The organism is Labrys sp. Lb11, assembly GCF_057554225.1.
Genome location: NZ_BAAJOT010000001.1, coordinates 1,068,725 through 1,114,193 on the forward strand (window position 1 = coordinate 1,068,725; position 45,469 = coordinate 1,114,193).

The following is a 45,469-nucleotide window of genomic DNA, read 5'->3' on the forward strand; positions in this document are numbered from 1 at the left end:
TGGCGCTCAAGGAGCATGGCATCGAGAAGTTCGGCCGTCTGATCGACCAGAACATCGCCCAGGGCCGGTATCTCGCCGGGCTGGTCGAGGCCGAGCCGAAGCTGGAGTTGGTGGCGCCGCCGAGCATCAACATCGTCTGCTACCGCTACCGGCCTGCCGCGGGCGGAGGCGATCCGAAGGCGCTCAACACCGAGATCATGCTGCGGTTGCAGGAGGCCGGCACCGCCGTCGTGTCCGACACGACGGTGCATGGCGAGCACTGCCTGCGGGCCGCCATCGCCAACCACCGCACCCGGCGCGAGGACCTGGACCTGCTGGTGCGCGAGACGGTGCGCCTGGGCGATGCGATCGTGGCGGAAGGCCGCCGGCCCTGAGAGGACGCGCGCCCTACCTGTCGCATTGCTGCTCGGCGCGATAGGCCCTCGGCGACATGCCGAAGGCCTCCTTGAATCGCTTGGAAAAATTGGACGGCGAGAAGCCGGTCGAGAGGCCGACTTCCGTGAAACGTTCCTGCGTGGAGACGACCAGATGCCTGGCCGCCTCCAGGCGAAGGTCGAGATAGGCGCGATTGGGCCTCTTGCCCGTCTGCGCCAGGAAAAGCCGCTCCAGGCCGCGGGCGGTGATGCCGCACTGGGAGGCGATCGCGCTGATCCTGGCCGGGCTGCTCAAATTCTGTTCCATGAGCAGCAGGGCACGGCGCACCCGCTCATCGCTGACGAGCCTTTCGAAGGGGATGCGTGGCTGCGGATCGGACGGTGCGCGAGCCCGTTCGATCTGGAGGATTTGCATGGCCTTTTGCTTGGCGGCACCGCCGAGCTGCCGTTCGACCAGGAATGCCGCCACGTCGGCGGCGCCCGCTCCCCCGGCACAGGTGATCCGGTTGCCGTCGACGAAGAAGAGCCGATCGGCCATCACGTCGACATCGGGGAACCGTTCCTTGAAGTCGTGATAGTGAAACCAGCTCACGCAGGCCTTGCGGCCCTTCATCAGGCCGCATTGGGCCAGGATGAAAGCGCCGGTGCAGATCCCGATCAGGGGGACCTGGGCAGCGTTGGCCCTGAACAGGAACTCGCGGCCCGCGGCGTCCAATTGTTCGGCCTCGCGCAGGAGCCCGCCGACAACGGCGATGTGGCTGAATCTCTTCGGGTCCCCCAGTCCGGCAGTCGGCGCGATCTCGACGCCGGTGCTCGATCGGATGAGCTGGCCCGTCGCGCTCAACAACTCCCAATCGCAGTGCACCTTGCCGCTGCGATCGCCCTCATCGCCGGCAAGGCGCAACGTGTCGATGAACAGCGCAAGGGCTGACATCGTGAAGTCCTTGGCCAGGACGAAGCCGATGCGAAGGCGTTTGGGCCGGGCGCCCTCGGGAGAAGGCTGCAAAGGAGCGGTCGTGACGCTCGTGACCATGACAGCCCTGCTCCTTGGCATCTGTGAGCTGCAAGCCTTACACCAGAACGGCAACTGGCGGTCAGGCCACGCCCGGCGGTTCGCTCAGCTGCGGGGCTCTCCGCGACAATCTGTGGAGCAAGACCGCGACGGCCATGATCGCCAGGTTGGCGCGCAGGCCCAGCCCCATCTCCATGCGCGTCAGGCCGCGGGTGATCTCTGCCCCAGGTGTCCCTGTCAGCCCGTGTTCCGCAGCCCGGCCGCAATGCCGTTGATCGAGATCAGGATGCCGCGTTGGGCCTTCTCGTCGATCTGGCCGCTGCGCCAGCGTCGCATCAGTTCCACCTGGAGGTGGTTCAGCGGCGTGATGTAGGCGGCGCGGTGCGAGACCGAGCGGAAAAGGCTGGGATTGTCCGCTAGGCGCTGGGTCTGGCCAGTGATCGCTTCGTGCGCCTTGAGCACGCGCTGGAACTCGGCCTGGATCGCCGGGAAGATCGTCTCGGCGAGCGCGCGGTCGGGTACGAGGTCGGCATAGCGCCGGGCGACGTCGAGGTCGGCCTTGGCCAGCACCATGTCCATGTTGGACAGGAGGGCGCTGAAGAACGGCCAGTCGGAGTTCATCCGCCGCAGCAGCACCATGCCGTCCGGCGCCTCCGCCAGGAACTGCTCGACGGCCGAGCCGAAGCCGTACCAGCCCGGCAGGGCGACGCGGCTCTGGCCCCAGGAGAAGCTCCAGGGGATGGCGCGCAGATCCTCGATCTTCTGGTTGGCCTTGCGCGAGGCCGGGCGCGAGCCGAGGTTGAGCTGGGCGATCTCGGTGATCGGCGTGGCGGAGAAGAAATAATCGCTGAAGCCGGGCGTCTCATAGACCAGCCGGCGATAGGCCCGCATGCTCAGCTCCGACAGGCGGGCCGCAGCGGCCAGGAAGTCGGGCGTCGCCGGCTCCTCGCGCTGCAGCAGCGTGCCCTCGAGGGTCGCCGCCATCAGGGTCTCCAGATGCAGCCGGCCGACGTCCGGATTGGCGTATTTGGCGTTGATCACCTCACCCTGTTCGGTGAGGCGGAACTGGCCCTTCACCGTGTTCGGCGGTTGGGCCAGGATCGCCTGGTAGCTCGGGCCGCCGCCGCGGCCGACGGCGCCGCCGCGGCCGTGGAACAGGCGCAGCGTCAGGCCCGGCTTCTCGTCGAACAGGCGGGCGAGGGCAGTCGAGCCGCGATAGAGTTCCCAGTTCGAGGTGAAGTAGCCGCCGTCCTTGTTGCTGTCGGAGTAGCCGAGCATGATGTCCTGCTCAGCGCCGGAATTGCGGATCATCGCCTCGACCCCCGGCAGGTCGTAGAAGGTGCGCATGATCGGCTCGGCGCTACGCAGATCCTCGATCGTCTCGAACAGCGGCACCACGATCAGGTCGACCTCGGCATTGGCTGCTTCGGCCGGCGCCAGCGTGCCGCGCATCAGGCCGCATTCCTTCTGCAGCACCAGCACCTCCAGGAGGTCGCTCACCGTCTCGGTGTGGCTGATGATGTAGTGGCGGATCGCATCGCGCCCATAGTCCCGGCGCAACTGCCGCGCGGTCTCGAAGATGGCGAGCTCGCTCTCGGCCATCGGCGAATAGGCATGGGTGCGCACACGCAGGGAGCGCGGGTCCTGCAGCAGGCCGAGCAGCAACTCGCGCTTGCGCTCCTCGGACAGTGTCTCGTAGGCCGGTTCGATCCGGGCTGCCGCCAGCAACTCGGCGACGACCGCCTCGTGCTTGTCGGAGCTCTGGCGCAGATCCGTGGTGGCGAGATGGAAGCCGAACACCTCCACGGCGCGGATCAGAGGCCTCAGCCGTCCGTCGATCAGCGCGGCGCCGTGATTGCGCAGCAGTGAGGTCTCGATCGTCCTGAGGTCGGCCAGCAGCGCCTGGGCGTTCGGATAGGGCTCGGCCGGGGCCACCGCATGGCGCAGGGCGTCGGTGTTGGTCAGCGCCTCGAGCGTGCCGGCAAGGCGGGCATAGACGCCGACCAGGGCGCGCCGATAGGGCTCGTCGTCGCGATGCGGGTTGGTGTCGCCGGACCGGTCGGCCAGGGCGTTGAGCTCCGGCGTGCCGGGGGCGAGGGTGCGCGAGATCGACAGGTCGGCGCCGAGATGGTGGATCTCGGTGAGATAGTAGCGCAGCGCCGTCTCGCATTGCCGGTGCAGGGCGGTGACGAGCGTGCCGGCATTGACGTTGGGATTGCCGTCCCGGTCGCCGCCGATCCAGTTGCCCATCCGGAAGAAGGTGGCGACCGGCCGGCCGAGCTGCTTCTCCAGCTCGGCATAGAGCCGCGGGATCTCGTGCAGGAAGGTCGAGCGGTAATAGCTCAGGACGTTCTCGATCTCGTCCTGTACGGTCAGCTTGATCATGCGCAGGATGCGCGTCTGCCAGAGCTGGGTGATGCGGGCGCGCAACTGCGTCTCGTTGGCGGCGCGCTGGCGCGCCGTGGTCAGGCCCTTGCGCGCTGCCAACAGCTCGGCGACGGCGCGCTCGGCGTCGAGCGTGACCTTGCGCTGGACCTCGGTGGGATGGGCCGTCAGCACCGGCGACACCCAGGCCCGGGCGAGGACGCGCGCGATCCGCTCGGGCTCGATCCCGGCCTGGCGGAAGCGCTGGAAGCTCAGGGCCAGGCTGCCGTCCTGGTAGTCCTCCCGCTCCTCGCGCTCGGCGTGGAGCCTGAGATTGTGGCAATCCTCGGCGAGATTGGCCAGGTGCGAGAAATAGCTGAACGAGCGGATGACCGACACCGTCTCGGCCGGGCTCAGCCGCTTGAGCAGCGTGTCCAGGCTGCGGCCGGCCTCGGCATCCGCCTTGCGCTGGAAGCTGACGCTGAGGCGGCGGATAGCCTCGATGACCTCGTAGACGGCCTCCCCCTCCTGGTCGCGGACGATGTCGCCGAGGATCTGGCCGAGCAGCCGCACATCGTCATAGAGCGGCTTGTCCCTGCCGCCATCGCGCGGGACGCCCGATTCCGCCACGTCCAACATCACAACCGCCACGCTCGCCCCTCCTGATCCCGGCGCAGCGTCCCCGCCGGCGCCTCCGTTCGCAGCCCCGATCCGCCGGTGGGATGCCGCTCCCGATTTCGCATGTGCGAAAGCCAGTGCAATCCATGCGGCAGTGCAAGATAAAGTCAACCCACAGGCAGCCGAGCTCGATCGGCGCGGCCAGTCGTCGATCCTGTCACTGTCGCCGGGCAATGCCCATGAGGCGATCGGTCGCGAGGGGAGGGCGGTCAGGCCTGGAGCTGGAAGCGCGCGAAGCGGTCGAGCTCGGCTTCGATCAGGGCCTTGTGCGCCGCATCATTGCCGCGGCCGATCCAGGTCCATTGCTGGATCCGCATCGCCTGGTTCTCGCGGTCGGTCTTCAGGTCGATGGCGGCGACGATCTCGTCGCCGGCCAGCACCGGCAGGGCAAAATAGCCGAGCACCCGCTTTTCCTTGGGCACATAGGCCTCGAAGCGGTGGTCATAGTCGAAGAACAGCTTCAGCCGCTTGCGCTGGATGATCAGCGGGTCGAACGGCGACAGGATATGGACCCGGTCCTCGGGCGGCGGCGGGCCGGCGGCAAGCGCCTGCGGCTCGGCCCAATGCTCGACCGAGCCCGCGCCTTCGATCACCACCGGCAGCAGGCGCCGGCGCCGCATCCTGGCTTCGATCACCTGGCGGATGTCGGCCTTGCGCCCGGCATTGAGGTGACAGATGGAGTCTAGGCTGACCACGCCCTGCGCGCGCAGCGCCCGGTCGAGCAGATAGTCCAGGATCTGCCGGTCCGTCGCCGGCGCCGGCGGCGTCTCCCAGCCGAAATGCCGATCCGTCAGCTCATAGGTCTTCACCATGCCCATGCGTTCGCTGATCGTCAGCGTGCCGTTGTAGAAGGCCAGCTGCAGCGCCCGCTTCGACGGCTTGCGGCTGGCCCAGGCATGGTCCTTTTCCACCAGCACGTCATCGTCGATGTCGCGGATCGACAGGGCGCCGTCCCGGCGGATCAGCGTCAGGACCTTGCGCAGATCCTCCTTCTTCACCGTCCGGAACCAGCTCTCCGGCGCCTGGCGATGGCGCTTCATGTCAGCCAGGAAGTAGCGCACGTCCCGCACCGGCACATAGGACAGGGCGTGGGTCCAGTATTCGAACACGGTCTTGTCGACGGTCTGGGCCTGGTGGAGATGCTCGCGCCGATAGGCCGGGATGCGCGACCACAGGATGTGGTGGTGACAGCGCTCGATCACGTTGATGGTGTCGATCTGCACATAGCCCAGGTGCTCTACCGCGGCGCGGGTGGCATCGGGGCCTTCGCCGAACGGCGTGGCTTCGTCGAGCCGGGTGGCCTTCAGCCAGATGCGGCGGGCTTCGGCCTTGGTGAGCACGGCAGGCTTGCGCGACGAGGTTGGCATGGCGGGCCGGGTGTCAGGATGCTTGGCCGAGACTGGTGGCATCGTCTGCGGCATGGGCGTCATCGTAGGGGAGGGGCGCGGACGCCTCAAGTGCGCCCGCTCCGGACCGCGGCCAGCGGGCCAGGGCCTCGACCCCGGGGGGTGTCAGGGCGTAGATGCCGCGGCCTGCGCGGGCGAACCAGCCATAGACGTTGCGGCGCAGGATCTGCGGCGCGTCGGGGGCTGCGGGCCTGAGGTCGCGCGGTCGCTTCGGCCCTTCCGCCAACAGGCCGGCGCAGGCGAGCGCCCGCTGGCGATAGGCGGTCATGATCGGCGCCCGCGAGCCGCCGCCGACCGCCGGATCGCCCTGGCGGCGGCGATGTTCCTCCACCAGTCGCGAGCGGCGGCGCGGATCACGGCGCGGCATCGGTGCGTCCGGGCTGACGATGATCGTCACCTCGCCCGCCGTCGAAACGCCCAGCATGCCGAAGCCGAGCCGGCGGCACAGGTTGCGGAAGCGGGCGTCGGCTTCGCGGCCTTTGCCGCGGGCCGAGAGCCGGGCGGCCAGCCAGACTTCGTCGCTGGCCGGCGCCCGGTCGACCGCCTGCAGCACCAGCTCCAGATTGAAGCTGAGCTTCATCTCGCCGATCACCACGAAGGGCGGGTCGCCGTCCCGGGTCGCCACGAGGTCACAGCCGCCGACTTCCCCCTTCACGGCGAAGCCGAGGCCTTCGAGGAAGCGCTTGACCGGGAGATAGAGGGCGGTTTCCAGGGGGGACTCCGATGCGGCGGGTTCGGGGAGGACGCCCGTCATCATACGAAGTCCGGCCGATTCGGGATCGGGCCGGGGCGCGGTTCAACGCTGCGCCAGCCAGATGACATGCCGGGCCCCGCCGCCGGCATGGGCACGCACCCGCACGGCCTCGGCGGTGAAGCCGGTCTCCCGCAGGCGTTTCGTGAAGCCCTGGTCCGGCGCCGAGGACCACACCGCCAGCACGCCGCCCGGACGCAGCGCCGCGCGGGCGGCCGCGAGCCCGCTCCGGTCGTAGAGACCGTCATTGTCCGTGAGCGTCAGCCCGTCCGGGCCGTTGTCGACGTCGAGCAGGATGGCGTCGTAGCGCGCCCGGCTCGAGCGGATCAACGGGCCGACATCGCCCTCGTGGATGGCCAGGCGCGGATCCGCCAGGCAGTCGCCGAAGACCTCGGCCATCGGTCCGCGGGCCCAGGCGATGACGGCCGGCATTAGCTCGGCCACTTCGACCCGCGCCTCGGGACCGAGCGTCACCAGGGCGGCGCGCAGGGTGAAGCCCATGCCGAGCCCACCGATCAGGAGCCGCGGGCGCGGGCGATCGCGGAGCCGGGCGCAGGAGAGGGTGGCGAGCGCCTCCTCCGAGCCGCTGAGCCGGCTGTTCATCAGCTCGTTGGTGCCCAGCATGATCGAGAACTCGCTGCCACGCCGCTTGAGGCGCAGCTCGCCGCCGCCGGGCAGCGGCGCTGTGTCGAGCAGGGACCAGGGAATCACGGGGGGCCTCTTCTCCGGATCGGGATCGGCGCCGAGCATAGGACGGAGAAAGGGCAGTGTCGCGCCGTTCGGCCGACGCGGAAAGCAATACTGGTATCATGTGATGCGCGACTCCACCGCTATGAGCGGAAGAGGTCGACCTGCACCGGCAGGGTGGGCAATCCGGAAGTCGATGCGCTCGTCGAACGCCTGTGGGCCGCTGTCGACGTCGAGCAGGATGGTATCGTGGCGGGCGGAGCCGGCCCGGATCGCCCGGCGCCGTCGTCCTCGTGGACGGCGAGGCGCGGATCCGCCGGGCAGTCGCCAAAAATCTCCGCCATCGCCCTGAGACGGACCGCCGGTCACGCCAGCGGTCGGCGCGGAGGTCAGTTGCAGACTTCCCTGGTGCGATAGACATACTCGCAGGAGTAGTCGTCCCAGACGCGGAAGGAGACGGTGCGGCAGCTGTAATAGGTGGCCGGCTGATATTCGTAGCGCGGCTGGTAGTCGTAGCTCTGCTGGTAGCCGTAGCCATATCCGTAGCCGCTGTAATGACGGTAGCCGGCTTCGGAGGCGGTGGTGGCGGCGCCGAGGGCGCCGGCGGCGAGAACGAGAGCGAGAACGGTCCTGCGCATTGTCGTGGTCCTTGCCGGTGTCCGGCGGATATCGCCGGGCTGATGCAAGGACCCTAGCCGGGGTCCGGTCCCTCCGCCGTGCGGGGGCGCACAGGGTCGGAACGGCGATACGATGCCTCGGTCAACAGCTTTCGGACCCGGAGGTTGATTTCGGTTTCGATCGGATCGATCGAATGCCCGAGGAGGCGGCAAGGGCTGCTGCAATGTCCACGACGGGGAGGCCTGCCGCCCTCGCCTGGCGCACCAGGGTCGCGGTTCCTTCGCCGCCCGGAAACGCCACGACCAGATCCGGCTTGCCCTCATCCAGCATCTGTCTGTCGCGGATCGGGCCGGCGTTGCGACCGTCCGTCTCCCGATCGACCGGAAACGAGAGGATCTGTTTGCTGGTGTCGAGGGCCCATTGCTTTGCCAGGGCGTCGGCCCCGCTCGCGCCGCCTGCGATCACCAGGTCGATGCCGTGCTCGGCGTCGAGATGGTCCATCGTCGCGCTGAACAGCGCGGCATCCTGGAAATCACGACCGCCACAGATCAGGACGCGTGCCATCAGGCTCGATACTCGCTTGGACAAGGGATTGATGGATCAGAACTTCAGTCTTCGGAGCCTCGGCGCGGCCGTGATCACCCGCCCATCGTCGCCGACGACGAGGTACTGCCCCAACCGGTCGGCGATCCGCGCATAGGCGTCGTGACCAAGCGCCTGCTCCGCGCGGCGGCGGGCGGAGTGGTCCATGAAGCAGACCTCGGCGCCGTGCCGGCGCTCGCAACGACCATAGTCGAGCAGCGTGGCAACCACGTCGGGGCGGATGCCGCGTTGCTGGCAGCGGGTTCTGGCGTGTCGGGTGAACATGGCGATTTCCTTCCCTCCGATGGAAGAAGCATCGCCGACCGGGACGACAGAATCGGACATCTGAACAGGATGTGAACACCGACCCGGCCCATTTAACTTGCCCCTACGGCAGTTGCGCTGCATAGCATGCACGGGGTGACGGAGTTGGTCGGGGGCCTATGTCGTTCGCGAAAGCAGATCAGCTCCTGGAGCTTGCGACGATGGTGGCCGGCCACCGCATGGGGGTCACTCTGGATGACGTCAGCGAGCGCTTCCGCTGCGTTCATCGCACGGCCCAGCGCATGATGGGCGCGCTGGAGGGAAGCTTTCCCGATGTCGTCGCGAGCTTTGGCGAGGATGGCCGCAAGCGCTGGCGGTTCGAGGGCGGGCACCTGCGGGAGTTGCTGAGCCTGATCCCCGAGGAACTTGCGGCGCTGGATCTCGCAATCGCCGAGCTCGGCCGCTCCGGCTCGGCCCTGGAGGCGCAGGCGTTGACGCGGCTGAAGGACAAGGTCCTGGCGCTGGTGCCGCGCAAGTCCATGGCTCGGCTCGAAACCGACCATGAGGCTCTTCTGGACGCCCAGGGCATCGTCGCCCGGCCGGGACCGCGGCCGAGGATCGACGAGGAGGCGGCCCTGACCATTCTGGAGGCGATCAAGGGCTGCCGCATCCTCGAGCTGGATTATCAATCGCGCACCGACGAAGCCCCGAAGACGCGGCGGGTTGCGCCCTACGGCATCCTGTCCGGCGCCCGCCGCTATCTGGTCGGGCGGCCCGTCGGCGACTCCGACGGCCCGATCCGGACGTATCGCCTCGACGGTGTCGCCGCCGCCCGCGCGACCGGTCAAGGCTTCGTTCGCCCTGACGGCTTCGACCTCCAGGCCTTCGCCAATCGCGCGTTCGGGGTCTTCCAGCACGACGCGGAGTATGGCCCCGTCGCATGGCGCTTCAGCCCCGAGGCCGCCGAGCGGGCGCGGGGCTGGGTTTTCCATCCGCAGCAGGTGCTGGAGGACGAGCCGGACGGCTCCCTGATCGTCCGCTTCAGCGCGTCCGGCCACCTGGAAATGTGCTGGCACCTCTACGCGTGGGGCGACAAGGTCGAGGTGCTCGAGCCGGAGGCATTAAGGGCGATGGTGGTGGCCTATCGGCGTGGCGACTTCGCGGCAATGCCGTGAGACGCTCCGGCGCTGGTCAGTTGCAGACTTCCCTGGTGCGATAGACGTATTCGCAGGAATAGTCGTCCCAGACGCGGAAGGAGACGGTGCGGCAGCTGTAATAGGTGGCCGGCTGGTATTCGTAGCGCGGCTGGTAGTCGTAGCTCTGCTGGTAGCCGTAGCCATATCCGTAGCCGCCATAGTGACGGTAGCCGGCTTCGGAGGCCGTGGTGGCGACGCCCAGGGCGCCCGCTGCGAGGACGAGAGCGAGAATGGTCTTGCGCATTGTCGTGGGTCCTTGTCGGAGTCCAGCGGACATCGCCGGGCTGATGCGAGGACCCTAGCTCCACCCTCCCGGTCACGGCCGTGCGAACCGGCACAGGCCGTGGCAGGCCGTCGGCCGGGAGGCGGGGGAAGAACGCGGGCCGGTCGAGAATGGGCGTGCGGCTTCGGGGCATGCGCCATGGCGAACACCGCAAGCCAGGCTCAGCGCAGGCCGGCTCGTCAGTCTCGCGGCGAGGCTCCGAAGCGTGTCCGGAACAGCTTGCCTCCAGATCATCCCGTCCGTCGATGTCGGCATCGTGATGCTCACCAATGGCGGGCCGGCCGGCGCCGCCGAGGCGATCGTCCGCCAGTTCCTGGACATCGTCCAATATGGCGCGCCGACGCGGGACTGGCTCGATGGCTTCAGGCGGCTGACGAGCGGATATTATGATCGGGTCGGCGACCTCGTCGGCGCCGATCCGCCCGGGAACCCGCGGCCGGCGCGGGCGCTCGGCGCCTATGCCGGCCGGTACGGGAACGCTCATTTCGGCCCGGCCGAGGTGACAGCGGAGGGCGAGGGGCTGGTGCTGAGGCTCGGGCCGCGCGGCGACCGCTTCCAGCTGACGCACCGCGACGGCGACGTCTTCGCCATGAGCCCGCTCGGAGAGAACGCGCCGAAGGGATCGCGATCCTCCGTGCGGTTCTCCATGCGGGACGGCGCCATCGGCGGCTTCACCGTGGACGATCTCGACGCCAACGGGTAGCAGCCTCGGAAAGGACGCTCGACCCCCTGGCAGGATCGGGCCGGTCTCACGGATGCGGGGACGCGGGTCTTCTTCAAGCTGGGCTCCGCCTTCTGAGGCAGCGCCCGAGCGTCCGCGGCCGAGGCTCACTTGGCCTTTTCGATCCTGGTCACGGTGATGCGGCCGTTGACCCGGTCCGCCTCGAACGTGACCTTGTCGCCGACCTTCACGGTCTTGAGCATGGCCGGGTCGCCGACGGCGAAGACCATGGTCATGGCGTCCATGTCGAGGTTCGTGATCGCGCCGTGCTTGAGGGTGATCTTGCCCTGCGCTTCGTCGATCTTGATGACCTGGCCGCTGACGGGAGCCGCCTGGGCGAAGGCTCCGGAGGCGACGAGGGAGAGGGCAAGGGAGAGAAGGGTCTTGCGCATCACATGGCTCCTGATGATTTCTTTGCCTTGACGACGACGGTGCCGAACATGCCCGCTTCCCGGTGGCCGGGGATGAGGCACGAGAAGTCGAACTCCCCGGCCTTGGTGAACTTCCAGACGATTTCGCCGGTCTTCTTCGGCCCGAGCCTCCTGGCGTTCGGGTCGTCATGTTCCATGTCCGGGTTCTTCTGCATCTCGGCGCCGTGCTTGAGGTTTTCCTGCAGCGTGGCGAGGACGAGCTCGTGGTCGAGCTCGCCATTGTTGCGCAGGACGAACCTGATCTGCTCGCCCTGGCGAATTTCGATCCGGTTCGGCACGAAGCGCATGGTTCCCTCGCCCTCGCGCATGGTGATGGTGACGACGCGCGCAGGCTTCTTCGGATTGCCGGGCTCGCCATAGGCGCGAGCCTCGCCCGCACCGTGTCCGGCGTCGGCAAGGGCCTGTCCCGGCGCGGCGGCGAGGGCCGCGGCGAACAGGGCAGGTAACAGGACTCTCGACAGCATCCAGTGCTCCTCTATCTGGGTTTCAGTGCTGGCCGTGGTCGGGGCGGCGGCCGGGCTTGACCACCCGGACCTCCGCCGTCGTCGTCCGGTCGAAGACGGGGGAGGGCGCGCGCAGGGCGTTCCTGGACTCCCCGGTCCACTCGTAGGAGACCGAACCTTCCGGGTGCTTGAACCAGCCCGGATCCTTGTAGTCCCCGGCGACAAGACCCTGGCGGACCTTCACCACCGAGAACATGCCGCCCATCTCCACCGCGCCGAACTGGGCGAAACCCGTCATCATCGGCAGCGTGTTGTCGGGCAGCGGCATCTCCATCTCGCCCATCTCGGCCATGCCGGCCGAACCCATGGGCATGTAGCCGGGGACGAGCTTGCGGATCTTTGCGGCGACATCCTTCTTGTCGACGCCGATATAGGTCCGCACGTCATGCCCCATGGCGTTCATGGTGTGGTGCGACTTGTGGCAGTGGATCGCCCAGTCGCCCTCATGGTCGGCGACGAAGTCGAAGGCGCGCATCTGGCCGACGGCGCAGTCGATCGTCACCTCCGGCCAGGCCGCCTGCTCCGGCACCCAACCGCCATCCGTGCACGACACCTTGAAATCGTAGCCGTGCATGTGGATCGGGTGGTTGGTCATGGTGAGGTTGCCGAAGCGCACGCGCACCTTGTCGCCCTGGGCGCAGACCAGCGGGTCGATGCCCGGGAAGGCCCGGCTGTTCCAGGTCCACAAGTTGAAGTCGGTCATGGTGTTGACCTTGGGCACGTAGGAGCCCGGCTCGATGTCGTAGGCGTTGAGCAGGAAGACGAAGTCGCGGTCGACGCGCCGGAAGGCGGGATCCTTCGGATGCACCACGAAGAACCCCATCATGCCCATGGCCATCTGCACCATCTCGTCGGCATGCGGGTGGTACATGAAGGTTCCGCTCTTCCGGAGCTGGAACTCGTAGACGAAGGTCTTGCCCGGCCTGATCTGCGGCTGGGTCAGCCCGCCGACGCCGTCCATGCCGTTGGGCAGGATCTGGCCGTGCCAGTGGATGGTGGTGTGCTCGGGCAGCCTGTTGGTGACGAAGATGCGCACCTTGTCGCCTTCGACCGCCTCGATCGTCGGCCCCGGCGACTGGCCGTTATAGCCCCACAGGTGCGCCACCATGCCCGGCGCGATCTCGCGGATCACCGGCTCGGCAACGAGGTGGTACTCCTTCCAGTCGCCGTTCATGCGCCAGGGCAGGGTCCAGCCGTTCAGGGTGACGACCGGGTTGTAGTCGGGCCCGGTGGTCGGCACGAGCGGCGGCTGCGTCGTCGCCTGCTTCGTCGTCGGGGCCTCGGGGATCGCGGCCGCCTCGGCGCGGCCGGAGACCGCGGCCGCCTCGGCGCGGCCGGAGACCGCGGCCGCGCTGATCAGTGTCGCCGCACCGGAGGCGCTGAGGAAGGTTCGACGGGATAGCGTCATGGCTCTCTCCTTCGGTCAGTGCTCGGCCGCGGGCGCCGCGGCCGCCATGGCGGTTTCGCCGCCGCCGGCCACGCTGCCACTTCCGCCGCCGATCACGGCGGTCTGGAAGTCCACGGTGGCGAGGAGGAAGTCCCGCTTGGCCGCAATGGCGGCGGCATTGACGGTGATGCTCTCGCGCGCCGTGGTCAGCAGGTCGAAGACGTCGATCAGCATGCCGCTGTACTCGAGCAGGGCCTGCTCGTTGATCGTCCGGCGCAGCGGCAGGATGCGGGTGCGGTATTGCCGGGCGATGTCGTAGGTGCCGCGATAGGTCAGATAGGCCGAGCGTACCTCGGATCGGACGTTGATCGCCCGTTCCGCCAGGCGGTTGACCGCCTGCATATAGGTCTCGCGGGCGCGCCGCACCGCGGTCTCGCCGCCGTCGAAGATCGGGATCTGCACTTCCAGTTCGAAGCCGCGCGGATATTCGCTCTCCTTCCTGCCGTCCTCGACGATGTGGTCGTAATTGGCGATGCCGGTCAGGTCGAAGATGGAGACGAAGCGTGTGGCTTCGGTGAGGCCGAGCGACCGGGCGAGCGCATCGAGCTCCAGCCGGGCGGCGATCAGGTCGACGCGCTTGCGGATGGCGTCGGCCTCTATCTCGCCGGACGAGGGCAGTCTGGCGGGCAGCTCGGGCAATTGTCCCGGCAGCTTGTAGTCGATGTCGCGGCCCCACAGGCCCATGGCCCGCGTCAGCGCCTCGCGCTCCGTTCCGGCGCGCAGCCGAGCTTCGGCGAGCTGGTTGGAGACCTCCGCATGGAAGGCGGCGGATCGCGCCTGGTCCAGCTTTGTGGCCGCGCCGGTCTCGCCGAGCTTGCGTGAGAGCTCGCCCGCCGCCTCGGCTGAGGCGCGCGCCTGCTGCAGGAAGCCGACGGTCTGGCGCACCGCCACCGCCCGGTAATAGGCCCGTCTCGTGTCGGCGGCCAGACGGAAGGTGGCCTCGATCGCCCGGTAGCGTGCCGCCTCGAACTCGGTCTTGGCGATGTCCGTGCGGGTCGGCAGGGTCAGGAGCGACAGGAGATCGGCGACGAGCTGGCGCTCGACCTCCAGGGCGCTGCCGGCTGTCACCCGCTGGAAGGTCAGGGTCGGCGCCGGCGGCAGGCTGGCGGCGACATAGGCCGCCTCCGAGATGCCGAGGGCGTTGTACTCGGCCTGCAGGCCGCGATTGTTCAGGAGCGCGACCTGTACCGCGGTATCCGCCGTCAGCGGCCGGGACAGGAGCCGGGCGACCCGTTCCTTCGCCATGACGGCGTCGGCGGGCGTGGCGATCTTGACCGTGTCCTTGCCCAGTGTGGCCGAGACCCGACTGGTGACCGGTGACATGCCGCTGTCCTTGGTGAAGGAGGCGCAGCCGCCGAGCGTGAGGAGCAGCGCACCAGCGACGGCGCCGCGACGAAGCGGATCGGAATACGCAAATCCTGACAAGGACATCACGGCGCTCCCGTCTTCGGTGCGACGCCGTCGTTGCGTTCGATCCAGGGCTTGGGATCGACCGGGCGGAAGTCGACGGTGCCGGCGGTGACCGGGACATAGCGCTGGCGCGGCACCGGTACGGCCGGGTCGGCCGGGTCCGGGCCGGCACCGATCGTCGGCGGCGCGGAGCACGCGGACAGGATGACGGCGGCGGCCGTCAGGATGACAGTCTTCATGAAGGGCGAGCCTCGGGCGTCGGCCTGGCGCCAGCCGCATGGGCTGCGCGCCGGAGCGCTCTGGACGGGGATGGCGGCATGCCGCGCGCAGGGCGCACGGGCGGGACGACCCGTCGGCTTGAGCCTCAAGCATCACCGGTGACGGATATAGTCCGTCAGCCCGGCAGCAAGGATGGGATCAGCCGACGGACGCGCCGGCTGGCCTGGGGGGCCGGTCGAGGCGGTCGGCCATGGTCATCGGTCGCCCGGGCGCGGCGAGGCTGCGCTCGGCGTCGCGCATGACGGCGTCGTAGGGCATGCCGGGCGCAAGGGCCTCGATGGCGAGATGACAGGCCATCGCGCAGCATGATGCGCTCGTCGCATCATCGGCCTCGTCCTTGGCACAGGACGCATCCGTATCGGCACATCCGGCGACGGCGGCATGGCTGCCGTGATGGTTGTCGTTGCTGTTCGCGGCATTCGCCGGCGCCATGTGGTGCATGGCCTTGGCCGGAGCCGCGGTGAGGCGCGCGCTGGCCGAACTCCAGCCGATGCTCGATATCGCGAAGACCATCGCGAGGAGCAGGCTGAGGACGGGGCGGACGGCGCGAATCATCATCACCAATGGATACGAACTCGATTCCGCGGGCAAGTCGTTTGGAATAACAAGCCAGCAAATCGCGCGTGGCGCAGCAAGAGAAGCACAGGCTTTCGCGTCTGTCGGGCAATTGTGGAAAAGTCGTGACCTTCCCATATGGGAAGGTTTTGCTTGTATAGATGAGGCTCCCGGCCGCCTGCGGCGGCCGGGAGCCCGAAGCAGGTTCAGATCCGGGCGACGAGCGCCTCCAACTGGTCGGTGCACAGGCCCCAGCCCTGGTGGAAGCCCATCTGTTCATGGGCCTCGCGGTCGGCAACCGACCAATGGCGGACACGGGCGGTGTAGCGTGTCTTGTCGCCCTCGTCCTCGAAGGTGATGATCAGCGTCATGAACGGCTTTTCCGAGGGTTCCCAGGCCCGGCTGTAGGCGTCGGTGGCGACGAGCCGTTCGTTCTCGATCACTTCGAGAAAGACGCCGTGGTTCGGCATGTCCTGCCCCTCCGGGCTGCGCATGACGATGGTGCTGGTGCCGCCAGGGCGCACGTCGAGCTCGGCATGGGGCGTGGTGTAGGGCTGGGGCGCAAACCACTGCTTGAGCAGTTCGGGGTCTGTCCAGGCCCGGTACAGCTTGGCGCGAGGCGCATCGATAAGGCGGGTGAGCACGAGCTCGCGGTCGGAAGTCGGGGCGGCCGTGGTGGTCGCGGTCATCGGAGGGACTCCAGGTTGGATCGTTCGCACTCCCAGGACGATCGGGCAAGTCGCGTTCCGACAGCAACCCGGGATTTTTGTTTCCGTTCGCCGTCCTTGTCCGGACACTTGCTCTTCCCGCCCGTTTCGACGACACGGTGGAGCATGGCAGTGGAGCTCGTCGCCTCGCGCGGCGGCGACCGGAAAGTTCAGGCGATGACCGCGGCACCCCTTGTCACCATCTGGCACAACCCGGCCTGCGGCACATCGCGGAATGTGCTGGCCCTCATCCGCAACGCGGGCGTCGAACCGGCTGTCGTCGACTATCTTGCGGCGCCGCCGGCGCGGGAAGAACTGGCGCGCCGGATCGCGGAAGCCGGAATCGGCGTCCGGGATGCGCTGCGGCAGAAGGAGGCTCCCTATGCGGCGCTCGGCCTTGACGATCCCTTGCTAGCAGATGATCGGCTGCTGGATGCGATGCTGGCGCACCCGATCCTGATCAACCGACCTTTCGTGGTCACGCCCTGGGGCACCCGACTCTGCCGGCCGTCCGAGGTCGTGCTCGACATCCTGCCGCTGCCGCAGAAGGGGCCTTTCGCAAAGGAGGACGGCGAACTGGTCATCGATGCCGCGGGTAGGCGCGTCGGATAGGGCGCTATTCCGACGAGCCGGCGTCGGGACAGGCGAGAGCCAGGAGCTTGCGGACCGTATTCCAGTTGCGCGCCGTGAGAAGCGTGCCCAGCCGGCGTTCGATCACGCCGGGCAGCAGCTTCGAGCCGGCGACCCCCTCGGGATAGTCGACGCACAGATCCCGGTCTCCGACGAGCGCGATCCGTTCCGGGCCGGGATGGGACAGGAGGCTGGCGAGACGGGCGGCATCCGGCGCTGCCGCAAGGAAGCACGCGCAGAGCGCTCCCGGCCGTCTCGCCGCGGCTTCGGGAAACGGATCGGCGGCGGCGATCGCCGCCAGCGCGGCAGGGCGGCGGAGCACGACGGCGTTGTCCAGGCCGAAGCGGCGCAGCACCCCCTCCACGGCAATCTGTATCTCCTCGGCCGGCTTGCCGCTCCCGATGATGAGATTGCCGGTCTGGATATAGGTCGCGACCCGGTCGAGCCCGGCGGCGAGGCAGCCTTCGCGCAGATCCCGCATCGACATCCTGGCGTGGGTTGCGGGGCCGATGGCGCGCAGGAGGGCGACATGGACGGCCATGGCTACGCCTCGATCGCCCGGGCCATGTCCAGGAGCTTGCGCATCGTGTTCCAGTTTCGGCCGGTGCTCGGCACCTGCAGCGCCCTGTCCAGGAAGGCGGGCGTCAGCTTCGAGCGCCCGATGCTCTCGACAAAGTCGACATAGAGATGCTCGCCGTCGAGGTGGATTCGCTCGGGTCCGTCATAAGCCGCCAGCCTGCTTGCGGCATCCGGGGGAGGCGGGCCATCGAGGGCGTTGACGAGCATCAGGCTCGGGCGTTCGGCCGCGGCATCCGGGAAGGGGTTGTCGGCGATCACCCGCGCGAGATCGTCCGGCGTGCGGATGATGGTGTGGTTGCGGGTCAGGCCGAAGCGGTCGCGCAGCACGCCGGCGACGACCGCCTTCACCGCCGCCGCCGAGGCGTCGCTGGCGAAGACGACGTTGCCGCTGGCGATATAGGTGGAGACCCGGCGCAGGCCCGCCGCCTCGCAGGCAGCCCGGAGCTCCTTCATCGGCAGGGAGCCGGTGCCGCTGACATTGATGGCGCGGAGCAGGGCGATATAGGCGGCCATGAGCTGGATTCTCCATGTCTGCGCATCGTCGGATGCCGTGGTGGCTGCGGCCGTGGGCGTATCTGCCGTGCCCGGGGAGGCTGCATTGGGCGTTTCTGTAATGCGCATAACAACGCTGTGCGGTTTCGCACATCGTGGAATGGGTCGATCACATAATACCGCAGCGGAAACAGCCTGTCCCCGTGGTGGGAGACAGGGCGGCCCGCCCGGCGGCAAGGCCGGCGTCATCATTCCCATCGAGAGAAAGAGATGTCCATTCTCGGAACGGCTGGCGACGACATCCGCTACGGCACGACCGGCGACGACCTCATCGACATGAGCCAGGGCGGCAATGACAAGGTCGTGGCCGGCGACGGCGACGACACCGTGCTGTTCGGCGCGACGTTCACCGCCGCCGACAGCGTCATCGGCGGCGACGGCTGGGACAAGGTGGTGCTCGACGGCGACTATTCGGCCGGCCTCGTCCTGGCTTCGGCCAGCCTGCGCAACGTCGAGGAGCTCGAGCTGAAGGCCGGGCACTCCTACGACATCACCATGTCCGACGGGAACCTCTCCGCCGGCCAGACCCTGAAGGTCAGCGGCTACGGCTTCAGCGGCGGCCAGAACTACCATTTCGACGGCTCGGCCGAAACCAAGGGCACGTTCCTGGCCTATGGCTCCGCCGGCGACGACAGGATCATCGGCGGCCAGGCCGACGACTACCTGATCATGTCCTATGGCGGCGCCGACGTGATCGACGGCCAGGGCGGCGACGACATCATTTCCGCCGGCGACACGTTCGGGCCCGGCGATATCGTCGACGGCGGGGCCGGCAACGACCTTCTTTACCTGAGCGGGCATTACGCCACGACGATCCAGCTCAACGCCGGCAATTTCAGGAACATCGAGAACATCAGCGTCCATGGCGACGAAGGCATGACCCTCGTCCTGTCGGACGACGCTGTTGCGGCCGGCACCGTCTTCAATCTCGATACCCGCGGTCTCGCGGCCGGCCAGTCGGTGAAGTTCTTCGCTTCGAACGAGACCGACGCCACCTTCGACCTCTACAGCGGCGCCGGCGACGATTTCTTCGTCGGCGGGGCCGGCAACGACCTGTTCCGCTCCCTGGGCGGCGGCAGCGACGTCTTCGCCGGCAATGGCGGCGACGACTATTTCCTCATGGGCGCTGAGCTCGACGCCACCGACCGCATCTATGGCGGCACCGGCTATGACGGCATCGACCTCGACGGCGACTACAGCGCCGGCGTGACCTTCAACGCGCTCAGCCTGGCCGGCATCGAGCGCTTCACCCTGCGCGAGGGCCACAGCTACAAGCTGATCTTCGACGACAACAACCTGCAGACCGGCGAGCACATGCTGATCTCGCCCGCGGGCGACCTCGGGGCCGGCAACGCCGTCACCATCGATGCGAGCAAGGAGACCTCCGCCTCCTATTCGATCTATGACAGCAAGGGCAACGACACCCTGATCGGCGGCGGCGGCGACGACGACATCTGGCTGACCGAGGGTGGCAGCGACATCGTCAAGGGCAATGACGGCAACGACACTTTCCTGGTCGGCGCGTCGCTGGCCGGCGACGACAAGCTCTATGGCGGCGCCGGCACCGACACGATCAGCTTCGGCTACGCCGCGGCCGGCATCACCGTCGACCTCGCGGCCGGCACCTATGGTTCGCCGGGGCAGGGCGGCAAGTTCACCGGCATCGAGGACGTATCCGGCTCCGGCTTCAGCGACAAGATCACCGGCAACGGCGCCGCCAACTACATCAACGCCGGCGGCGGCAACGACACGGTCCACGCCGGCGGGGGCAACGATACCGTCTACGGCAATGTCGGCGCCGACAGCCTGTTCGGCGAGGCGGGCGCCGACTATCTCGGCGGCCTCACCGGCGCCGATATACTCGACGGCGGCATCGGCAACGACTGGCTCGACGGCGGCACGGGCGCCGACAAGCTCATCGGCGGGGCTGGTGCGGACAGGCTGACCGGCGGTGCCCAGGACGACATGTTCGTCTTCAAGCTTGCCGCGGACAGCGCGCCCGGTGCCGGCCACTACGACACGGTCACCGACTTCAGCCACGCCCAGGGCGACAGGATCGACCTGAGGGGCATCGACGCCCAGGAGGGCGTGGCCGGCAACCAGGTGTTCGCCTTCCTCGGCGACGGCGCCTTCACCGGCCATGCCGGCGAGCTGCGCTACCAGGTCACGGGCGGTGACGTCATGGTCTATGGCGACACCGACGGCAACGCCCAAGCCGATTTCGCCCTCAAGCTCGAAGGCGTGACCACGCTCGTCGCCGCCGACTTCCTGCTCTGAGCCGGCCGGCGGGGGGCCGAGCTCGACCTGCAAGATGCCCGCGTCGCGCAAGCAGGCGAGCCGGCCAGATGAAGCCTCGGCGGACGCACGTTCGGCCAGGGGAGGGCAAGGCCGGGTGGGCGCCGTTCTGAAGCGGTTTGCGAGGGGGCCTACAGCGGGCTGGCCTCGCGCAGCTCCTGGGCGAGCAGCGCCGCGTGGGCCCGGTTGCGGGCGCCCAGCTTGCTGTAGACCGATTTGAGGTGGGTCTTGACGGTGTTGACGTTGATCGCCAGCCGCCGGCCGATCTCGTCATTGGTAAGCCCGTCGCCGAGGCAGTCCAGCACGGCACGCTCGCGTCCGGTGAGCCCGAAGCGCGGCGTGGCGTTCCTGTCGCCGAAGACCGGCGCCGCTTCGGCGGAGCCGGGGGAGACCGGGACGGCAAGGGTCGGCTCGCCGATATCGGCAAGGGCGCGCCGCAATCCGTGCTGGGCGGCACGATTGCGGGCGGTTTCGAGCAGGATGGCCGCACGGCCGGCATCGTCGCCGGCCAGGAAGGCGGCGGCGAGGGCCTCGATGGCCGCGGCATGGGCATGCCGTTCCTGGCGTGCCGCCACTTCGCCCAGCTCGATCAGCCGGTCTGCCGCCGCCAGCTTCTGGCCGGCAAGGGCCAGCCGCCGGGCATCGAGCACGGCATATGCCTGCCACACGGCCCAGGTTTCCTGCGGGAACCGCAGGCGCATCGCCTCGACCTGCGACAGCACCCGCGTCAGCTCGGTCGAGACGTCGCGGAACCGCCGCAGCCGGAAGGCCCGGTCGGCGCGCTCGACGGCGAGCTGGAAATCGAGGCGGATATCCTCGGCCTGGTAGGCGAGCCGGCTGGCGCGCACCAGCAGGGCGTCCGCCTGGTCGGACCGGCCGGTGGCGTCGTAGAGGCGGGCGAGGTGGATCGTCGGGACGGTCACCCGCTCGGCCAGGCCGAACGCGCCGGAGGGCAGGTCGTCCACCGCCGCCTGCAGCAGGAGACTTTCCGCCTCCTCGAAGGCGCCGGCCTCGTAGAGCAGTGCGCCGAGCAGGCCGCTCGGCAGCGCCACCATGTAGGAGCTGGGGGAAAAGGCGGAGGCGCCGGTCTCGACCGCCCGCTCCAGTACGGTGCGGGCTTCGTCGAGATGGCCACCGGCCATCAACGCCATGGCGGAGATGCACAGCGAATGGATCATGCCCCAATGGCATTCCAGCTCTTCGTAGCGCCGGTGCGCCTTCCAGGTCAGGCGCTGTGCCGTGGCGAGGTCGCCGAGATGGAGGGCGAGGTAGGCGTGGATGGAGTCGAGGTCGACCTGTCCGAAGGCGAGGTCGTCGAGCTGCCGGTCGCCGATGGCGGCGATGTGCCTGCGGCAGGTTTCGAGATCGGCGCCGTAGGCCCCGACCAGGGCCCGCATGAGATGCAGCCGGTCCGCCACCTGCAGGCCGCTGCCGATGCCTGCCTCGTCCCGGTAGATCCGTTCGATCCCGGCCAGGACCTGCTCGGCCTGGGCGAAGCGGCGGCTGTTGATGTAGCGCCAGGCCAGCAGGAACGACAGCAGGGGCCGCGACGCCAGCACGGCTTCCGGAAGCTGGCGCATCCAGCGGTAATAGACCTCGAAGCGGCCATAGCTCAGATAGTCGAAAACGCAATAGCGCTCGATCAGCTCGGCGGCCCATTCCGGGTTCCGGGCCAGGAAGGCGTGGCGCACCGCCTCCATCGGCCGTGCGGCCGACACGAACCATTCGGCCGCGCGCCGGTGCAACTCGGCCACCCCGTCCTGCGGCTCGGCCATCTGGCGGGCGCGCAGGAACTCCAGGAACAGGTGGTGGAAGCGGTACCAGCCGTCCTGCCCGGGCACGGCGGTGGTGAACAGGTGGTCGCGTTCCAGCCGCTGCAGCATTCCGGCCGCATTCGGCTCGCCGGTGACGCAGGTGCACAGATCGGCCTGCATGGCCTCCAGGATCGAAGCCTTCAGCAGGAAGGCCGTGACGGAGGGATCGAGGCCGTCGAGGACCTCTTCCAGGAAATAATCGGCGAAGTCGCGTCGGCTGCCCGGCGTGCCCGCCAGGATGGCGTCGCGCTCGAAGGCGCGGTTCAGCGCCAGCGACATCAGCCGCAGGCCCGCGGCCCAGCCCTCGGTGCGTTGCTGCACGAACCGGTTCTGGGCGTCGGTGAGCGGCGTGCCGCTGACTGAATGGAAGAAGCGCTCCATCTCGGCCGGGCTGAAGCGCAGCTCCTCCGCATCGATCTCGATCAGCTCGCCATTGGCGCGCAGTCGCCCCAGAGGCAGGTCGGGTCGGCCGCGGCTGGCAAGGACGACGGCGAGGCCCGGCGCGCGGCTGGCCAGCAGCGCCGCGACCGAGCGCCGCGCCGTCGGCTGCAGGGCCAGGTGATAGTCGTCGACCATCACCACCAGCGGTCCGGCCTGGCATGCCGCCTCGGCAAGGTCGCGCAGGCCGGCGAAGGCCTCCTCGCCGGAGAAGGCCGCGCCGGACGTCGGATCGAGCCCGCTCGCTCCACGGATGACCGGAATGAGATGGGCTGCCAGGCTGATCGGATCATGCTCGTCGTCGCCGATCGACAGCCACGCCACCCGGATGCCCGACTGGAGCAGCGCCGCGCGCCACTGCGACAGCAGCGTGGTCTTGCCGCAACCCGCCGGCGCGTGTACCAGCGCCAGCCGGCATGCAGCCAGCCCGCCGACCAGCGCCGTCAGGCGCGGGCGGTCGATCGGTCCGGCGGCCCGGAAGGCGAGATCGTCGGTCATGCCCTTCCTCTGCCATACCTCACTCGAAAGGGTGATGTCTTTTTTTGCCCCGTCTCACCCGGAAGAGGCATGCCGGGACCGTCCGCCTGCAGCATTGTCCGCGGACTGCAGGACGGAAGGCGGCGACGTGAACATCAGCGACTATCTTTCCCATGATGCCCTGGGCCTGGCGGACTTGGTGGAGCGTGGCGAGACCACTCCGGGGGAGCTGCTCGACCTCGCCCTGGCGGCCACCGAAGCCGTGAACGGTCGGATCAACGCCGTGGTCGCGACCTTTGCCGACGAGGCGCGCCGACGCATCGCCGAAGGGCTGCCCGAGGGGCCGTTCCGCGGCGTGCCGTTCCTCCTGAAGGACCTCACCGCCCATTACGCCGGCCAGCCCACCGGCTCGGGCTGGCCGCCGCGCCTCGGCTACCGCGCGGCCAGCGATACGACGCTGGTCGAACGCTACAAGGCGGCGGGCCTGTCGATCTTCGGCAAGACCGCCGTGCCCGAGCTGGCGATGAACTGGAGCACCGAATCCTCGGCCCATGGCGTCACCCGCAATCCCTGGGACCTCTCGCGTACCGCCGGCACGTCGAGCGGCGGCTCGGCCGCCGCGGTTGCCGCCGGCATCGTGCCGATGGCGCACGGCAATGACGGCGGCGGCTCGATCCGCGTGCCCGCCGCCTGCTGCGGCGTGTTCGGCATGAAGCCTTCGCGTGGGCGCAATCCGGTCGGGCCGGCCGGAGACCTGTGGTCTGGCATGCTGGTCGAACATGCCCTGACCCGTTCCGTGCGCGACAGCGCCGCCCTGCTGGACGCCACGGCAGGGCCGGAGCCCGGCCAGTTCTTCAACAGCGCGGCCGGCGGTCCGTTCCTGCCCGAGGTCGGGCGCGATCCCGGCCGCCTGCGCATTGCGGTCTCGACCCGGGCACCCTACGGCGCGCCGACCCATCCCGACTGCACGGCCGCGGTGACTGAGACCGTGCGGCTGCTGGAGGGGCTCGGCCATGTCTGCGAGGTGGCCGACCTCGACCTCCCCGAAAACGGCTGGCGCAGCTTCGAGACCTTCATCCTGGCGGAATATGCCGCCGAGATGCGGACCGAGGCCGGTCTGCTCGGCCGGCCGGTGGCCCAGGCGGATTTCCCGCCGACGCTCTGGGAGATGATCCGGGCGGGCGAACGCATCAGCGCGGTGGAACTCAAGCTCGCCACCGCCGAGGTCCACAAGGTCGCCCAGGCGGTCTGCTCGATCTTCGCTCGCCATGACGTGTTCCTGTCGCCGACCCTGGCCAAGCCGCCGGTGCCGCTCGGCACCTTCAGCCTCGAGGCCTCGCCCGACGCGCATTTCGCGGCCTATCTGGCCTGGATGCCGTTCACTCATGTCTTCAACATCAGCGGGTCGCCGGCAATGTCGGTGCCCCTGAGCTGGAATGCCGAGGGCCTGCCGGTCGGCCTGCAGTTCGCCGCGGCGCCGCAGGCCGAAGCCCTGCTGTACCGCCTGGCCGGGCAGCTCGAGGCGGCCCGGCCCTGGGCCGCCCGCCGCCCGCCCGTCTCCGTCGCTTCGCCATAACAACGAAACCGTCCATCCAAGCCGCTTGCCCGAACCAGGAGGGGTAGACATGAACAGACGACCGCAGCCGCGCCTTGCCGGAGCTTCGATCAAGCTTGCCCTGATGCTGGCCTCGGCCGCAGCCCTCGCCGGCCTGCCGGCGGCGGCGCAGGCCCAGAAGCTGACCGTCGCCCGTTCGGTCGACGCCGACAGCCTCGACCCGCACAAGACCTCCAACACCCAGTCGCTGCAGGTCACCAACCTGATCTACGACACGCTGCTCACCATGGACAAGGACGGCTCCGTCCATCCCGGCGTCGCCAGGTCCTGGACCGTCTCCGACGACGGCAAGACCTACAGCTTCGTCATCCGCGAGGGCCTGGCCTGCCATGACGGCACGCCCTTCGATGCGGCTGCCGCAAAGTTCAGCATCGACCGCGCTCTCGATTCCAAGACCGGCAATCCCAACAAGTCCGGCTGGGGACCGATCACCGGCACCGCCGTCGAGGGCGACACGCTGAAGCTGACCCTGTCCGAGCCGTTCGGGCCGCTGCCCTCCTTCCTGACCGGCATCCAGTCCTCGCTGGTCTGCCCGTCGGCGGTGAGCGGCGACAGCTTCAAGCCGGTCGGCACCGGCCCGTTCAAGTTCGTGAGCTGGACCCGCAACGACCGCATCACCCTGGCGGCGAACGAGGCCTACAAGAACGTCAACCCGATGGTCGCCAACCCGGGCGCCCCCCACGTCAAGACGCTGGAGATCGCGGTCATCCCCGAGGCGGTCGCCCGCATGGCCGCCCTGCGCTCGGGCGAGGTGCAGATGGCCGAGCCTTCGCTGGAGGAGGCCGCCGATCTCGGCAAGGATCCGGACTTCAAGGTCTATTCGGCCGATCTTTCCGGCCAGCAGGCTTTCGCCGCCTTCACCTGGAAGATCAAGCCGCTCGACAATCCCGACGTCCGCCGGGCCATCGGCATGGCGCTCAACCGGGAGAGCTACGCGGCCATCGCCTTCGAGGGCCTGGTCAAGATCGGCGAATGCCCGGCCGCGCCCAATCTCTTCGCCACCGACGAAGCGCTCTGCGCCGGCTGGGGCGTGAAATACGATCCGGACGCGGCCAAGGCCCTGCTCGCCAAGGCCGGCTACGGGCCGGACAAGCCGCTCAAGATCTCCCTCTCCGTGCACAAGCTGCCGGGCTGGGACCAGATGCACCAGATCATGCAGCAGGATCTGGCGGCGATCGGCGTGCAGGCCGAGATCGAAACCCGCGAGGTCGCCGCGTTCTTCGACCACATGAAGGGCGAGAACGAACGCACCGAGGGCAAGCCCGTGGTGTGGACGATGGGCTTCTCCGGCGTCGATCCCGACTATCTCTCTCTGGTCTGGAAGCGGCCGGGCTTCGTCAACATGGGCATCAATGCCGAGCTTGACGCCATGCTCGACGAGCAGCGCCGGCTGAGCGGCCAGGCGCGGACCGAGAAGCTGCACGCCATCCACAAATACCTGCTCGAGAACGGCTATGCCGTGCCGCTGGTGTCGCCGGGCTGGGGCTGGCTGATGGCGTCCTCCGCCAAGGTCGAGGGCTTCCGGCTCGGCTTCATGGTGTCGATGCTGTTCAACGACGTCACCCTGCATTGACGCCGGCAGCCGGCCAGGGGTAACCCGCCTTCATGCTCGCCCAGATCGGAAAGCGCGCGGCGACCGGCTTTGCCACGATCGTCGCCATCATCATCCTCTCCGGCCTGCTGGTGCACCTGGTGCCCGGCGATCCGGTCACGGCGATGATGGCCGAATCGGCCGACGCCACGCCCGAACTGATGGCGGCGATGCGCGCGCGCCTCGGGCTCGACCTGCCGGTGTGGCAGCAGGTCGGCCTCTATCTCCTGCGCGCGCTGCAGGGCGATTTCGGCATCACCATCCGCGGCGGCGAGCCCGTGCTCGGCCTCCTTCTGGCGCGCCTGCCGAACACCTTCATGCTCGCGGCCTGCGGCCTGCTCGTCGCCCTCGCGATCGGCATGCCGCTCGGCTTCGTCGCGGCCCTGAACCGCGGCCGGGCCACCGACACGGCGGTGATGCTGATCGCCGTGCTCGGCGTCTCGATCCCGAGCTTCTGGCTCGGCCTCGTGCTGCTGCAGGTGTTCTCCCTGCATCTGCGCTGGCTGCCGGTGGCGGGGTCGGGATGGCTCAACATGATCCTGCCGGCCCTGACCCTCGGCCTGACCTATTCGGCCCTGGTGGCGCGGATGACCCGTTCGACGCTCGTCGACATCCTGGCCGAGGACTATATCCGCACGGCGCGGGCGCGGGGCCTGCGCGCGCGCCAGGTTCTGCTGGTCCATGCCCTGCGGCCGGCGCTGATCAGCATCGTCACCGTGATCGGCCTCGTCTTCGCTTATCTGATGGGCGGGCAGGTGGTGATCGAGAACGTGTTCAGCTGGAACGGCATCGGACGTCTGGCCGTGCAGGCCATGCTGCAGCGCGACTACCCGATGATCCAGGGCTTCATCATCGTCTTCGCCGTCTCGGTGGTGCTGGTGTCGATGGCGCTCGATATCCTCTACAACCTCCTCGACCCGCGGACGAGGGCGCGATGAGCAGCACGCCCGATACGGCGCCGGCTGCGACCGGCGGCATGGTTCGTCGGCGGCGATCCGTCTCCTGGCCGGTGCTGGTCGGCGGCGTGCTGCTGGCGCTGGTCGCCGTGGCAGCACTGTCCGCGCCCGCCCTCGCCCCCTTCGATCCGATGCGCATGGCCGCCGGGCCGCGCCTCGCCGCGCCATCGGCGGCGCACTGGTTCGGCACCGACGAGTTCGGCCGCGACCTCCTCAGCCGCGTCCTGCACGGCACGCGCCTGTCGATCGGCATCGGCCTGGTCGCGGTCGTGCTCGGCCTTCTGGCCGGCGGCACGGCCGGGCTGTTCGCCGCCTTCAGTGCCCGCTGGGTCCAGGCGCTGGTGCTGCGCGTCGTCGACGTGCTCTATTCCTTCCCCGATACGCTGATCGCCCTGGCGCTGGTCGCATTCCTCGGCCCCGGCATCGACAACGCGACCATCGCCATTGCCATCAGCCTGGTGCCGTTCTACGCGCGCGTCGCCTATGGCCTGGCGATCGTCGAGCGCAACAAGCCCTATATCGAGGCGGCGCGGCTGGCGGGCGTCGGCCATCTGCGGCTGCTGCGCGTGCACGTCCTGCCCAATATCGGCCAGACCCTGATCGTGATGGGCACGCTCGGCTTTTCCTCCGCGATCCTGTCGGCGGCCGGGCTGTCCTTCCTCGGTCTCGGCGTCCAGCCGCCGGCGCCGGAATGGGGGGCGATCCTGGCCAGCGGGCGCAACTACATCGCCAAGGCGCCGTGGATCCTGATCTTCCCGGGGCTGGCCATCTGCCTCACCGTCCTCTCGTTCAACCTGCTCGGCGACAGCATCCGCGACCTGCTCGACCCGCGCCAGCGCGGCAGGCGCTAGATGGCGGCCTCACCACGTCTTTCCGTGCGCGACCTCGATGTCGAGATCGAGACCGGAACCGGCCCGGCCCTGGCCGTCGCCGGCGTCGGCTTCGACCTTTTCCCCGGCGAGATGCTGGCCCTGGTCGGGGAATCCGGCTGCGGCAAGAGCATGACGGCGCTGGCCCTGATGCAGCTTCTGCCGCGTCCGCCGGCGCGGGTGACGCGGGGACGGATCGAGATCGACGGCGTCGACGCGCTCGGGCTCGACGAGCGCGGCCTGGAGGATCTGCGCGGGCGGCGCATCGGCATGATCTTCCAGGAGCCGATGACCTCGCTCAACCCGGTGCTGACCATCGAGCGCCAGATGACCGAGGGGCTGATCCGCCATTTCGGCCTGTCGCGATCCGAGGCCAGGGGCAGGGCGACGGCGGCGCTCGCCGACATGAGGATCGTCGACCCTGGCGATGTGATGCGCCGGCACCCGCACCAACTCTCCGGCGGCATGCGCCAGCGCGTCATGATCGCCGCCGCCATCGCCCTCGAACCCGGCGTGCTGATCGCGGACGAGCCGACCACGGCGCTCGACGTCACCGTCCAGGCGCAGGTGCTGGACCTGCTGGCCGGCCTGCGCGACCGCGGCTCGGCCGTGCTGATGATCACCCACGACCTCGGCGTCGTGGCCGAGACGGCCGACCGCGTCGCCGTGATGTATGCGGGACGCATCGTCGAGTGCGCCGCGGTCGATGTCGTGCTGGGTGCGCCGGCGCACCCCTACGCCCAGGGGCTGCTCGCCTCCCACCTCGTGCCGCATGCCGCGCCGCGCGCGCCGGGCAGCTTCCCGCCGCCGCTGCCGGTGATCCCCGGCACCGTGCCGCCGCTGAACGCGCGGCCGAGCGGCTGCGCCTTCCGCGACCGCTGTCCCCGCGCCGGGCAGCTCTGCGCCGAACGGACGCCGCCCCTGGTCGAGGTCGCGCCGGGCCATGCTGTCGCCTGCTGGAGGCCGGCCCATGGCTGACGCGCCCCTGCTCGAAATCCGCAACGTGTCGCGGCGCTTCTCGCCGAGCCTGCTTGCCGTCGACGACGTGTCCCTGACCCTGGCGCGCGGCGAGACGATCGGAATCGTCGGCGAGAGCGGATCGGGCAAGTCGACCCTCGGACGGATGGTGGTCGGCCTCGACGCGCCGACCAGCGGCAGCATCCTGGCGGACGGCGTCGACGTCGCCGCCCGCGGCGCGCCGGCGCGGCGGGCCCAGATGGTGTTCCAGGACCCCTATTCCTCCCTGAATCCGCGCATGCCGATCGGCCGCCAGATCGGCGAATCCCTGCTGGCGCAGGCGCGCCTCTCCCGCGCCGCCATCGACGGGGTGGTGGCCGACCTCCTGGAAAGGGTCGGCCTGCGGGCGGCGCAGGCCGGCCTCTACCCGCACGAGTTCTCGGGCGGCCAGCGCCAGCGCATCGCCATCGCCCGAGCCCTGGCGCCGCAGCCGGACCTGGTGGTCGCCGACGAGCCCGTCTCCGCCCTCGACGTCTCGGTGCAGGCCCAGATCCTCAACCTGCTGATCGACATCCAGCGCGAGGCGGGCCTGGCCTATCTGTTCATCGCCCACGACATCGCCGTGGTCGCTCATATCAGTCATACCGTGGTGGTGATGTATCGCGGCCGCGTGGTCGAGCGCGGCCTGACCCACGAGGTCGTCGGCGACGCCCGCCATCCCTACACAAGGGGGCTGCTCGACGCCGTGCCCCGCTTCGGCCGCCGCCGCCACCTGGACGGCGGCCGGCCCGCGGTCGAGGCGCCGCCTCGGGGCGGGGGCGAGATGCGCATGGTCTCGCCGACCCATGCCTATCTGGCGGAGGGATGAGCCCGCTGCGCGGGTGTCGGAACCGTGGCTCGACCCGTCCCGCCGGCCCGGAGGCGGGACTCTCTCCTGGCGACGGCCGGGGCTGCTCCGGCCCGATCCCATGGTTGGCCGGTCCTGGATCGGTCCGCCCGGCCTTCATCAGGGCGATGCTGCGGTTCAGCCGCCGGATGACGGCGCCGAGGCCGATGGCGACCGTTCCGAAGCCGATGGTCACCGCCGCAAGGATTTCATGGATCGCGGATTTGGCCTGGGCAAGCGTGACGAGGCCGAGAACCCACAACAGGACCGCGATGGCGTAGCTGAGAATGCCCATGCCGGGCGCTTCCGGACATGTTGCACCGAGCCGGCGCGACACCCGACCTTGCCGGGGAAGGAGAGACCTGCGCCAGCTTCTCGCCTCCCGGGCATTCGAAGGGACATCGGTTCGACATGAGGGCCGTTTCCCCTGTGCCAATGCGCACGGCGGGGATGGGAGGGGCCGCTAAAGTCGCCTCATCAAGCCGGCGCAAGGGCGCGGCGATCAGACCAGAGGACGACCACCATGTTCCGCAAGCTCCTTTCCGCCGGCCTCGTCGCGACCACCCTGGCCGGAGCCACCCTCGCCACCACCGGCGCCGCCGAAGCCCGCAACGGCCGCAACGCCGCCTTCGCCGCCGGCGCCGTCGGCGGCCTGCTCCTCGGCGGCCTCGTCGCCAGCTCCTACGGCCGCGGCTACGGCTACGAGCCGGTCTACTACGAGCCGACCTGCTTCTGGCGCAAGCAGCGCGTCTACGACGGCTACGGCTACTACCACTACGAGCGCGTGCGCATCTGCCGCTGACCTCCCGGTTCGAGCGTCGAGCCATCGTCGCGCCCGGACAGCAACTCGACGCACGAGGAAGCCCCGCAGAACCCTGCGGGGCTTCTTGTCGTCTGGTGGAGTCTCTTCGCCGCGATCTTATGTAGCTGGCTATGTATTTCCGATCGTGGCGGACCTCTGGAAGGTGGCAGGAGGGGGACGTGTCGGCTCAGTCCCGGTCCCGCCGGTTGACCAAGGGAGGCTTGGCGATGTCTCACGCATTCGCAAGTTGTCTGATGAATAGGATGTCCGGACAACTTTACGGAATAGTATCATTTCGGCGACAATGAGGAGGCATTTTGCGGTATCTAAATACTAATCTCAGGAAAAACTAAGAAGCGATGGATAGAGGTATTATAATAATCCATTTGCAGGTAAAATGATAACGCGTTATGGTCTCTCCGTTCGTGCCGAAGCTGTGGGCTGCGTGCCGATGCTTGAGTGCACTGGATAAATTTTAGGGAGACTGGGAATGGCTTTGGCAAAGACGAACGTCGCTACCCCATTCGACAACGATACGTTCTGGGTTCCCAACCTGAACGACGCGACCAACGTCCACTTCGAGAACACGAAGTCATCGACGGGCAGCCCGCTGCTCGGGCAACAGACGATCGTCTATCAGAAACTCGTCTTCGACTATAACGGCCAGCATTACTCTTACCTCGGAGACTGGACCGTCACGATCGACCGCAGCCTCCTCACGGGATCCGTCAGCGCTTCGGGAACCTACAAGACCGTCAACGTCGACTCCGGCAACCAGCAGGTCCAATCCTACAGCAACAGCGCCGGCATCGACGTCGATCTCGGCTCGCGTGCGAACGTCCCGCTCCTCAACCTTGTCGGTCTCGTCCTCGACCTGCTGATCCACAACCCGTCGTCCGGTTCCGGCGCCTTCGGGAACCTCAACACCGATGCGACGCCGAACCTGCCGGCCATCGCCTATTCGGGGCACGACACCATCACCGGCGGCATCGGCGCGGACATCCTGCACGGCTATGACGGCAACGACAAGCTGAACGGTGGCGACGGGGCGGACACCCTGATCGGCGGCCGGGGCAAGGACGTCATGACCGGCGGTTTCGGCCCCGACACCTTCGTCTTCAACGCGGTGAACGAGAGCATTGCCGGGTCCGGCCGCGACGTCATCACCGACTTCGCGAGCTCCGACAAGATCGACCTCAGCGCGATCGACGCCAATGCGAGCATCCCCAACAACCAGGACTTCATCTTCGACGGACTCGGGTCGGCGGACCGGCATGTCGGCCAGGGGCACGTCAAGTATTATTATTATGGTAGCAACACATACATCGTCGGCAATACGGGGTCCGGTCCCAATGGAAACTTCCAGATCGAGCTGACCGGTCACCATATCCTGTCGGATACCCAGTTCATCTTGTAGGTCGCGCAGCCCTGTGCCGGCATCTCGATGCCGGATCCGGGCATGGCCCTTCCAGAACGGGGCCGGCTGCATCGCGGCCGGCCCTTTCCTCCCGGCGAGGCTCTTGCTCGCCGCAGCGAGTTTCAGGAACGCCCCCTCAGCGCATCTCGATCACGATCTTGCCGAAGGGGCCTCGGTCGAGGTGATCCAGCGCGCGCGGCAGGTCGGCCAGGCCGTAGCGGGCGTCGATGACGGGCCGCAGGGCCAGCAGGTCGACCGCACGGACGAGATCCTCGAGCGACCGGCGATGGCCGACGCTGATGCCGTCGATGGTCAGGCCCTTCAGCATCAGCGGACCGACCGGGCCCGACACCTCGAACCCATCCAGCACGCCGATCACCGAGATACGTCCGCCCATCGCCGCCGCTTCGATCGACCGGCCGAGATGGGCTCCGCCGACGATCTCGAGGATGTGGTCGGCGCCGCGATCGCCGGTGAGTCGATAAATCGACTCGACCCAATCCTCCGTCGTACGGTTTACGCCGTGCGTGGCTCCGAGCGCCCGGACCCGGGCCAGCTTGTCGGCGTCGCCGGACACGACGATCACCTCGGCGCCGCGGGCTTTGGCAATGGCGAGGCCGAACAGGGCGACGCCACCGGTGCCGTGCACCACCACGATCTGGCCGGGCTGCACCGCGCCGCGTTCGACGAGGGCCGTCCAGGCGGTCAGCCCGGCGATGGGCAACGTGCTCGCCTCGCCGTCGTCGAGGCTCGCCGGTGATGCTGACGCCCAGTCCTCGGACAGGGCCACGTGTTCGGCAAGGACGCCGGGACGTGCGCCGCCCAGCGTGACATAGGGCGGCCGGCGCGCCGAACCGGCATTGCGTCCTTCGATCCAGCCCGGCACGAAGGTCGAGATCACCCGGTCGCCCGGCCGGAAGCGCGTCGCCCCCGAACCGACGGCCACCACGGTGCCGGCCATGTCCGAGGCGGGGGTGAAGGGAAAGGCGAGCGGCAGGCCCATGCCGGTCTCGATCACGAGCTTGTCGCGATAGTTCAGGGCCACGGCCGCGACCTTGATCAGCAGTTCGCCCGGCCCCGGCTCGGGGATCGGCGCCGTGCCGAGCGTCAGGCGGTCGCGGCCGATCGCGTCCATGGTCCAGCGCCGCATCGTGTCGGTCATGTGCTTCTCCGTTCCTCTGCGTTTTGAACGCGGATCGGCACGATACCGTTGCTGTTTCAGCGCCAGTGGCGATAAGATTTCGCCGAATTGGTTCGTATGAGGCGCCAATGACGATCCCGAGCGACCAACTCGCCGGTCTCTCCGTCTTCGTCGAAGCCGTGCAGGCCGGCGGGTTCTCCACTGCGGCCGCGCGGCTGAATCTGTCGCGTTCGGCCGTCGGCAAGGCAGTGGCGCGACTGGAGCGCCGCCTGAGCGTCCGCCTGTTCCACCGCACCACCCGCAGCCAGAGCCTGACCGAAGACGGCCAGGCCTTCTATGAGCGCTGCCTTCGTGCACTGGAGGAGATCAGGGCCGGGGAGGCCATGCTCGAATCGGGCAAGCGCGAGGTTGCCGGGCGGCTGCGCGTCTCCATGCCCGTGCTGTTCGGCCGACGCTGCGTGGCGCCCGTCCTGACCGATCTGGCGCGGCGGCATCCCCGCCTCGAGCTCGACCTCAATTTCAGCGACCGGCCGGTCGACCTGATGGAGGACGGCTTCGATCTCGCCGTGCGCAACGGGGCGCTGAGCGACGCCTCCGGGCTGATGTCGCGTCGTATTGCTCATCAGCGCATGACGCTGTGCGCGTCCCCCGCCTATCTGGCGGCCCATGGCGCGCCGGCCACGCTCGAAGAGCTGAAGAGCTGCCAGACCGTCGCCTATGCGCGATCGGGCTGGGTCAGGCCATGGCTGTTTCCCGTCGAGGGGGCGCCGGACATGGTGATCCAGCCGAGGGCCCGGCTGCGTTTCGACGATCTGGAGGCCGTCGCCGACGCCGCCGCGGCCGGCATGGGCCTGACCTGGCTTCCGTGCTGGCTGGTGCGCGACCGGGTGCTCGCGGGCGCCCTGGTGCGGGTGCTGACCGAGCTGCCCGGCCTGGTGTTCGACGTCCATGCGCTCTGGCCGCGGACGCCACACCTGCCGCTGCGCATTCGCCTTGCCATCGACACTCTGGCTGAGGCCCTGCCGCGGGCCACGGACTGGGTTGGCGCTACGGCGCGTCCTTGAACAGCGCGTCCAGCTCGGGCAGCAGGCTCGGCGGCCCGGCAATCAGGCGATTGCCCTTCCACAGGCCGTCATCGGCCAGGAAGTCGTTGGAGGCCCCGCCGGCAGCCTCGATCACCGCCAGGGCGCCGAGGCAGTCCCAGGAGTTGATATGAGCCTCGACATAGCCGATCAGCCGGCCGCAGGCGACCTGGCACAGCATCAGCGCCCCCGAGCCGTCACGATAATACATCGCGCCCTTGCGCAGGAGGCGGCTGAAGACGGGAAGGAAGACATCGGGGGTGACGCGCGGCGAATAACCGACGCCGAGGAGCCCATTGGAGAGGCTCGGCGCGGCGCTGACCCGGATCTGCTTGCCGTTGAGCGTCGCGACGCCGCCGCGGCGGCCGATGAAAACCTCGCCCCGCGCCGGACTGGCGACGAAGCCCATCGCGATCCGGCCATCGACCAGAAGGGCGATCGAGACGCACCAGGACGTCATGCCGCTGACGAAGGGCTGCGTGCCGTCGATCGGATCGACCACCCAGACCGCCTCGCTGCCTTCGATCTCGCTGCGGCCGGTCTCCTCGCCGAGGAAGCCGTCCTGAGGGAAGCGCTGCCTGAGGCGGTCGTGGATCAGGATCTCGGTGTTGACGTCGGCTTCGCTGGCCATGTCCTGCAGGCCCTTGCTCTTGATGGTGAGCGTGTCGAGCCGGCGGAAATAGGAGAGCGCCAGCTCGCCGGCTTCGACGATCAGGGCGGAGGCGAAGTCGAAGCGGTCCTGGAGTGCGGCCTTGTCCATCATGGGTCCTGTCGGTCTGGTAAAGGGAGGCGGAGTGGCCGGGATCAGCCGTCCTTCCACAGCCAGGCGGCGCCGCGCACGCCGCTCGAATCGCCGTGCACGGCTTTGCGGATCGGCGTTTCGAACACCGGCGAGAAGGTGTAGCCGGCGATGGCGGCCGGCAGGTCGGTGTAGAGCTCGTCGACATTGGACATGCCGCCGCCCATGACGAAGATGTCGGGGTCGAGCGTGTTGACCACCACAGACAGCCCGCGGGCCGCCCGGTCGATGTAGCGGTTCCACACCAGGCGCGCCAGCCGGTCGCCGGCCCGCATCCGGGAGACGATCTCCTTGGCCTTGAGCTCCTGGCCGGTATGGCGGGCATAGTCGGCCTGGAAGCCGCGCCCGGACACCCAGGTCTCCATGCAGCCGTGCTTGCCGCAATAGCAGGGTGTGCCGGGGATCTCGCTGATGTCGGGGAAGGGCAGGGGATTGTGGCCCCAGTCGCCGGCGCTGTTGTTGGGCCCGTGATGAGCACGCCCGCCCACCGCGATGCCGGCGCCGGCGCCGCTGCCGAGGATGACGGCGAACACCACGTTGTAGCCGGCGCCGGCGCCGTCCACCGCCTCCGAGGCGGCCAGGCAGTCCGCGTCGTTCTCGACACGGATCTCGCGCCCGAGGGCTTCGCGCAGGTCCTTCTCGACCGGCTGGCCGAGCAGCCAGGTGGAGTTGGCGCCCTTGCCGAGGCGGGATTTCGGCTCGAGCGAGCCGGGAATGCCGATGCCGATGCTGCCGGTCTGGCCGGTTTCCTGCTCGAGGCGGGCGATCAGCTGCTTGATCATCCGGATGCAGCCGGGATAGTCGTGCCGGGGCGTGTCCTCCCGCAGCCGTGCCAGCTCGGTGCCATCCGGCGTCAGGGCGACGCCCTCGATCTTCGTGCCACCCCAGTCGATGCCGATCAGCATTCCGTCCTCGCGATTCCTGCGGGAGTGCCCCCGATTCTCCACCACGCCAGACTACAGAAAGGCGGCTTCATGGGAATGGCCTTCTGCCGGGGGAAAACGTTTGGCGGGCGTGGTTACCCCGTCGTGGCGCTGAGCTCGCGTCTCGCTTTTGCCGCCAGTCGTGCCAGGCCCCACCACGCCATCGCCCAGGCCGAGCCGATGCACCAGCCCGCCAGCACGTCGGTCGGCCAATGCACGCCGAGATAGACCCGGCTGCAGCCGACGAGCAGCGTCACGACGATGGCGACGCCCATCACATAGACGCGCTGGCGCGTCTCCGCCTGCTCTCCGGCGAGCAGGGCGCCGAGCATCAGGTAGGTGATCGCCGCGGCCATGGCGTGGTCGCTGGGGAAGGACAAGGAATGCACCCCGGCGAGATGGCTGACGAGATCGGGACGCGGGCGGGCGACCACCGCCTTCAGCACGGTGCAGAGCCGCGCGCCGCCGATGGTCGCGATCGCCAGCAGAGCGGCGGTGATGGCGTCGGGCCTGAGCAGGAGGCGGCCGACCGCGGCAAGGGTGACCAGCGCCAGCACCGGGGCGCTGCCGAGGCTGGTGATGCTGGCGAAGGCCGGCGCGAGCCAGGCCGGGCCGACCGGTTCGGCGCTGCTGCCTTGTGTGCGCAGGGCCAGCAGCAGCGTCCGGTCGAACGCGAAGGCGTGGCCCGCCATCACGGCGGCGGCCAGGACGATGAAGCCGGCGAAGCCGAGGCAGGCGATGGACACGGCGCAGACCAGGGCGAGGGGCGAACTCTCGTGGCGGCTCCGTTTCCGTGCTCCCGGGGGCGGCGGCATCCTTGGGCTGGGCATGGGCGTGACTCCATGATCGCGCCCGCGTGTCGGGGGGGCACGGTCGACGCCGCCGCGTCGATCTGGCCGGAATACGGGGGGACGGAGGGACGGGCGACCGGTTTTGCCGGCGATTTCTACCCCGGTATCATGGCGTGGGCATGGCTCTCGCCGCCTCCGGCGCGATGACCCGCGGGGCCGTAGGTCGGATGCGGTCGTGCGATGGGGCGGCAGCTTGGCGGACTCGCCGTCGGTGGCGATCCGCATGCGCCGGTGCCGTGAGCCGAGGCAACCGTCAGCCCCCGGTCGAGGAGCCGGCGCGCCGGGCCTTGGACAGGCGCCAGGCGATAGTGCCCCACAGCATCGCCCAGGCGGCGCCGATGCACCAGCCGGCCAGGACGTCGGTCGGCCAATGCACGCCGAGATAGACGCGGCTGCAGCCGATCAGCAGCGTCATGGCGATGGCGACGCTCATCACGTAGACGCGGATCCGCATCTGCGCCTGCTCCCGGGCCAGCAGGGCGCCGAGCGTCAGGTAGATGATCGCCGAGGCCATGGCATGGCCGCTGGGAAAGGACAGGGTTTGCACGTCGACGAGATGGCTGACGAGGTCCGGCCGCGGGCGGGCGACGACGGTCTTCAGCACCGTGCTGAGCAGGGCGCCGCCGCCGACCGAGACCAGCAGCAGCCCGGCGGCGGCGAAGCTGCGCTTGAGCAGGAAATAGCCGAGCGCCACGATGGTGATCAGCGTCACCACGGTGGTGCCGCCGAGGCTGGTGATGTCGGCGAACATCGGCTCGAGCCACCACGGCCCGATCGGATTGGCGGGGGCGCCGGGCGTGCGCAGCGCCAGCATCAGCGTGCGGTCGAAGGCCAAGGGCTCGCCCTCCATCACCTCGCCGGTGAGGATCGCGAAGAGGAGCAGGGCAACGGACGCAAGGCCGAGAATGGCCAGCAGGAGAAATTCCCGCCGGATCCGGTCCCAGGCGCCCGGGGGCGGCGATACCGGCGGGTTAGCCATGTCCGCGCGCTCCGGGATGGGCGGCCGCGCCCCAGCCGTCCGGCGGCACGGCTGGGGCGTCGAACCTGCCGGAATGCTGGTCGGACGGATGTGAGATCGTCTGCATGGCCCTGGTTTCAACCTGAGATCATGGCGTTGCCGTGGCTGGGGCCTCTGCCGGCGCGACAACCCGCAGCGCCGCCGGACGGACGCGGTAGTGCAGCGGCGGCGCCAGCTTGGTGACCTCGCCATCGGTGGCGATGCGCATCAGCCGGCGACGGGCGGCGATGTCGAGATGCTCGACGCGGAGCAGTTCGACGTCCTGGCCCGGACGGATCCTGCCCAGCACGATCTTGAGCGGCAGCACCAGGAGCCCGGCCAGGGTCTGCGGCTTGACCACGTAGACGCACAATTCGGCCGCGGCGAGCGACTCGCGGCGGCCGAGGGCGGCGAGATCGTAGAAATTGTTGCCGACGAAGACGCAGGGCGTCCGGATCTCGCCCCGGTCGCCGGTCGCCGATATCCGCACGGTCTGCCAGGGCGAGGCCCTGAGCGTCCGCAGCAGCGCCGGCCCGATCGCGGCGAGCTTGCTCATGCCGCGCCGCCGCTGCTCGATCGCGCGCTCGGCCACCAGGAAGGGATAGAGGCCGATGGAGGAGTTGTTGACGAAGACCCGGCCGTTGACCTCGGCCGCGTCGATGGCGCGGGTCCGGCCGGCCGCGACCACGTCCATCGCCGCCTCCAGATGGAGGGGAATGCCCAGGTCCCGGGCGAAGTGGTTGCGCGTGCCGAGGGGCAGCACGCCGAGCGCCACGCCGGTGCCGACGACGGCGGCCGCCAATGTGCCGACGGTGCCGTCGCCGCCGCCGGCCACCAGGACCGGCTGCGCACCGCCGTGGGCCGTCTGCGCGGCCTGTGCGACGAAGCCCTCGCCGAGGGCTGCGATCGCGCCGTCCTCGACGACCCGGACGTCGGCCGCCAGGCCGCGCTGCCGCAGCCCGTCGCGGATGAGGCCGCCGAGGGCGGCGCCGCCGGCGCGCGGGACCGATCCCGCTGCGGTGTTGAGAACCACAAGAACTGTCATTCACCGGCCATGGCGAACACTGGGACGGGGGCTCGCACCCAAGCAGGTTCTCCTGAACCTGCCTGGGCTTGCAAGTCCGAGCAGCTTTGATTTTGCATTGAAAATGCAAAATCAATCGTGGCGAAGGCGCCGCAAGCCGGCCTCTGCCCGAAGGAACTCGCCGGCAGGTGATATGGCCGGCGAGCGGGGTTTGTCGAGGGCGCCCGATCTCGTCATGATGACCTCCGACGTAATTGCCGCGGGGCGCCGGCCCGCCCATGCTCGGCCTGCCTGGATGGACCGGGCGACCGAACTGGAGATTTCCCATGACCCACGCCGCCGCGATAGCCGACCGCTACATCGCCATCTGGAACGAGACCGACCCCGCCCGCCGCCGCGCCCTCGTGGCCGAAGCCTGGACCGAGCAGGGCACCTATCGCGACCCGCTGATGGCCGGCGCCGGCCATGCCGAGATCGACGCCCTGGTGGCGGCGGTGCAGCATCGTTTCCCTGATTTCCGCTTCGCCCTGAGCGGGCGCGCCGACGGCTATGACGACCAGGTTCGCTTTTCCTGGGGCCTCGGCCCGGCCGGCGGCGAGGCCCTGATCAAGGGCACCGATTTCGCCGTCGTCGAGGAAGGCCGCCTGAAGGCCGTAACCGGCTTTCTCGACCTGGTTCCGGCCGGGGCCTGAGGGCAGGGATCGAGGGGAGGCGACGCAGATGACGCGGACCGACGCAGCCGTCGCCCGGGCCCGGGCGGAGGGGAGCCATGTGATGCGCAAGCCCGTCCGCACGGTCGGCGACAGTCTGCGCGAGTGGCGCCGGCGGCGGCGGATGAGCCAGCTGGACTTCGCCCTCGAAGCCGGCATTTCCCAGCGCCATCTCAGCTTCCTGGAGAGCGGCCGCTCGCTGCCCAGCCGGGACATGCTGCTGCGCCTGGCCGAGCGCCTCGACGTGCCGCTGCGCGAGCGCAACCCGATGCTGCTCGCCGCCGGCTATGCGCCGGTATTTCCGGAGCGTTCGCTCGACGATCCGGCTCTGGCGCCGGCGCGGCAGGCGATCGACCTGGTGCTGAAGGGCCACGAGCCCTTCCCGGCGCTGGCGGTCGACCGGCACTGGTCGCTGGTCTCGGCCAATGCCGCGCTCGCCCCGCTGCTGGGCGGGGTGCGCGACGCGGCGCTGCTGCGGCCGCCGGTGAACGTGCTGCGCCTCAGCCTCCACCCCGAGGGCCTGGCGCCACGGATCGTCAACCTGGCGCAGTGGCGCGAGCACCTGCTCGACCGCCTGCGCCACCAGATCGCCGTCAGCGGCGACCCCGTGCTGACGACGCTGATGCGCGAACTCGCCGCCTATCCCGCCCCTGCGGCGGGCCGGGCGGCAGCGGCGCACGACTATGCCGGCATGGTGGTGCCGCTGGAGCTGGAGAGCGAGGCGGGGCGGCTCTCCTTCTTCTCCACCACCACCGTGTTCGGCACGCCGGTCGACATCACCCTGTCGGAGCTGGCCCTCGAATCCTTCTTCCCCGCCGATGCGGAAACCGCCGAGGCGCTGCGCGCCCTTGCCGCCGCCGGGGCCGAGGCGGCGGGCTGACCGGCGCGTGCGGGCGGCTTCCCTGTCGAGGCGCCTGGCGATCTGGCGGGCATCGCGCCGAGCCGCGAGGACACGCCGAAGCGCGCGATCGGCAGCAAAGCGCGTTTCCGCGGAACGGACTTTGCTCTAGCCTGCCGGGCTCGGCAATCCGCATCGTGTCGAGGGGGCGGCCTTGACCGGCAATCGGCGCGCGAGCCTGGACGAGATCAGGGCCTTTCATGCCCGGCTGATGGCGGCCGCCAGCCGGTCCGCCGATCCGCGGCTGGAACGGGCGTTCGAGCTGGTGCCGCGCGAGGCCTTCATGCCGCCGGGACCCTGGCGGATCTGCCTGGACGGGCGCTATTTCGAGACGCCGAGCGCCGACCCCGTGCACCTCTACCAGAACGCGCTGGTCGCCCTTGATGCCGACAAGGGCATCAACAACGGCGAGCCGTTCCTGCACGCCGCCTGGCTCGGCATCGCCGCCCCGAAGAGCGGCGAGACCGTCTGCCATGTCGGCGCCGGCACCGGCTACTACACCGCCATCCTGGCGCTGCTGGTGCTGCCGGGCGGCCGGGTCGAGGCCTTCGAGCTCGAGGCGGATCTCGCCCGGCAGGCGCGCCGCAACCTGGAGCCGTTCGAGGGCGTGACGGTGACCGAGGGCGACGCGACCCGGCTGCCGCTGCCGCCCTCGGACCTGATCTACGTCAATGCCGGCGTGACGGCGCCGCCGCTCGCCTGGCTGCAGGCGCTGAAGCCGGGCGGGCGCATGATCTTTCCCTGGCGGCCGGCCGACGCGATCGGCCTCGCCCTGCTGCTGACCCGCACCGCGGCCGGCTATGCCGTGCGGCCGCTGATGCGCTGCTGGTTCATCCCCTGCATCGGCGCTTCCGGTCTCGCCGGCTGCACCAGGGTGCCGAGCAAGCGCCGGGCCAAAACCGTGCGCTCGGCCTGGCCGACGGCGGAAAGGGCGCCGGACGAGAGCGCCGTCGCGGTCTACCCGCATCTGTGGTTTTCCTCGGCCGCTCCCTGACCGGTGGACGCTTATCGCCACAGCCGGCACAGCAGGTTCAATCCGCTACGCAGGTCGCCGAGATCGGCCGGGCGGTCGGCGAGCACGGCGACCTTCAGCGCGGCGATGGCGGCGCGGCCGTCCGGGCCGTCGATCAGCGCGGCATAGGCGTCCTCATAGTCGCGGCGGATGCGGGCGGCGACATCCTGCGGCGGGGCCTCGCCGTCGTGCCATTCGGCTTCGACCAGGACCAGCGAAGGGCTGCGCGGAAAGGGCGCGGGGATGCCCATCAGCCGGGCATAGCGGGCCACCGTCCGGCCGAAACGTTCGCCCGCCGCATATTGCTCGGCGCTGATCTCGCCGGTGAGGCGCAGCCGGCCGAGAAAACTGCCGGCGAGATGGCTGCGCAACGCTTTTTCCGCCACGCCGAGCCGGCGGCGATTGTCCAGGGCCAGTTGCATGATCTCCTCGATGCTTTCGCGCTTGTAGCGCCCGCTGGGCTCGCGCTGCTTGAGTTCCCAGGGGTTGCTCGGGCGGATCATCGCCCGAAGCTCGATGGTGTTGCGGCGCGTGGCCGCGCCCGCGACGGGCGGGTCCTTGCGCTTGGGCATGCACTCTCCGGGAGGGCGCGTCGGCTTTCCGGCGGCCGCGCGGGACGCCGCGGTTCCAGGCTGACCGCGACGCCGGCCGATCCCCTCTCCCGAGCAAGTCGGATACGTCCGACTTGCCTTCCAGGGTGTCGATCTCGGGGACGCCCGAGATCGACGGGGAGGAGTAAGGGGGCGGGGGGCGGCGCGGGGCTCGTCCTGTCATGCACGACCCCCACCCTCTGTCACGACCCCCACCCTCTGTCCCTTCCCGCCCATCCCGGGTGTTCCCGGGACGGGCGGGCAAGGAAGGCGAGGCGGAAACATTCGACTTGCCGTGGGGGAGGGAAGGCGCAGGCGTCGCAGCCGAGCCGGAGCGGCGGCGTCTCGCACGGCCGCAGCCGACGTCGACGGGGACGGCGTCCGATCGTGTCAGCTGTCCGCGATCGAACGGGGCTCAGGCGCTCTCCGGCGGCGCCGCGTCGGCCGCGTGCTGCTCGAGCAGGCGCCATTCCGGGCGGTCGGGCGTGACGATCCTGGCGAGCGTGTTCTTGTCGCGCCGGCCGTCGCGGCCGCGCTCGATGCCGATCACCGCCCAGAAGCGCAGGCCGTCGAAATCGCCGTAGCTCTCGACCCGCCGGGCTGCGGCGGCCTCACGGGTTTCGTCGTCGGGCATGATGCCGTGGGCGCTTTCCAGCATGGCGCGCAGGCGCGCCTGGCTGATCTCGACCGCCTTCTTCTGGCCTTCGGTGCGGCCGCCGACGGTGACCTGCGACCAGAAGCGCTTCCAGGCGAAGGGGCCTTCGATCACGGTGAACTCGGCGTCGATCATCAGGCAGTCGCCGGATTTGGAGCGCCGCAGCCAGCCGCCTTCGCCGGCATGGCCGGGCCGCACATGCATCTGCAGCGCCGCTACGGCGCCGTCGGGAATAAGGTCGAACTTGTCGCTCTGCGGCAGGGCCTGGTTGAAGTCCATGACGGACATGATGGTCTCCTGTGGTTTCGGGATGAGGGACGGGGAAGGCAGGGGGAACCCGGTTACGGGGCGGGCAAGCCGTGTCGGAAACATCCGCGGCGGCGGGTGGAAGACGGCGGGGTGCGGCATGTCGGCGGCGCCTTGCCGGAAGGCTTGCGCGCCGCCCGGCCTCACGACTCGGCGCAGAGCGCGGCGGCCGATCCGGCCAGGCTCCGCGCCTGCGGGCCGGAGCGGTAGGGACAGGAGCGCTCGGCGGGGATCGCCAGGCTGGTCCAGCGCCCGCCGCTGGCCCTGAGGTCGCGCAGATGCGCGTTGCAGGCGAAGGCGGCGCGCCGGTCGGCGCCGTAGGGCTCCTCCGGCTCGGGGCGCGGCGTCGAGCCGCGCAGTTCCAGGTCGACGCCCTGCCGGCGCAGGCGCTTGACGCAGGAGATGACGGCGCTCTTCGTCCGCCGCAGCACCGCGCCGATCTCGGCGCTGGTCAGCCCCTGGGCATGCAGCGCCTTCAGGCGGGCGGTTTCCGTCTCGGTCCAGAACGCCGCCATCACGCCGCTCCGGCCAGCCGGGCGCCGGCGGCGATCAGCGCCGCAAGGCCGATCGCGACGGCGAGGAGCATCGGCGCGCGGCTGCGCGGCGTGGTCCGGCAGGCGTCGGCGTGCCAGTCCGTGCAGTCGTCGAGGTCGGGCAGGGGAGGGATGGGCATGGTCGGCGCCTCCGAGGGGTGAGTCCGGCTCGGCCGGAGATGGTCGAGGGCGGGGTCCGGCGTCGCGGTGGCCCCGATCGCGTGTCGCAGGCATACTTTCTGATTTTCAGAATTTGATGTCAAGCAAAAAATCTGATAATCATAATGGACGTGGTTTCCGTTATGCAGAAAGATACCGAGATGGAAACGGATGCGCTCGCCTGGATTCGGGAGGGGCTTGCCAAGCCCGGCAAGAACCAGAACGGGCTGGCGCGCGCGATCAATCGCGCTCCCTCGGCTGTCAGCGCCCTGCTGAAGGGCGCGCGCGAGTTGAAGGCCAAGGAGGTTCCGCTGATCGCCGCCTATCTGGAGGTGGCGCCGCCGGGCTCCGCCGCCATGCCGCACCCGGCCGCCGGCTTCCAGGATGCGCCCGGTCCGGTCGAGCCGGCCACCGCCCTGCCGCGCCCCGCCGGCGCCTTCCGCCTCGAGCCGGTCGCGGCGCCGCGGCTCAGCGAGGTGCTGACTCCGGTCTACGGCCTGGCGGTCGGCGGCGAGGATGGCCGTTTCTATTTCAACGGAGAAACCGTGGGCTGGGTGAAGACTCCCGAGCAGCTGGTCGGCGTCCGCAACGCCTATGCGCTCTATGTGGCGGAAGAGAGCATGGTGCCGCGCTTCAAGCCCGGCGAGCAGGTCTGGGTCAATCCGCACAAGACGCCGATCCGCGGCGACGACGTGATCGTGCAGCTCCACCCCGAGCGCGAGGGCGATGCGCCCGAGGGCTACATCAAGGAATTCCGTGGCTGGACGCCGAAGACGCTGCAGCTCTGGCAGTGGAATCCGCCGCAGGAGGTGCTGATCGACCGGCAGCTGGTCAAGAGCATCCACGTCATCGTCGGGCGCGGATAGGCCGCCGGCCTGCCGCGAGGGGATGCCGGGCCGGTTCCGGCGGCTGACGGCGCCCGTCCCGTCGGCGGCGCCGGCGCGGGATGCGGCTGGGCCGTCCGCCGGCCCGGGCTCGCCTTCGGCGTCCTGCGCGCCGCGGCGCGAGCGAGCCGGCGGGCGCCCCGCCCCGGCATCCCGGCTGCTTTCGGCGGAGGCCGGGCGCCTGGCCGCGATGGGGCGTGCCAGCGGCCATATCCCCGTCCGCCCGCTTCCGCCGGCCCGCTGCGCGGGAACTGCCTGGCTCATTCTCGTGCCGTGAGAGTTGAGGTGCGCCGCCGTACGCCGGCGGCCATGTGGGCGGGCCGACGGGCGCCGCCGGCGGGATGGAGGCCCGATCCGCCGGCGGCACTGCGCCGGGCGGGGCGTTCAGGCCGGCACCAGGGCTTCCGGCCAGTCCAGCGCGTCGGGCGGGACCGTGCCGACGCGCGCCAGGATCACCGTGTCGGCGGCTTCGCCGGTGGTCGGATCGCAGCGGCGCGACAGGGCGAGGGCGCCGGCTGCGCCGCCGAGCCGCTCGGCCAGCGCCACCGCCTCGGCGGCGCTGGTGGCCCGGCGCGGCTCGCCGGAGACGATTCGGCCGCGGCGGCCCGTCGCCACGAAGGGCTGCACGACGAAATGGGTGATGTGCGACATGCCGTCCCCTGCTGTTGCCGTTCCGTGAACAAAAAGAGAACAATGCCTCCGCCGAGTCAAGCCGGAGACGCCGGTCGCGGGGCGGGCATGCGCGTTTACCGAAAAATC

Annotated in this window: 48 protein-coding genes and 1 pseudogene (1 of these 49 only partly in view); 18 read left to right on the top strand and 31 right to left on the bottom strand. The window is 69.4% G+C overall.

Features of this window, described 5'->3' with window-relative positions:
- A protein-coding gene (locus AC27L4_RS04970; RefSeq protein ID WP_487140866.1) for a pyridoxal phosphate-dependent decarboxylase family protein crosses the window boundary here: on the top strand, positions 1 to 374 show its 3' end. It extends 1,111 nt beyond the left edge of the window; only the last 374 of its 1,485 coding nucleotides appear in the window; the start codon falls outside the window, past its left edge; its stop codon occupies positions 372 to 374.
- Between the two features lie 13 nt (positions 375 to 387).
- Here AC27L4_RS04970 and AC27L4_RS04975 read toward each other — a convergent pair whose 3' ends face one another.
- The 9 genes and pseudogenes from AC27L4_RS04975 to AC27L4_RS05015 all read right to left on the bottom strand — a co-directional run bounded on the left by AC27L4_RS04975 (position 388) and on the right by AC27L4_RS05015 (position 8,757).
- On the bottom strand, positions 388 to 1,461 hold the full coding sequence (locus AC27L4_RS04975; protein ID WP_487140868.1) for a GlxA family transcriptional regulator: 1,074 nt from the start codon (positions 1,459 to 1,461) through the stop codon (positions 388 to 390).
- Positions 1,462 to 1,468: 7 nt separating this feature from the next.
- Positions 1,469 to 1,621: pseudogene (locus tag AC27L4_RS04980) on the bottom strand (ABC transporter permease); the annotation flags it as partial.
- Positions 1,622 to 1,623: 2 nt separating this feature from the next.
- Positions 1,624 to 4,389 (bottom strand): phosphoenolpyruvate carboxylase, encoded by a 2,766-nt coding sequence (ppc, locus tag AC27L4_RS04985; RefSeq protein ID WP_487140982.1) that lies wholly within the window; start codon positions 4,387 to 4,389, stop codon positions 1,624 to 1,626.
- Positions 4,390 to 4,637: 248 nt separating this feature from the next.
- On the bottom strand, positions 4,638 to 5,795 hold the full coding sequence (locus AC27L4_RS04990) for a winged helix-turn-helix domain-containing protein (RefSeq protein ID WP_487140984.1): 1,158 nt from the start codon (positions 5,793 to 5,795) through the stop codon (positions 4,638 to 4,640).
- 13 nt (positions 5,796 to 5,808) lie between these two features.
- Positions 5,809 to 6,546: a DUF2161 domain-containing phosphodiesterase gene (locus tag AC27L4_RS04995; RefSeq protein ID WP_487140985.1), complete on the bottom strand. Its 738-nt coding sequence runs from the start codon at positions 6,544 to 6,546 to the stop codon at positions 5,809 to 5,811.
- An 84-nt stretch (positions 6,547 to 6,630) separates the two neighbouring features.
- Positions 6,631 to 7,296, bottom strand: coding sequence for a polyamine aminopropyltransferase (locus AC27L4_RS05000; protein ID WP_487140870.1), 666 nt, complete (start codon positions 7,294 to 7,296; stop codon positions 6,631 to 6,633).
- A gap of 365 nt (positions 7,297 to 7,661) precedes the next feature.
- A complete protein-coding gene (locus AC27L4_RS05005) occupies positions 7,662 to 7,910 on the bottom strand; it encodes a hypothetical protein (protein WP_487140871.1) in 249 nt (82 codons plus the stop codon).
- 121 nt (positions 7,911 to 8,031) lie between these two features.
- The gene (locus tag AC27L4_RS05010; protein ID WP_487140872.1) at positions 8,032 to 8,454 is read right to left on the bottom strand and encodes a DUF2493 domain-containing protein; all 423 of its coding nucleotides are present in this window, start codon (positions 8,452 to 8,454) and stop codon (positions 8,032 to 8,034) included.
- 36 nt (positions 8,455 to 8,490) lie between these two features.
- The gene (locus AC27L4_RS05015; protein WP_487140873.1) at positions 8,491 to 8,757 is read right to left on the bottom strand and encodes a hypothetical protein; all 267 of its coding nucleotides are present in this window, start codon (positions 8,755 to 8,757) and stop codon (positions 8,491 to 8,493) included.
- A gap of 200 nt (positions 8,758 to 8,957) precedes the next feature.
- Between AC27L4_RS05015 and AC27L4_RS05020 the strand changes: the two genes are divergently transcribed.
- On the top strand, positions 8,958 to 9,911 hold the full coding sequence (locus AC27L4_RS05020) for a helix-turn-helix transcriptional regulator (protein ID WP_487140875.1): 954 nt from the start codon (positions 8,958 to 8,960) through the stop codon (positions 9,909 to 9,911).
- Between the two features lie 16 nt (positions 9,912 to 9,927).
- On the opposite strand, the gene AC27L4_RS05025 is transcribed toward AC27L4_RS05020, so the two are convergent.
- The gene (locus AC27L4_RS05025) at positions 9,928 to 10,176 is read right to left on the bottom strand and encodes a hypothetical protein (RefSeq protein ID WP_487140876.1); all 249 of its coding nucleotides are present in this window, start codon (positions 10,174 to 10,176) and stop codon (positions 9,928 to 9,930) included.
- Positions 10,177 to 10,420: 244 nt separating this feature from the next.
- Between AC27L4_RS05025 and AC27L4_RS05030 the strand changes: the two genes are divergently transcribed.
- Complete coding sequence (locus tag AC27L4_RS05030; protein WP_487140877.1) at positions 10,421 to 10,918, top strand: DUF3471 domain-containing protein; 498 nt, start codon at positions 10,421 to 10,423, stop codon at positions 10,916 to 10,918.
- A gap of 125 nt (positions 10,919 to 11,043) precedes the next feature.
- Here the strand turns inward: AC27L4_RS05030 and AC27L4_RS05035 are convergent, their stop codons facing one another.
- From AC27L4_RS05035 to AC27L4_RS05065, 7 genes are all read right to left on the bottom strand, one after another.
- Positions 11,044 to 11,328, bottom strand: a complete 285-nt coding sequence (locus AC27L4_RS05035) for a copper-binding protein (protein ID WP_487140879.1) — start codon at positions 11,326 to 11,328, stop codon at positions 11,044 to 11,046.
- Positions 11,328 to 11,831 (bottom strand): cupredoxin domain-containing protein, encoded by a 504-nt coding sequence (locus AC27L4_RS05040; RefSeq protein WP_487140881.1) that lies wholly within the window; start codon positions 11,829 to 11,831, stop codon positions 11,328 to 11,330. The genes AC27L4_RS05035 and AC27L4_RS05040 overlap by 1 nt, the downstream gene beginning before the upstream one ends.
- Before the next feature lie 22 nt (positions 11,832 to 11,853).
- Positions 11,854 to 13,278, bottom strand: a complete 1,425-nt coding sequence (locus tag AC27L4_RS05045; protein WP_487140882.1) for a multicopper oxidase family protein — start codon at positions 13,276 to 13,278, stop codon at positions 11,854 to 11,856.
- 15 nt (positions 13,279 to 13,293) lie between these two features.
- Positions 13,294 to 14,748 (bottom strand): TolC family protein, encoded by a 1,455-nt coding sequence (locus AC27L4_RS05050; protein WP_487140883.1) that lies wholly within the window; start codon positions 14,746 to 14,748, stop codon positions 13,294 to 13,296.
- The gene (locus AC27L4_RS05055) at positions 14,748 to 14,966 is read right to left on the bottom strand and encodes a hypothetical protein (RefSeq protein WP_487140884.1); all 219 of its coding nucleotides are present in this window, start codon (positions 14,964 to 14,966) and stop codon (positions 14,748 to 14,750) included. Before AC27L4_RS05055 ends, AC27L4_RS05050 begins: the two co-directional genes overlap by 1 nt.
- Positions 14,967 to 15,144: 178 nt before the next feature.
- The gene (locus AC27L4_RS05060; protein ID WP_487140885.1) at positions 15,145 to 15,699 is read right to left on the bottom strand and encodes a hypothetical protein; all 555 of its coding nucleotides are present in this window, start codon (positions 15,697 to 15,699) and stop codon (positions 15,145 to 15,147) included.
- Positions 15,700 to 15,767: 68 nt separating this feature from the next.
- Entirely contained in the window at positions 15,768 to 16,250 is a 483-nt protein-coding gene (locus AC27L4_RS05065) for an SRPBCC family protein (RefSeq protein WP_487140886.1), read from the bottom strand.
- Between the two features lie 195 nt (positions 16,251 to 16,445).
- Here AC27L4_RS05065 and arsC point away from each other — a divergent pair, with 195 nt between their 5' ends.
- Positions 16,446 to 16,880 (top strand): arsenate reductase (glutaredoxin), encoded by a 435-nt coding sequence (arsC, locus tag AC27L4_RS05070; protein WP_487140986.1) that lies wholly within the window; start codon positions 16,446 to 16,448, stop codon positions 16,878 to 16,880.
- Between the two features lie 4 nt (positions 16,881 to 16,884).
- On the opposite strand, the gene AC27L4_RS05075 is transcribed toward arsC, so the two are convergent.
- Complete coding sequence (locus AC27L4_RS05075; protein WP_487140887.1) at positions 16,885 to 17,439, bottom strand: DUF1697 domain-containing protein; 555 nt, start codon at positions 17,437 to 17,439, stop codon at positions 16,885 to 16,887.
- A 2-nt stretch (positions 17,440 to 17,441) separates the two neighbouring features.
- The gene (locus AC27L4_RS05080) at positions 17,442 to 17,990 is read right to left on the bottom strand and encodes a DUF1697 domain-containing protein (RefSeq protein WP_487140888.1); all 549 of its coding nucleotides are present in this window, start codon (positions 17,988 to 17,990) and stop codon (positions 17,442 to 17,444) included.
- A gap of 249 nt (positions 17,991 to 18,239) precedes the next feature.
- On the opposite strand from AC27L4_RS05080, the gene AC27L4_RS05085 reads away from it, so the two are divergent.
- On the top strand, positions 18,240 to 20,306 hold the full coding sequence (locus AC27L4_RS05085; RefSeq protein WP_487140890.1) for a calcium-binding protein: 2,067 nt from the start codon (positions 18,240 to 18,242) through the stop codon (positions 20,304 to 20,306).
- A 149-nt stretch (positions 20,307 to 20,455) separates the two neighbouring features.
- On the opposite strand, the gene AC27L4_RS05090 is transcribed toward AC27L4_RS05085, so the two are convergent.
- Positions 20,456 to 23,074 carry a winged helix-turn-helix domain-containing protein gene (locus AC27L4_RS05090; protein ID WP_487140892.1) on the bottom strand — a complete coding sequence of 873 codons (2,619 nt, stop codon included), beginning with the start codon at positions 23,072 to 23,074 and terminating at the stop codon, positions 20,456 to 20,458.
- Between the two features lie 127 nt (positions 23,075 to 23,201).
- Between AC27L4_RS05090 and AC27L4_RS05095 the strand changes: the two genes are divergently transcribed.
- From AC27L4_RS05095 to AC27L4_RS05130, 8 genes are all read left to right on the top strand, one after another.
- On the top strand, positions 23,202 to 24,629 hold the full coding sequence (locus AC27L4_RS05095; RefSeq protein WP_487140894.1) for an amidase: 1,428 nt from the start codon (positions 23,202 to 23,204) through the stop codon (positions 24,627 to 24,629).
- Positions 24,630 to 24,678: 49 nt separating this feature from the next.
- Positions 24,679 to 26,241, top strand: coding sequence for an ABC transporter substrate-binding protein (locus AC27L4_RS05100; protein ID WP_487140895.1), 1,563 nt, complete (start codon positions 24,679 to 24,681; stop codon positions 26,239 to 26,241).
- 32 nt (positions 26,242 to 26,273) lie between these two features.
- Positions 26,274 to 27,197, top strand: coding sequence for an ABC transporter permease (locus AC27L4_RS05105; protein WP_487140896.1), 924 nt, complete (start codon positions 26,274 to 26,276; stop codon positions 27,195 to 27,197).
- Positions 27,194 to 28,066 carry an ABC transporter permease gene (locus tag AC27L4_RS05110; RefSeq protein WP_487140897.1) on the top strand — a complete coding sequence of 291 codons (873 nt, stop codon included), beginning with the start codon at positions 27,194 to 27,196 and terminating at the stop codon, positions 28,064 to 28,066. The genes AC27L4_RS05105 and AC27L4_RS05110 overlap by 4 nt, the downstream gene beginning before the upstream one ends.
- A complete protein-coding gene (locus AC27L4_RS05115) occupies positions 28,067 to 29,062 on the top strand; it encodes an ABC transporter ATP-binding protein (protein WP_487140898.1) in 996 nt (331 codons plus the stop codon). It begins immediately after the preceding gene.
- Complete coding sequence (locus AC27L4_RS05120; RefSeq protein WP_487140900.1) at positions 29,055 to 29,909, top strand: ATP-binding cassette domain-containing protein; 855 nt, start codon at positions 29,055 to 29,057, stop codon at positions 29,907 to 29,909. The genes AC27L4_RS05115 and AC27L4_RS05120 overlap by 8 nt, the downstream gene beginning before the upstream one ends.
- Positions 29,910 to 30,450: 541 nt before the next feature.
- Positions 30,451 to 30,729, top strand: coding sequence for a hypothetical protein (locus tag AC27L4_RS05125; protein ID WP_487140902.1), 279 nt, complete (start codon positions 30,451 to 30,453; stop codon positions 30,727 to 30,729).
- Between the two features lie 490 nt (positions 30,730 to 31,219).
- Complete coding sequence (locus tag AC27L4_RS05130) at positions 31,220 to 32,146, top strand: calcium-binding protein (RefSeq protein WP_487140903.1); 927 nt, start codon at positions 31,220 to 31,222, stop codon at positions 32,144 to 32,146.
- A gap of 136 nt (positions 32,147 to 32,282) precedes the next feature.
- On the opposite strand, the gene AC27L4_RS05135 is transcribed toward AC27L4_RS05130, so the two are convergent.
- A complete protein-coding gene (locus AC27L4_RS05135; protein WP_487140904.1) occupies positions 32,283 to 33,308 on the bottom strand; it encodes a zinc-dependent alcohol dehydrogenase family protein in 1,026 nt (341 codons plus the stop codon).
- 107 nt (positions 33,309 to 33,415) lie between these two features.
- Between AC27L4_RS05135 and AC27L4_RS05140 the strand changes: the two genes are divergently transcribed.
- Positions 33,416 to 34,351: a LysR family transcriptional regulator gene (locus AC27L4_RS05140; RefSeq protein WP_487140906.1), complete on the top strand. Its 936-nt coding sequence runs from the start codon at positions 33,416 to 33,418 to the stop codon at positions 34,349 to 34,351.
- On the opposite strand, the gene AC27L4_RS05145 is transcribed toward AC27L4_RS05140, so the two are convergent.
- The 5 genes from AC27L4_RS05145 to AC27L4_RS05165 all read right to left on the bottom strand — a co-directional run bounded on the left by AC27L4_RS05145 (position 34,335) and on the right by AC27L4_RS05165 (position 38,984).
- Positions 34,335 to 35,129, bottom strand: a complete 795-nt coding sequence (locus AC27L4_RS05145; protein WP_487140908.1) for an inositol monophosphatase family protein — start codon at positions 35,127 to 35,129, stop codon at positions 34,335 to 34,337. The two genes, AC27L4_RS05140 and AC27L4_RS05145, sit on opposite strands and share 17 nt — an antisense overlap.
- Positions 35,130 to 35,173: 44 nt before the next feature.
- Positions 35,174 to 36,073 (bottom strand): ROK family protein, encoded by a 900-nt coding sequence (locus tag AC27L4_RS05150; protein ID WP_487140909.1) that lies wholly within the window; start codon positions 36,071 to 36,073, stop codon positions 35,174 to 35,176.
- Between the two features lie 113 nt (positions 36,074 to 36,186).
- Complete coding sequence (locus tag AC27L4_RS05155; protein WP_487140910.1) at positions 36,187 to 36,921, bottom strand: phosphatase PAP2 family protein; 735 nt, start codon at positions 36,919 to 36,921, stop codon at positions 36,187 to 36,189.
- Between the two features lie 274 nt (positions 36,922 to 37,195).
- A complete protein-coding gene (locus tag AC27L4_RS05160; RefSeq protein ID WP_487140911.1) occupies positions 37,196 to 37,921 on the bottom strand; it encodes a phosphatase PAP2 family protein in 726 nt (241 codons plus the stop codon).
- 127 nt (positions 37,922 to 38,048) lie between these two features.
- A complete protein-coding gene (locus AC27L4_RS05165) occupies positions 38,049 to 38,984 on the bottom strand; it encodes a diacylglycerol/lipid kinase family protein (protein ID WP_487140912.1) in 936 nt (311 codons plus the stop codon).
- 305 nt (positions 38,985 to 39,289) lie between these two features.
- Here AC27L4_RS05165 and AC27L4_RS05170 point away from each other — a divergent pair, with 305 nt between their 5' ends.
- The 3 genes from AC27L4_RS05170 (at position 39,290) to AC27L4_RS05180 (ending at position 41,565) form a co-directional block, all read left to right on the top strand.
- The gene (locus AC27L4_RS05170; RefSeq protein ID WP_487140913.1) at positions 39,290 to 39,655 is read left to right on the top strand and encodes a nuclear transport factor 2 family protein; all 366 of its coding nucleotides are present in this window, start codon (positions 39,290 to 39,292) and stop codon (positions 39,653 to 39,655) included.
- An 82-nt stretch (positions 39,656 to 39,737) separates the two neighbouring features.
- Entirely contained in the window at positions 39,738 to 40,553 is an 816-nt protein-coding gene (locus AC27L4_RS05175) for a helix-turn-helix domain-containing protein (protein WP_487140987.1), read from the top strand.
- A gap of 172 nt (positions 40,554 to 40,725) precedes the next feature.
- On the top strand, positions 40,726 to 41,565 hold the full coding sequence (locus AC27L4_RS05180; protein ID WP_487140914.1) for a protein-L-isoaspartate O-methyltransferase family protein: 840 nt from the start codon (positions 40,726 to 40,728) through the stop codon (positions 41,563 to 41,565).
- Between the two features lie 11 nt (positions 41,566 to 41,576).
- Here AC27L4_RS05180 and AC27L4_RS05185 read toward each other — a convergent pair whose 3' ends face one another.
- From AC27L4_RS05185 to AC27L4_RS05200, 4 genes are all read right to left on the bottom strand, one after another.
- Positions 41,577 to 42,155 (bottom strand): hypothetical protein, encoded by a 579-nt coding sequence (locus AC27L4_RS05185; protein WP_487140915.1) that lies wholly within the window; start codon positions 42,153 to 42,155, stop codon positions 41,577 to 41,579.
- A 433-nt stretch (positions 42,156 to 42,588) separates the two neighbouring features.
- Positions 42,589 to 43,116: a hypothetical protein gene (locus tag AC27L4_RS05190; protein ID WP_487140916.1), complete on the bottom strand. Its 528-nt coding sequence runs from the start codon at positions 43,114 to 43,116 to the stop codon at positions 42,589 to 42,591.
- Between the two features lie 161 nt (positions 43,117 to 43,277).
- Positions 43,278 to 43,649, bottom strand: a complete 372-nt coding sequence (locus tag AC27L4_RS05195; protein ID WP_487140917.1) for a GcrA family cell cycle regulator — start codon at positions 43,647 to 43,649, stop codon at positions 43,278 to 43,280.
- Entirely contained in the window at positions 43,649 to 43,807 is a 159-nt protein-coding gene (locus AC27L4_RS05200) for a hypothetical protein (protein WP_487140919.1), read from the bottom strand. Before AC27L4_RS05200 ends, AC27L4_RS05195 begins: the two co-directional genes overlap by 1 nt.
- A 180-nt stretch (positions 43,808 to 43,987) precedes the next feature.
- Here AC27L4_RS05200 and AC27L4_RS05205 point away from each other — a divergent pair, with 180 nt between their 5' ends.
- Positions 43,988 to 44,692: a LexA family transcriptional regulator gene (locus AC27L4_RS05205; RefSeq protein ID WP_487140921.1), complete on the top strand. Its 705-nt coding sequence runs from the start codon at positions 43,988 to 43,990 to the stop codon at positions 44,690 to 44,692.
- A 402-nt stretch (positions 44,693 to 45,094) separates the two neighbouring features.
- Here AC27L4_RS05205 and AC27L4_RS05210 read toward each other — a convergent pair whose 3' ends face one another.
- A complete protein-coding gene (locus tag AC27L4_RS05210; protein ID WP_487140922.1) occupies positions 45,095 to 45,361 on the bottom strand; it encodes a hypothetical protein in 267 nt (88 codons plus the stop codon).
- Between the last annotated feature and the right edge of the window lie 108 nt (positions 45,362 to 45,469).

Excerpts from the sequence above, each read along its gene's own strand:
- AC27L4_RS05125 (WP_487140902.1), top strand. The coding sequence starts at position 30,451 with ATGTTCCGCAAGCTCCTTTCCGCCGGCCTCGTCGCGACCACCCTGGCC.
- AC27L4_RS05120 (WP_487140900.1), top strand. The coding sequence starts at position 29,055 with ATGGCTGACGCGCCCCTGCTCGAAATCCGCAACGTGTCGCGGCGCTTC.
- AC27L4_RS05045 (WP_487140882.1), bottom strand. The coding sequence starts at position 13,278 with ATGACGCTATCCCGTCGAACCTTCCTCAGCGCCTCCGGTGCGGCGACA.
- AC27L4_RS05035 (WP_487140879.1), bottom strand. The coding sequence starts at position 11,328 with ATGCGCAAGACCCTTCTCTCCCTTGCCCTCTCCCTCGTCGCCTCCGGA.
- AC27L4_RS05080 (WP_487140888.1), bottom strand. The coding sequence starts at position 17,990 with ATGGCCGCCTATATCGCCCTGCTCCGCGCCATCAATGTCAGCGGCACC.
- AC27L4_RS05210 (WP_487140922.1), bottom strand. The coding sequence starts at position 45,361 with ATGTCGCACATCACCCATTTCGTCGTGCAGCCCTTCGTGGCGACGGGC.
- AC27L4_RS05010 (WP_487140872.1), bottom strand. The coding sequence starts at position 8,454 with ATGGCACGCGTCCTGATCTGTGGCGGTCGTGATTTCCAGGATGCCGCG.
- AC27L4_RS05205 (WP_487140921.1), top strand. The coding sequence starts at position 43,988 with ATGGAAACGGATGCGCTCGCCTGGATTCGGGAGGGGCTTGCCAAGCCC.
- AC27L4_RS05065 (WP_487140886.1), bottom strand. The coding sequence starts at position 16,250 with ATGACCGCGACCACCACGGCCGCCCCGACTTCCGACCGCGAGCTCGTG.
- AC27L4_RS05050 (WP_487140883.1), bottom strand. The coding sequence starts at position 14,748 with ATGTCCTTGTCAGGATTTGCGTATTCCGATCCGCTTCGTCGCGGCGCC.
- AC27L4_RS05195 (WP_487140917.1), bottom strand. The coding sequence starts at position 43,649 with ATGGCGGCGTTCTGGACCGAGACGGAAACCGCCCGCCTGAAGGCGCTG.
- AC27L4_RS05055 (WP_487140884.1), bottom strand. The coding sequence starts at position 14,966 with ATGAAGACTGTCATCCTGACGGCCGCCGCCGTCATCCTGTCCGCGTGC.
- AC27L4_RS05140 (WP_487140906.1), top strand. The coding sequence starts at position 33,416 with ATGACGATCCCGAGCGACCAACTCGCCGGTCTCTCCGTCTTCGTCGAA.
- AC27L4_RS04990 (WP_487140984.1), bottom strand. The coding sequence starts at position 5,795 with ATGCCAACCTCGTCGCGCAAGCCTGCCGTGCTCACCAAGGCCGAAGCC.
- AC27L4_RS05170 (WP_487140913.1), top strand. The coding sequence starts at position 39,290 with ATGACCCACGCCGCCGCGATAGCCGACCGCTACATCGCCATCTGGAAC.
- AC27L4_RS05150 (WP_487140909.1), bottom strand. The coding sequence starts at position 36,073 with ATGCTGATCGGCATCGACTGGGGTGGCACGAAGATCGAGGGCGTCGCC.
- AC27L4_RS05085 (WP_487140890.1), top strand. The coding sequence starts at position 18,240 with ATGTCCATTCTCGGAACGGCTGGCGACGACATCCGCTACGGCACGACC.
- AC27L4_RS05020 (WP_487140875.1), top strand. The coding sequence starts at position 8,958 with ATGGTGGCCGGCCACCGCATGGGGGTCACTCTGGATGACGTCAGCGAG.
- arsC (WP_487140986.1), top strand. The coding sequence starts at position 16,446 with ATGACCGCGGCACCCCTTGTCACCATCTGGCACAACCCGGCCTGCGGC.
- AC27L4_RS05130 (WP_487140903.1), top strand. The coding sequence starts at position 31,220 with ATGGCTTTGGCAAAGACGAACGTCGCTACCCCATTCGACAACGATACG.
- AC27L4_RS05115 (WP_487140898.1), top strand. The coding sequence starts at position 28,067 with ATGGCGGCCTCACCACGTCTTTCCGTGCGCGACCTCGATGTCGAGATC.
- AC27L4_RS05110 (WP_487140897.1), top strand. The coding sequence starts at position 27,194 with ATGAGCAGCACGCCCGATACGGCGCCGGCTGCGACCGGCGGCATGGTT.
- AC27L4_RS05160 (WP_487140911.1), bottom strand. The coding sequence starts at position 37,921 with ATGGCTAACCCGCCGGTATCGCCGCCCCCGGGCGCCTGGGACCGGATC.
- AC27L4_RS05100 (WP_487140895.1), top strand. The coding sequence starts at position 24,679 with ATGAACAGACGACCGCAGCCGCGCCTTGCCGGAGCTTCGATCAAGCTT.
- AC27L4_RS05090 (WP_487140892.1), bottom strand. The coding sequence starts at position 23,074 with ATGACCGACGATCTCGCCTTCCGGGCCGCCGGACCGATCGACCGCCCG.
- AC27L4_RS05075 (WP_487140887.1), bottom strand. The coding sequence starts at position 17,439 with ATGGCCGTCCATGTCGCCCTCCTGCGCGCCATCGGCCCCGCAACCCAC.
- AC27L4_RS05135 (WP_487140904.1), bottom strand. The coding sequence starts at position 33,308 with ATGACCGACACGATGCGGCGCTGGACCATGGACGCGATCGGCCGCGAC.
- AC27L4_RS05105 (WP_487140896.1), top strand. The coding sequence starts at position 26,274 with ATGCTCGCCCAGATCGGAAAGCGCGCGGCGACCGGCTTTGCCACGATC.
- AC27L4_RS05155 (WP_487140910.1), bottom strand. The coding sequence starts at position 36,921 with ATGCCCAGCCCAAGGATGCCGCCGCCCCCGGGAGCACGGAAACGGAGC.
- ppc (WP_487140982.1), bottom strand. The coding sequence starts at position 4,389 with ATGTTGGACGTGGCGGAATCGGGCGTCCCGCGCGATGGCGGCAGGGAC.
- AC27L4_RS05025 (WP_487140876.1), bottom strand. The coding sequence starts at position 10,176 with ATGCGCAAGACCATTCTCGCTCTCGTCCTCGCAGCGGGCGCCCTGGGC.
- AC27L4_RS05060 (WP_487140885.1), bottom strand. The coding sequence starts at position 15,699 with ATGGGAAGGTCACGACTTTTCCACAATTGCCCGACAGACGCGAAAGCC.
- AC27L4_RS05005 (WP_487140871.1), bottom strand. The coding sequence starts at position 7,910 with ATGCGCAGGACCGTTCTCGCTCTCGTTCTCGCCGCCGGCGCCCTCGGC.
- AC27L4_RS05145 (WP_487140908.1), bottom strand. The coding sequence starts at position 35,129 with ATGGACAAGGCCGCACTCCAGGACCGCTTCGACTTCGCCTCCGCCCTG.
- AC27L4_RS05185 (WP_487140915.1), bottom strand. The coding sequence starts at position 42,155 with ATGCCCAAGCGCAAGGACCCGCCCGTCGCGGGCGCGGCCACGCGCCGC.
- AC27L4_RS05190 (WP_487140916.1), bottom strand. The coding sequence starts at position 43,116 with ATGTCCGTCATGGACTTCAACCAGGCCCTGCCGCAGAGCGACAAGTTC.
- AC27L4_RS05200 (WP_487140919.1), bottom strand. The coding sequence starts at position 43,807 with ATGCCCATCCCTCCCCTGCCCGACCTCGACGACTGCACGGACTGGCAC.
- AC27L4_RS05165 (WP_487140912.1), bottom strand. The coding sequence starts at position 38,984 with ATGACAGTTCTTGTGGTTCTCAACACCGCAGCGGGATCGGTCCCGCGC.
- AC27L4_RS05015 (WP_487140873.1), bottom strand. The coding sequence starts at position 8,757 with ATGTTCACCCGACACGCCAGAACCCGCTGCCAGCAACGCGGCATCCGC.
- AC27L4_RS05040 (WP_487140881.1), bottom strand. The coding sequence starts at position 11,831 with ATGCTGTCGAGAGTCCTGTTACCTGCCCTGTTCGCCGCGGCCCTCGCC.
- AC27L4_RS05175 (WP_487140987.1), top strand. The coding sequence starts at position 39,738 with ATGCGCAAGCCCGTCCGCACGGTCGGCGACAGTCTGCGCGAGTGGCGC.